We start from the raw sequence: 55,419 nt of genomic DNA, 5'->3' as shown, positions 1-55,419 counted from the left end.
GTCGCGGCGATCGCCATGGTTACTGGCGCGCCGGCGCAGGATAAGGGCGCGCTCGACCCGAAGCCGCTGCCGCCGCTCGCCAATCCGTCGAGTCCGGCGACGCCGGCGCGAGAGCTGTTTGGCCGCGCGCATGCGGCCGCGCCGCTACATCCCGATCCGATCGGCTTCTATTCGCGCGGCTGTCTCGCGGGCGGCGAGCCGCTGCCGATCAACGGCCCCTACTGGCAGGTCATGCGCCTGTCGCGCAACCGCAATTGGGGACATCCCAATCTCATCGCCTTCTTGAAGCATTTCTCGTCGAAAGCCGCGCGCGAATCGGGCTGGCCGGGCCTGCTCATCGGCGATCTGTCGCAACCGCGCGGCGGGCCGATGCTCTCTGGCCACGCGTCCCATCAGATCGGGCTCGACGCCGATATTTGGCTAACGCCGATGCCCAATCGCGAGCTGACGCGCGAAGAGCGCGAAGAGCTGATGTCGACGGACGTCGTGCGCGACGACGGGCTCGACGTTCGGCCCGACATTTGGAGCGCGGGCCACATCGCCTTGATCCGCGCGGCGGCGATGGAGCCGGCCGTGCAGCGCATCTTCGTCAACGCCGCGATCAAACGTGCGCTCTGCCGCTCGGCGCAGGGCGAAAGCTGGATGCACAAGGTCCGGCCGATGTGGGGGCACAACTACCACTTCCACATCCGGCTTCACTGCCCGAACGGCTCCAACTGCCGCGATCAGGACCCGACGCCCGCTGGCGACGGCTGCGACTCCTCGCTCGCCTGGTGGTTCCAGGACGGGGTGTTGCATGCGAAGAAATCGGGGAAGAGCTGGCCGCCGATGACGATGGCCGGCCTGCCTGCCGCCTGCCGCGAGGTGTTGCGCGCGCAGTAAGCCTTCAGGCGGAGCAGTCGCCGAGCGGGCAGGCGACGCCGGTTCCGCCGAGTCCGCAGTAGCCGCCGGGATTTTTGGCGAGATACTGTTGGTGATACTCCTCGGCGTAATAAAACGGCGCGTTTTCGCGGATTTCCGTCGTGATCACGCCGAGGCCCGCCTGCGTCAATACGCGTTGATACATGGCGAGCGAGTCCTTCGCGGCGGCGAGCTGTTCCGGCGTCGAGACATAGAGGGCCGAGCGATATTGCGTGCCGGCGTCATTGCCTTGGCGCATGCCCTGCGTCGGATCATGGCCCTCCCAGAAAATGCGCAACAGCTGTTCGAAGGTCATCACCGGCGGCTGGTAGACGACCCGCACCACCTCCGCATGGCCGGTGCGGCCGCTGCAGACGTCCTCATAGGTGGGATTTTTTGTCACGCCGCCGGCGTAGCCGACCGCCGTCACATAGACGCCGTCGCCCGCCTGCCAGAATTTGCGCTCGGCGCCCCAAAAGCAGCCCATGCCGAAGAGGACCTGCTCGGACCCGAGCGGAAACGGCGGGTCGAGCGGCCGACCGTTGACGAAATGGCGCGCCCCATGCGCCACCGGAGTCTCGCGGTCGGGTATCGGCCCGAGCAGCTTGGAAAGACCGAGTTCGTCGAAGATGGTCATGGCGGCGATATAGTGTGGCGGCCCGAGGGAATCTAGCGGCGGGCGTAATAGAGCGGCGCCGACCGCCGGTGGCTGAGTAGGATCAGCAGGGCCCCGACGCCGCCGAAGGCGACGCTGACCGGCGCCAGCATCAGCGTGGTCAGAACCGGGTCCCATAGAAAGGCCGAGACGTTCTCGACGCTCGATTGCATGGACTGATAGAGGCCGGGAAAAAGCTCCGACGCTCCCTTGCCGAGGCTCGTCACCGTCACGCGGCCGGCGGCGATCGAGCGCGTGCCGTCCACGATGAGGGCGATGAAGCCGCCGGCGAGCAAGAGAAGGCCGATCAGTCTGGTGAGGAGTCGCAGCATGGTCTCTTCGTGCGAACGGAAATGTTGCGATGGATCGAAAAAGCGTGGGGAGAATAGGCGCCGCGGCCGCTTCTGTCCATGCTAGCGTTTGCGTTCTAGGCGCGCGTGAATATATTGCGCGCTTCGCGGAGGGGTGGCCGAGTGGTTGAAGGCGCACGCCTGGAAAGTGTGTATGCGGGAAACCGTATCGCGGGTTCGAATCCCGCCCCCTCCGCCAGTACTCATGCGCAGCCTTGACGGCCTAGGAGCCGTGATCCTCTTTCTCAAGGGGAGCCTGTGCGTCGAGCAGATGACGATGGCGACGCAGGAAAGCGGCGCCAATTCGACCTGCAGAATGCCATGAATAATGCTCCGGGCGCATCAAGGCGCGAAACCGCGCCTGCAAGTCGGCGTCTTCTGGATCTTCAACGAATTTTCCTTCGAGCCGATCCATCATTTCCAGGACAAGTTCGGCGATTTCCTGCGGCGTATTGTCAATATGGCGTAAGCCTCGTTCGGCGAACTGCGTGGCAAGGTGGTATTCGGATGAGGTGTCCGCCAGCGCCTCGCCAAAAGACAAAGTGCGTCCGCTCGCGTCCTGAAGCAATTTGGGAATGGTTATATCGCCCGGAAAAAGCGCATAGGCCGCGCCAATCGGCGCCATATTAGCGAGCGCCGACCGCTTGCCAAAAATTCCCGAGATAATGAAAACCCCAGAGGTGTTGCCGAGCAGAAAGCGACACCGCGCGAGGAGAAAAACATCCATCCACGCGCTTTTCGCAGGCGACCGCGCATAATCCACAATCCCTGGGGCCGGCGCCAGCGGCTCCATCGTCGCGTCGCCGACCCGGATGCACCAGCCGCCGCGCGCAACGATTTCCCGCATGGCCTCTTGGTAACCGTCGATCCGTGAATTCCGAAAATTATGCGCCCAGTCGTGGACGGGCTTGAAGCCGCCTTCACGCGAATGCACGCATACGAACCAGGCCCCTTCCGGCATGCCCCAAGCCCGCAGCTGCTCCTCTCCCTTGGCGATTTCCGCTTCGGAAAGCTGCAAGAGCGGCGGCCGGTCACCCCAGAGGCGCAGAATTTCGTGATTATGCGACGCGCCCCCCTTCGCAATGGAATAGGCCGGAATAACGTCGACGACCTCCGGAAACTGCAAGAATGGCCGCAGTAGGAAATTCATCGCGCGTGAGCGCACGACATGAATATAGCGCGTCCAATGCGCCAATAGCGCCTCATTGGCGGGCGTGCGACCGTCAACCAGGAGGATTGGCTTGACCTTTCGTCCCGAGAGTATTTGCCGCTTCAGATAAACGTCTAGATCCATCGCAAGCTGGCCGAAATCTTCGATCAGCCAAATATGCGTGTGCAGAAAGCGATATCCCAACCGGCTGAGGATTCGCGCCCAAAGGGCATAAATGGGATAAAAATAACGACCGTGACGCTCCAACTTTTGTTCGGTGAGGCCTGTTCGATCGCCATTCATCCCAATTGATCCCGTCCTTTAAGTTTGCGAACGAATAATAGCGCTCGCTCCAATTAATTCAGGAAACGCTATCGCGCGAGCGACGAGCCGGCGCATCCATCTCTCGCCACTAACTATTCGCCGCGATCGGCCCGGCGCATAATGCGATGTTGTAATGCGTCATCTTTGCGTAACCTGTATGAAGAACTTCGTCGTTCATGCCGAACATGAAGACGTTTCGAAAGTGGCGAAGCATCGTGTCTTTCAGCTCGGCCTGGGTCTTGCAGTTCACATGACCCAAACGAGACATCCGCGACGCATAGGCCTGCGACTCGAGCGATGGCGCGCCGATGATGCAAACGCCGTCTTGCGTCAGTGACGCTACGATATTTGAAATAAATCCGTCTTCGTTGGCGCGATCGATATGTTCGAGAACATCGAGACTATAGGCGCCCGAAAAGCTGCCGGGAAAAGGGGTCGCAACCATGTCGTGGCGGTGAAACGAGATGGGGTAACGATCGCCGGCGACAGCTCGAGCGTCGTCGATAAACTCCGGGTCGAAATCAACGGCCGTCACTTTCCTGACGGCCTGAGCTACGATCCTCGTCCCAAACCCGTCGCCGCAGCCGACCTCGAGAACATGGTCGGCGCCTTCGAGCATCTTCGCCACGAATTTGTAACGCGCCATCATAAAAGCGAGGCGCTTGGGATCGTCGAGATAGGCCCAGCTCGTCATCAAACCCATACGCTGATGGCCGTGCTTGCGAATCTCGGCGACAAATTCCGCGTATTGCTTTTCGCCTTCGCGCTCCACCTGATCCGTCATGATTCTACATCGCCTGAGGGATAATCTCGCCGCTTCGAGAACAAATATCGGTTCGCGTCCAATCGGCAAACCCCAACCCGATGTCGAGTTCCTCTAAGGCATCGCCGATTCGAACGCCAATAGCGGTTTCTAGGTTACCCGGCGCCATCGAGACTCGCGGCGGCCGCTCCTCGACAGGAATTCCCGCCTTCGCGGCGCTGGCCGAGACGACCAATCGCGCGTCAGCGCCAAGAAGGCAAGCAAGGTGGCGTCCTGCTTGTAGATAGCTGATTTCGTCGGAACCGCCCAGATGCCAGACGCCGCCCAGCCGCCTAAGACCGATAAGCTCGACCCCTGCCACGACCTTTGCCATCGCGATTGGCGCCAAAAGCAGATCGTCGAAGGCCTCGATGGTTTCGCCCCGCGACAATTCGCGGCGCCATCGCTGGAATAAATCGAGATGCGGACCAACGACTTTGCTCAGGCGGACGATCGCGACAGAATCGCCCAAGCGCGACAATGCCGATTCCGCCTCGGCCTTCAGCTTTCCATAGACGGAACGAGGCGAGCGGGGCTCATCGGGCCCGACGCCGCTCTTGGTTCCGTCGAACACTTGGTTCGTCGAAAGAAAAACGACGAAAGCGCCCTTCTTCACCGCCTGCTCCGCAATGAGAACCTGCGCGTCGACGTTCACTCTTCGAGCGAGCTCCGGCTCCAATCGACATTCCGCCAGTCGCGTCATCGACGCCGTAAGGACGACCACGTCGCGCGCCGAGAATGAAAGCTCGGGCAGATCGGCGCCGAGGTCGAGATAAAATTCGTTTTGGCGATCGACCGGCTGACGCCTGGTCGACGCGATCGCTTCTATTCGTTGCGCGCTCAAGCTTTTCATCAACGCGGAGCCAATGGCTCCGCTTCCCCCGATGACGCAATATCGTGCGCTGGTATTGGCGCTCATCTGACGATGTCCGCGGGAGCGTGGTAACGCACGCCCTGTCTCGTCAAGCGGGATTTTACTGCGGCGGCGACCTTCGGAATCAGCGGAACGAAGACATCGGAATTTTCGGCGACGTTGTCAGGCGCGATGATGGGCCTGCCCATGTGCTCTCGTCCGATGCGCTGGGGGTCTTCGTCCACGAAAAAGTCGACCTCGTCACCGACCGCGCCCGCGAGCCATGTTCCGGAGATGGAGGTGCCAAAAATACCGAAATTCGCGCTTGAACGCGCGAGCTCTCGCGAGTTGCGCACTTGCGCGTTCAGCCAGTCGACCTGAGCGCGGATTTCATCCAAGCCCTTTTGAGGCGTCTCCGCCGGTCGGTCGCGGGATGCGACGGCTTTACCGATCCAGCTCAATTCCTTGGGGAGCAAGGCGTCGTGGGCGGCGACAGTCTCGTAGCCCGCGCGTTCGCCCAGGCGGCGGAGCGACTGGACAGTGAAGTGCGTGAGATGATCGACGATGACGAAATCGAATGGCGTGATTGCGCAATCCGGAACCTGCACGAAGACGCGCCCATCGTCGCCGATGAGACGCCGCAGCTCGATCAATGTGTCGACCGGCGAGATGAGATGCTCAAGCGAGTGGATGAGGGTGACGAGGTCGAAGCGCGCGTCGATCGCGTCAAGATCGCAGGTATAGAGCTCGACGAAATTCGGCAGTTGCGCAAGACGCTCGCGCGCGTCGTCGCGGATTTCCGCGCCGTAAAGGCGCCAGCGAGGATGGCGACCTGAAAAGGTCTTCAACGCCGAGCCGGTTCCGCATCCGAAATCCAGGACGCGCGCGTCCTCGCGAAGCGTGAGCGCGCCATCGAGATAGTCTATTATCAAGGCGGAGCGAGGTTGCGGCCCGGTCGATTGACCCGAAAAGATCGGTTGCTCGTCGCCCTGAGACTGGTGGTATAATTCGTAATTCCGGTAGATCTGCGCGATCTCCGCGCGCCAGGCGTCGTCCACGATTTTTTGAGCGGCGCCACACTCTTCACAACACGCAAGCCTTCCGCCTGCGGGCCACGGTCGAGCGTCAGAGGTGACACGCGGCAACTCGCGAAACGACACGAGTTCGCGCAATCTCTCCGATCCGCAAACCTGACAAGAATTGCCCGACGACAGCATTAAGGTCATCGAGGAAATTCCTGGAGCCGCCGCGCTTCTTCATTCAATTCCACGGAGCGCCGCGCGCGTTCATGGCTCGCGCGCGTCAGATGCATCCAGAGCGCAAATGCGTCGTATGGCGTCACGCGTTCCCTCGCAAGCAGATCGGGACCCTCGAATGCGCGCATCGCGCGCCCCTCTCCGAGGACAAGCCTCTCCATCTGTGCGGCAGCGAGCGGCGTCTCGAAGAAATGGCGCTCGACGGGGCCGCCGCCCAATGCGGTAAAATCGAGCGTCATCGTCGTAAACCAGACCATGGTCGGGGCGTCGTATCCCAGTTCTTCCCGCAGTTCGCGCCGCAACGCCGCCTCGGCCCCTTCGCCGGGTTCGAGGCCGCCGCCGAAGAGGCCCCAATGGCCCGGAAAAAAAATGCCAGGCTTCTCATCCCTAAGCTGCATGAGATAGCGACCGTCGTCTAGGACAAGCAGCGCAACCGCCGCATCGCCCGGCGTCAGCGGTCCCTCGTTGAGGAAATAGTCTGGAGCGCGGTCACTCACTGAGAATTCGCCGCGTCATATCCTCGATCGAAAGCCCGTGCGCGTCGAGGATGTCGTCATGGCTTCCATAGCAGTGAATGAACTCATCCTTAAGCGTGAATGAAAAGAGCCTTGTTCGCGCGCCGATATCGAAGGCGATTGCTTTGACTTGCATTGCAAGACCGCCGGTCGGCGCACATTCCTCGATAACGACGACAGAGGGAAATTGCGTCAGCGCGTCGGCGAGTCCGCTGACGTCGAGCGGCTTCAATGTGTGAACCGAATTGATCGCCACGCTGCGGCCGGCCGCCTCGAGCCGCTCGGCCACGGCCCACGCGCGTTTCATGATCGGACCGTATGTAAGAATGCAAACGTCCGCGCCCGGGCGAATTTGCCGCAGCTTGCCGAAGGTCCAGGGTTGTGGCGCGTTGCTGGTGAAGTCCGGCTCTCCCGCCTTGCCGAGGCGCAGATAGACCGGCCCATGCTCCTGCGTGGCGCACCAGCGCGTCGCCGCTTCGGTTTCCGCCGGGTCGCAAGGCGCGATAACTGTGAGGTTAGGAATCGCGCAGGCGATCGCTACGTCTTCTTGCGCGTGATGTGTCGCGCCGAGCGTCGAATAGGTGAGGCCGCCGCCGATGCCGACCACGGTGACGCATAGATTTTGGTAGCACAGATCGTCTCGCACCATTTCAAACGGGCGGTAGAGCGAGAAGGTCGCAATCGTGTAGGCGAAGGGCCGCAGACCACGCTGCGCCATTCCGGCGGTCATGCCGATCATGATCTGCTCGGCGACTCCGGTATTCACGAAGCGCTGCGGAAATTTCGTGCGAAACTTCTCGATGCTGCCGGCAGGAGATATGTCCGCTACGACAAGGCACAGGCGCTCGTCCTCCCTGCCCAATTCATAGAATGTATCCGCAAATCTATTCCTCATGGGGCGTTCTCGATTTCGTTCAACGCCTGCGCATATTCCTCCGAATTGGGCGAACGGTAATGCCAGATCGGAACGCTCTCCATGAACGAAACGCCTTTGCCCTTCGTGGTGCGACAAACGATCAACTTCGGGCGAGGGGTTGCGTCATTCGAACAGTCGTCGTCGAGCGCCGCGAAAATCTCCGCGCTGTCATGTCCAGCGACTTCAGCCGTGCTAAATCCAAAAGCGCGCGCTTTATCGAGTAGGGGGTAAAAGGCCTTGTGACCCTCGCTTATGCGTTCGAGACCAGAAAAATCATTGTTGTCCATCAGCGCGACAAGATTGGAAAGACCGAGATTTGCGGCGGCCATCATCGCCTCCCAGGTCGAGCCCTCCTGAAATTCGCCATCCGATAGGACGCAATAGACCCGCGCGTCGCTTCCCTTCAGCTTCTCAGCGAACGCCTGTCCGACCGCGATTCCCAGCCCATGTCCCAACGATCCGGTCGAAGCCGCAATTCCCGGCGTGCCGTAATCGGGATGCGCGCCGAGCCGCCCGCCGGGCTTGCAATAGGCGTCGAGGTCTGCGCGCGACAATATGCCTTGCTCCTCGAGCACGACATATTGGATCATGCAGCCGTGACCTTTGGACATCAGAAAGATGTCGCAATACTCACCGTTCGAGTCCCGACGCATCGCGCCATTATACAGCGAGTCGACGATCTCGACGCAGGAAAAAGCCGGCGCTACATGCAGCGCGGAAACTTGTCGCGAGATGTCCAGGATGCGCCGGCGGTAGCGGCGGCAACGTTCCTTTGCCGCAGCGGCGTCGAAACTGTTGCGCCGTCGCTCGTCGTGCTGACATAGCATGAGTCCGTTGGTCATTTCACATTCCGCCCAACTCGTTGCGGTCGATCATGCCCGCAAAGTGTAATCGCGAGGCGCGCGTTTCAAAGCGCCAAGATTCGCGCGCGCCCAGTCGACCATTTCCGACAAGCCCTCCGCCCAGTCAATGCGGGGCTCCCAACCCACGTCGCGCTTGATCGCCGACGAGTCGAGCCAGTAGCGAGAGTCCTGCCCGAGTCGATCGCCGCTGACCTCGCACAATTGTTCGAACGGAACGCCGACAGCCTCCGCGCAAAGCTCGACGACGCGCCGAATCGACGTTGGCTCGCTCGGTCCGACGTTATAGACGGCGCCGAGCGGCGCGCCTTCCGCCACGAGATGGATCGCCCGGCCGAGATCCCGCGCATGAATATAGGACTTTTCCGCCTTGCCGCCGCCATGCAAGGGCAGTTTCTCGCCGAGCAGGCCCGAGACGATCGCCTTGGGCACGACGCGATGCAAAAGCTGCCCGGGGCAATAGGCGTTCGACGGCCGCAAAATATTCATCGGGAACTTGAGGAATCGCGATATCGACAGAAGATGCATGTCGAAAGCGACCTTGGAGGCGGCGTAAGGACTCGACGGCTTGATCGGCTCGTCCTCCGTCACGGGGCGATCGACGGACCCGTACATTTCCGACGTCCCGATCTGAATGAAACGCTCCAACCAATCCCGTTTCATCAATTCTTCGCAAAGACGCGCGAGCGCCATCGAGTTCGTTTCAAAAAAGCGCCAGGAGTGCTTCCAGGAGACGGCGCCCTCTCCCTGCGCTGCGAAATTGACGATGATCTCCGGCTTTTCGCGATCGAGCAGTTCGAGCAGCAGATCGATCTCGTAGGTCACGTGACGAGCATGATATTCGTAACCGTCGCGCTGATCGATATCCAGCGAGAACGCGCGCTCCCGCAGCGGATTGCGACCAATGCCGATCACTTTTCGCGGGTTAGCGTGATCGAGCAGCCAGAATGCGGCGTGAATGCCGAAGCTGCCTCCGCCGCCAAGGATTGCATAGGTCTTATTCGACATGTGTTCGCCTTCGCTTCTTCAGGAGCGTCACGTCACTCGACGATCGTCCAATAATAGTCGCCCGTATAGCCGGCTTCGGCAAAGACTTCGATCCAGCCTTGCGGATAATCGTGGAATTTCGCCGTCAGCACCCAACTTTCGAAAAGACTCTTTTGTTCGGGCGTACGATACGAATCGACCTGGACGAATGCGCTTTGGCGAGACACGCGCTCGATCTCACGCAAGGCCCTCAATGCGCCGGCGCGGTCGAAATTGTGAATCGTGTTGATGCTCACGACGCAATCGAAGCTCTTGTCGGGGAATGGCAGCGCGTCGGCGGAGCCGAGGTGCAAACGGCCCACGACCTCCGGTTCGCAGTGCATGAGGGCGTAACGCGATATGTCGAGGCCGAAGGCCTCCAGCCCCGGCTCCGCGAGCATCAAGTCTTTGACGAGAAAGCCCTTGGCGCATCCGACATCGAGAATTCGCGCGCCCGCCGCGAGACCGAAGTGAACGATGATATCCTTCGCGACCGGTCGCCAGCGCCCGTCGTAGCGATAGCCGCCATAGCCATATTCTCGCGGCCCGTCGAAATAGAGCTCCCCATATTCTCGCGAAAGCGCAATGATCTCAGGCGACTTCGCTTCGCCTCGCTGCGTGATGTTGCGCCGGGATTTCGGCAGCGCGCGCAACAGATCGACTTCCGCCATGCTTTATCGCTCCGCGAGAATTTGTAGCTTCGCGACGGTCGCTATGGTCGGCGCGTAGGCGAAATCAGGGAATGAGGCGCGCGTCGCTTCGATGTCAAACGGACGATAGCCGTTATGCGGCATAGGTCCAACGCGCGGCGTCTCTTCGACGGCTACTTGATGCCGCGAGGCGCCGGCTGCCGCTTCCGCTAGCGCGCGGAACGAATGCGCCTCTCCGGTCGCTACATTGAGCACGCCGATCGAGCGCCGCATCAATATCCGGAAAAGGATCTCGGCGAGATCGTCAATCCAAACATGGTCGCGTCGCTCCTCGCCCGCGCCGAAAACCGGGATATTCTCACCGGCCGCCGCTAGGCGACGAAAGCGATTGGGGCCATAGCCGTTGTGCGGATCTTCAAGACCATAGAGAAGGCTCGGACGCACGATCGTCAACGGCGCCGAGATATCCGAGCGGAATGCGATTTCCCGAGCTAGGTGCATGGCGCCGTGCAGCGTTCCAGGCGCCGTGGGCGTCCCTTCGTCAATCGGCACCGGCTCGTCGGCGTAGACGGCGTCCGAACTGATGTTGATCACATGCGATGGAGCCGCATCCTTTAACGCCGCGACCATCGCGCGCGTCATTTTGACATTCTCGATAAGCATGTCGAGAGAGCGGCAAGGCGCGCGCGCCGCGGCCGCCACGACCGCATCGCCCGGCTGCAAAATCGCGCGCAATTGCTTCTCGGCGCCGTCGGCAAGAAGATCGATCTGCTGGCGGGTGATCGCCAATACGGGAATTTGCGCGCGCGCGATGCGGCGACAGAGCGCGCCGCCGACAAATCCACTCCCTCCGATGACAACAACGCGAGCGGGAGCCATCGGAGCGGGAGCGAGATGACGTAGCATTAGACGATTCCCGCGCTCGAGTTATGGCGAGACCCGAGCGTGTAGTAATCGAGGCCGGCCGCGGCGGCGGCGCGTGGATCGAGTAGGCGATAGGGATCAATGACAATGCGACCCCGCATCGTCCGCGCTATTTCCTCAACTCCAACTCGACGATAAGCAGGCCAGGGCGTCAAGATCATCAAGGCGTCGGCGCCTTCTAGCGCCGCGAGCGGCGAATCGACGCCCGTCAATCGCGCGTGAGAAATTGCGCTTGCTTGCACCACAGGATCATGCGCGACGAATCGCGTTTCTGGCAGACCCGTGATCGTCGCGACGGACGGCGAATTCTTAATTGAATGCGTATTCTCCTTGTAGGCGAGGCCCCAAACGGCGATCGTCGCCTCGGGCTTTTCACGAAGCAGAGCGGTCGAGATCGTGCGACGCGCCCAATCGCGGCGGCGCCGGCTGTTATCGATCCATGCGCGGACGACGCCCGCGTCCGTTTCGAAACGCTCGGACAATGCAACGACCGTCGCAAGATCACGTTCGAGATTCCCGCCTGCGATCCCCAATCCCGGCGAGAGATAGGCGCTTGGGCCGATCCGGGCGTCGAGCTTCAACGCGGGAACGATCTCGGACCACTCGGCCCCTATATTTTCACAAAGTTCCGCCAGCGTGTTGGCGACGCTGATCGAAGACACCAGGCAGCAGTTGATCGCGATCTTGCAGAGTTCGGCGCTCTCGTAGCTCATCGGGATCAACGGACATCCGAATGCGGAGAGCAACGCCTCGTAGCGCGGCTCCAGCGGCGCATTTGGATCCGCGCATCCGATAATCGTTCGCTCCGGATGCAGCGCGCGCGCCATGGCGCGGCCAAACACGAGCGTTTCGACCTGATAGTAAAGCCGCTCCGGCGGAACCGCGCGCAGGCCCCGCGTAAAACCCGGCGGCACCTGACAAAGAATGACGAGAATCCCATCGGGCCGTAGCGCCTTCGCCACGGCTTCGATAATGCCGACGATCGGGCTAAGATCGCTATGACCCCTATCGTCGGTCGGCACGTCGTATGAAATATAGACGATGTCGCATTCCGCGAGCCGCGAAAGATCGTTGGTGAAGGCCTGTCGAGCGCCATTGGCGCGCAGCAGCTCATCCAGATCCGGCTCGTCGATCGGAGGCTGGCCAGCCGAAAGCCGCTCGATTAGTTGCGAATCGGAATCATAGCCGATCGTCTTAAAACCTTTCGCCGCGACGGAGGTCGCGGAGACGATCCCAAGGTGGGTCATGCCGGCGAAGCCGACGACGATATCCGAAGCGTGCTTGATTGCAGAAGTCATGCGTCTTGCCTGCGGCGTCGCCGCGATTGTTCGAGAACCACTTCCTCGAGTTGCGCCAACACGTCTCGCAGCCATATGTCGTTTGAGAGGTCGGTCTTTGCTCGAGACTGGCACATGCCCTTGAAATGCTCGTATTCGACCTTCCAAGTCGGATCGTCCTGCACGAGCGTGACCGCCTGCTCCGGCGGGCGCCCCGACGGAAGAATTCGCCGTCGCGTCGTAAAAGTTGACGGACCCCATTTGCACAGCGATTCAATGTGAGCGCTGCCGTTTTCTGCAAAGATATCGCAAGCGAAGTGATTGCGCCAAGACAGCAGCGTCATTTCGAGCTCGATGCGACATGCGCCGTCTTCATTGCCGATAATGACGTGATCGGGCGACTTGTTCTCAAAGCAGTTGACGGCGAGCAGTTTGAATCTCGCATCGATGTCGCCGAACCAGAATCGGCATGTGTCCAGAAGGTGCGAGCCAAGATCCGGCAGCACGCCGGCCCCGCTATCGCGCCATTCCGAATTTCGCACGAGGCGCGCCGTTCCATTGCCGTAGAACATGCGACAGGAATAGATCCGCCCCAGTTCGCCCGACGCAATGAGGTCGCGCATGCGCACGAAATGCGGTTCGAAGCGATGATTGTAGGCCGTGTAGCAAACGACGTTCGCGGCGCGCGCGAGGCGCCCGAGTTCGTCAAGTTCCGAGCCCGTACGCGTCCATAGCGGCTTTTCGACCAACGCGTGCTTTCCATTCGCGAGCAGATATTCAAGAATTTCGAATTTCGGCTCGTCGGGTATGCAGCACAGCGCCGCATCGAAGCTATCGAGCGGGATGTCTTTTATGTCTCGATAATCCGCGGAGGCATTGTAGGGGTCGACAGTCGCGACGAAGTCTTCGCCGGCGAACGCACGCCTTTTATGTCCCTGCACCCCGAGGCCGACAACGATCACTCTCATGGCGCTACACGTAATTCGTTTGTTTTTCCACCGCATCAAGCTTTTTCAAAATTTGCTTGGGCGCGATGGGCGCGTTGCCGTCGCATTCGCATTCGCAGGCGGCCGCGAGCAGGCCGATGATGGTCGCCTGCGTCGGATCCTTCGTGGCGAGCATGGCGAGCGTCGAATATGCGAGGAGCGCATCGCCGGCGCCGACGGGGTCGACGAGATTCTCGACAAAGCTGTCGAGCACGAAAAAGCTATCCAGCGATTCGTGATCTGTGCTTTGGCAGACGAGCACCCCGCGCTGCCCGAGCTTAAGGATCAGCAATTTACATTGCGCCTCATCGAATATCGCGGAGGCCAGAGGTCGAATGCCTGAGTCCTGATCGGCCAGCGCAAATCGCGCCTCGCGCTCATTCGGCGTAATCAGATCGAAACCGCGAAATTCAGTGATGTTTCCCCAGCGGCTCGCGACCTGGCTGTCGGCGACGCGATACGCATTCGCCGGAATCGCCTCGATGAAATCGGGTATCGTGCGGCGATTGAAGATACCGTGACGGAAATCGGCATAGATAACCGCATCAGCGCCGCTGTTGCGCACCGTATCGGTCATCTTGTTGCACATGACGTCCGTAATTGAGTTGTTGTCGAGCGTGTCGACTTTCAAAAGGCGATAGCCGCCGACGACGATTGCGTTCTTGTTTACCGTGGGACGACCGCGCTCCGTCACGACAGAGACACTGACGCCGGCCCGCTGAAGGTCGTTCACAACAAATTCGGCGTAGGCGTCATCGCCCAACACGGTGCAAAAAGAAACGTCCGCTCCGGCGGCGCGGCAGTGTTTCGCGACGATCGCCGCTCCTCCTGCATAGTCCGTTTTCGACTCAAACAGAACGGACAAGGTCGGGGTTTTGGTCTGGCCTCCGATCATGACGCAATTGGTGTAGCTGTCGACGATCGTGTCGCCGACCACATGAACGCGATAGGCGGAAAGCGCATTTATCGCGCGGCGCAGGTCGTCGAAGGAAATTCCTTTTCTCTCCATGATGATTTGGAGTTTTTCGAAGCGAAGCTTGGGAGCTTCGAGTTCAATGAGCTTCGATGAGGAATAAACGATGTCGCCGGGCGTGAAGACGATCTCGCCGCCATAGGCGCGCACGGCTTCCGCTTCCTCCGCGGTCTTCGGACGCATCCCGGTTGTTGTGTATTCATATCCTTTTGCAAAGAGGTCTGGCTGAATGAGTTTCAGATTGTCGAGCGGCGTCGCATTGACGTCCACGACCACATAGTCGACCATCTCGAGAGCGGCAAGATTGAGCGCGCGCAGGTCCTGCGGCACGTGCGGCCGATGAAGACCCTTAGTGATGTGCGCGTCGGCTGTTACGCTTGTAATCAGAATATCGGCTTTGCCCTTGGCGTAAGCGAGATGCCGAATGTGGCCCGGATGAACCACATCGAAAACGCCGTGGCACATTATCGCGCGCTTTTCGCGCGGCACAGGGCCGAGGATTGCACGCAACTCTTCCGGCGTCTTGATTTTGTGGCCATAGAGTCGATTGAGCGAGTTATTGGGCATGAGCTACTCTGCGAGAAAGCATCCTCGGTTGGAGTGAAGGCTTTGGTTGAGTCCCTACTCGTCGCGAGTCTTGTATCAAACTACGCCGCGTGCGGACTCATATCCGAGACGCGTCGCCTCCAAGAAATTCGAACCACGTCTTCGTCGCCTTGGCGATCGACTCGGGATCCCAAAGCGGAGCGTCCTTCCAAAGATGTATCTGCTGCATCATCCTCGGCGCGCCCTCTTCAAACGGAACTTTCGGCCGCCAACCGAGAAGCGTGGAAATCTTCGTTATGTCCGCCCAGGTGCAATCGGGCTCGCCGGGCCGCTTCGGCACATAGACCACGTCGCCGCCGAGCAGGGACACGAGTTGATTGATTGATTTGGGCGCGCCGGCGCCGACATTAAAGCGCTCGCCGACGATGTCCGTTTCGGCGGCGGCAAGAAACGCTTCGGCGACGTCCGTTGCGTAAATGAAGTCGCGTGATTGCGATCCGTCGCCGACGACAGTGTACGGCTTGCCCTCGAGTTTCTGGCGAAAGAAGACGCCAAAGACGGCGCCATATGCGCCCGTGGTGCGCACGCGCAAGCCGTATGCGTTAAATATGCAAATCGAATTGACAGGGAGCTTGTAGACGTTTCCCCAGTGAAACACCGCTTGCTCGCCCTGATATTTTGAGAGAGCGTAAGGATATTGCGGCGCGATTGGGTGATCCTCGCGCGTCGGCGTCGCGGCGAGGCCATAGCAGGATGAAGACGCCGCATAGACGAATTTTTTCACCTTTGCGGCGCGCGCGCATTCGAGCGTACGGACCGTTCCCTGGACATTGATGTCCATGTAATCGATCGGGCGCTCGATCGATGGAACGATGTCGCCAATGCCTGCAAAATGAAAAACATAGCGGCAATCCGAGAAGATCGGATCACCGGGCGCCAGCGTGCGTATATCTTTCCAATGACAGGCGAGGTCCGAGTTCTGCGCATGATGCGCAAGATTCGCTTCGCGCCCGCCCGACAAGTCGTCGATCACGCGAACGCAAAATCCGCGATCCAGCAGCAGGTCGACCATATGGCTCCCGATGAAGCCCGCGCCGCCTGTCACCACAGCAATAGGTTTGCCGGTCATGCTGCTTTCAATCTTTGCAGCCGCTTGACGTTGAAATAGAAGTCGTCGTCGAAACTGTTCGGCAAACGATTTTCTCGGAATGCGACGCAGAGTTCGCGCACCGCGTCCTCGATCGTGCGCCGCGGCTGAAAGCCCAGCGCGCGCGCGATCTTGTCCGAATTGATGTGATACGAGCGCAGATCGTCGCTCGGCGTCGTCACGATTTCGAGATCGCCGCGTTCGGGATATTCCTCGAGCACGACCTTGCGAACCAGTTCGGCGATCTGCATCAAAGAGAGATTTTGATATCCGACGTTGAAGATCTCGCCTTGGATCTTTTCCGCAGGCGCCTCGAGAAACATCTCCAGCGCGTCGACATAGTCCTGAATATGCAGGTTTGGTCGTAATTGTGAGCCGCCGAAAACCGTGATCTTGTTCTTGTTCACGGCGTGATTGGTGAGAATGTTTACGGAGAGATCCAATCGCTGGCGCGGCGCGTAGCCGCACACGGTCGCCGGACGGAAGGTGACGCCCGTGAAACCGTCATCGATGTGTCTGTTGAGCAGCGGCTCGCACATTCCCTTGTATTTATTGTAAAGCGTCAGGGGCACGAGCGGATGGTCCTCCGTCACTTCGGGTTGGTCGGAAACGCCATAAACCGAAGATGAAGACGCATAGATGAAGCGCTTGACGCCCGCGTTCTTGGCCGCGAGCACCATTGGCTCGAAGGCCTCTAAATTCACCGAGGTCGAGAGCCGTTCGTCAAGTTCGAAGCTAGCGTCATTGGAGATGCAGGCGAGGCTCAAGAAAGCATCGTGGCCGGCGACCGCAGCGGCGAGCTTTGCTGTATCGCGTATGTCGCCCTGAACCACGGTTAGGTTGGGGTCGTCTTTCGGCAGGAATTCGCTACCGAAATACATGACGTCATACACGGTCGCCTTGTAACCAGAGCGAAGGAGCTGTGGAACGAGGCGGCTTCCGCAATAGCCGGCGCCGCCCGTAATGAAAACCCGTTCGAACTGTCGCGTCATCGAACATCCTCGCGTATATCGCTTACGCCGCCGACCTCGGCGGACAAGTTTTGTGGCGCAACGTCTATGTCGAATCCCGAAGCCGTCGCGTCGCGATAGAACATTTGTACCGTCTCGAGAGAAAACTGCGTGAGATCCTTTCCAACCAACTCCAGCTTGGAAAGAATGTCGGGCGTTGCGGTGATGATATGGCAGCCCGCCTCCTGCGCGTGAAAAACGTTTAGCAACTCGCGCGGGCTGGCCCAAAGCAGCTCCGCGCGCGGGCGCGACGCCAGCGCCGCGCGGCAGGCCTTCATGTGAGGAACAGGATCAACGCCGGTATCGGCGATTCTCCCGGCAAAGACCGAAATGATCGCCGGCGCTTCGGGCGCGAGCGCCGCGGCGACGTCGCGAACCTGCTGCACGGTCATGATCGCGGTGACGTTGAGCGTCACGCCTTCGTTGGAAAGCGCGCTCAGAATAGGGCCGGTGAACTCGCCCTTTGTATTAACAACTGGAATCTTCACGTTGACGTTTGGGCCCCAACCGGCAATGACGCGCGCCTGTCGCGCCATCTCGGAGGGGTCGTCGGCGAATACTTCGAATGAGACGGGACGATCCGGAATCGCCTCGAGCACCTTGCGGGCGAATTTTTCGTAATCGGCCACGCCGGCTTGGCGCATCAGCGTCGGATTGGTCGTGAAGCCGACGATCCTCGGATCGCGATACATTGAGATCATTTTCCCAAGATCGGCGCCGTCGGCAAAGAGCTTAATGAATATTTTCGGCATGAGCGACTTTCAGCTGTCTGCTTGTGGCAATGATAGGATCCAGTCGGCGGCCTCGCAGAGCGAGCCGACAATTTTATCTGGGCGTTCGGGGGGCTGTTCCGCCGTATAGCCAAGATCTATGAACACGGTGCGGCACCCCGCCGCAGCGCCGGCCTCTATGTCGCTCGCTCGATCGCCTACCATGAAGCTCTCCTTGAGATCGAGCTCGATTTCGCGCGCAGCTTCCAACAGCATTCCAGGCTGCGGCTTGCGGCAGGCGCACTGGCCCGTATGGCAGCAGATCTTTATCGCATCCAAAGGCATTGCGTGGCGAAGTCGGAGGCTCATTTCATCGACGATCTCACGCGCAACTCGGCCCGCCCCCACATCTGGCTGGTTTGAAACGACGACGGTGAAGAAGCCCGCTTCCTTCAACCTCGTAACGCACCTCGGCGCGTCCGGATAAATGGCGAATTCCGCGAGAGTCGTCGGTGCGAAACTGCGGCCTTCGCGAAACTGCGGCACCACGAGAACGCCGTCACGATCCAAAAAAACGGCGCGTCGCGGCCCGAACATCCTTGGCTCCTACCACTTCGTCCCACGCGACTGAAGAGCTGGATGAGACACGAGGCAATGCCAGACGACTGCCTGAAACGCTTCGGAAAGCGGCGTCACGCGGCCGGCGTCGACCTGCGGAATTACGACCACCACGTCGCCATGGGCGCCGGCGTGGCCGTCGGCGCGACCCACGATCGCAAAAACGCGGGCGCCACGCTGCTTTGCAAGATCGATGGCCTTCACAAGTTTGACGCTGACATTGCGGGCCGCGTTCCCGCCACCCACTGAAAAGACGAGGATTGCGTCGCCGCTGGATAGCCGGCTGACCTCAAGCCATCCTGTGAAGATCGTATCCCATCCCTCATCATTGGCCCGAGCCGTCAGCTCCGAAACATTGTCCGTCGGCGCATAGGCTTCGATCCCGCACAATTTGCGAAAATCATTCGCCGCGTGACCACAATTTCCCGCGCTGCCCCCGACGCCCAATAAAAACAATCGTCCCTCGCGCTCACGCAATTGACTCAATTCTTGAGCGAGCCGCTCGATCATGCCGGCGTCAAGAAGTCCTGCAACCTCTCGTACCTGCTCCATAAAATTGATGATATGCGACAGGGCAGCGCTCCTGTTTAACAAGCAAAAGCTGGTTAGAATATCGCCCTGTGAGAGTCAATCCACGCGACGCGTCGAATGGGCAACGCCTCAACTGCATTTTAACCACGCAATCACTTGCTGCAAGAGCAAACGAGGGAAAGCCGACGCTCGAATGCGGCCTATGTCGAGCGAATCAACCAGGTCATTGGCGACTTGGCGTCGCCGAAATGCTAATCTGTCTTTCGCCCCGAAAATCCAACACGCTTTCTATAAACGGTTGGCCTGAGAGTTAATCCACGGATCGCGTTCGACTGGACGACGAAAACCAACAAACCGAGGCGCAGGGCGCACAGAACGCGAGGCGTGAGCAAAGATGAGCGGTGCGAATTTTGACGTTGTCATCGCGGGCGCAGGCGTTGTCGGTCTCGCCGTGGCCCGCGCGCTTGGCGAGACGGGATACAAAGTTCTGGTTACCGAAAGCGCTCCGACGATTGGTTCGGGCGTCAGCTCACGCAATTCCGAAGTCATTCACGCCGGTCTGTACTATCCGCCCGTCAGTCTGAAGGCGCGACTATGTCAGCGAGGCGCCGAGTTGCTCTACCGATATTGCTTCGATCGCGGCGTTGGATTCCGGCGCGTCGGAAAACTGATCGTGGCGACGCAGCCCGACCACAAGGCCAAACTCGATCAGATCGCTTCGAACGCGCTCGCGAGCGGCGTTCGAGACCTCATTCGCCTCGAAGCGGCGGAGGCGCGCAAGCTCGAGCCGAGCCTTGCCTGTTGCGGTGCGATCCTGTCTCCGTCGACCGGCATTGTCGACAGTCATGGGCTGATGTTGGCGCTGCAGGGCGACGCTGAAGAGTCCGGCGCGACATTCGCTTTCAACGCCAAAGTCGTGGGCGGCGCGGTGACGCAAAGCGGGATGACGCTCCATATTCGCGACCGCGCCAGCGACGACGTCTCCTCGCTTGAGACGAGGGCTTTTGTGAACGCCGCCGGGCTCGGCGCGACGACGCTCTCCCGAGCCATCGACGGATTTCCGGCCTCCATGACGCCGCAGCTTTATCTCGCGCGCGGTTGCTATTTCACGCTCCCCGGGCGCGCGCCCTTTTCCAGGCTCATCTATCCCGTTCCTGTGGACGGCGGTCTCGGCGTTCATCTTACGCTCGACCTCGCCGGACAGGCGCGGTTTGGTCCAGATATCGAATGGATCGATGAAATCGATTACAACGTGGACTCGCGGCGCGCCGAGGCCTTCTATGACGAAATTCGTCGCTACTGGCCCGCCCTTCTAGACGGCGCCCTGCTTCCCGGCTACGCCGGCATTCGACCGAAAATCTCGGGGCGGGGGACGCCTGCCGCAGATTTTCGCGTCGACGGGCCAAGCCAACACGGCGTCGCCGGCCTCGTCAATCTGTTCGGAATTGAAAGCCCGGGACTGACGGCCTCACTCGCTCTCGCCGAGCTGGTCCGCGATCGCCTCAGTGAGGCGCCTTGATTTGGAATTCGCAACGCGACTCCCGCAAGTCCAGTCGTCGATATGGCTTGTAGCGCTTGTGGCTGGAGAACGAAAAGAGGCTTTAGGGTCCAGACTCATAACAGTCTCATCGTTGGAGATGCGGCGAAGCGCCTCAAGCAACCTGCTTTCTGCCTCGGTGAGGCGCCGCCTGCTCGTGTCGCCATCGCGTTCGCCGCGATTTGCGCGGCGCAATGTGCAGCCCTCAAGCAATGGGCAGAGTGGGTGGCTGGTGGGATGAGGCCAGAAGTGAGAAAGTGTGAGCGCTAGGCGTCGATCTTTTGCGCCGCCCCAAAAACGCGGCCCAATGACATGAGAATTGTCGCGCGCCTCAGGTGGCGCGCTGCCAGCTGCACTCAAGTCGATCTGACAAATCTCGCACAAAGGGAATGACGTGATTCAGCGGTTCCTCTGGCTAGCGATGGGCTATTGGAAAGGCCAAACGCAACGCCCGGCGTGGGTTCTCTCGGTTGGATTTCTCATCTGCCTGGTTGTGAACACTTACATGGCTCTGGCCGTGAATCGCTGGAGCAAGAGTTTCTTCGACGCGCTTCAAACGCATAAAGTCGATGAAGTGACCGGGGGAATTCTTCAACTCGCCATTCTGGCGGTCGGCGTCGGTCTTGCCTCAATCGCGACAACGCAGTTTCGTATGAGACTTCAGGTCAATTGGCGATTGTGGCTCACCGCCTCGCTCATCGAGAAATGGCTCGTCAATGAATCTCGCCAAGCCTGCGCCATATCCCCCGCAATCGATAATCCTGAAGCCCGCATCGCCGATGACGGTCGGCTGGCGATCGAGCTTTTTGTCGATCTCGCCGGAGGCGTCATCAATATTTTCTTGGTGTCGGCCGCCTTCATCCTCGTTCTTTGGCAAGTGGGAGGATCCTATGAGTTTCTCGGCGTGGTCATCCCCGGCTATCTGGTTCTCGCGGTCTTCATCTATTCGGTGGTGACCTCGTTTTGCATGTGGGTGCTCGGGCGACCGCTGGTGGCAAGCGTCGAAGCAAAGGCCGCGGCGGAGGGGAACTTCCGCTATGCTCTCACCCGCGCCCGGCATGAGTTCGAGTCGAGAGCGGTGGTGGAAGTCGACGAGGACATAGATCGCGATATTGGCGATTACCTGCGTCATCCCGTCGTCAAGGGGGTTCCGATCATTCCAGATCGGCTGCCCGAAATCGACGCTCGGAGCGGGAATCCCTTCGACAGATTTCTCTTTCTGCTCGCAACGACCTGGGGGCGCGTCATCCAGGGGCAGACAAAGATCGTTTTTCTAACGCACGCGAACAATCTTTTGGCTCCCGCCGTTCCCCTGTTGCTTGGCGCGCCGAAATATCTTGCCGGCGATTTAACGCTTGGAGATCTGATGCAGGCGGCCGCAGCCTTTTTGCAGGTGCAACTTTCTCTCAATTGGCTCGCCGATAACGCCCTGAGCATCGCGAACTGGTCGGCGTCGGCGCGGCGGGTCGCGGCCCTTGATTTAGCCATTGACACGACGCGAGAGGCGACATGAGCCGACTTCGCATGCACCGGGAAAGTCATCTCGTTCAGCGCATCGGCTGGCTGCGGGCGGCGGTGCTCGGCGCCAATGACGGCATCGTGTCGACGGCGAGCCTGATCGTCGGCGTCGCCGCTGCGGCCGCGACGCGCAGTGAGGTGCTGATCGCCGGCGTGGCGGGGTTGGTGGCCGGCGCCATGTCGATGGCCGCGGGCGAATATGTTTCGGTCAGCTCCCAATCCGATACCGAAAAGGCCGACCTCGCGCGCGAACGCAAGGAATTGAGCGAGCAAATCGAACTCGAAAGGGAGGAGCTTGCGCATATTTACGTCGAGCGCGGCGTCGACCTTGAGCTGGCGCGGCAGGTCGCTTCGCAATTGATGGAGAAGGACGCGCTGATCGCGCATGCGCGCGACGAATTGGGCATCTCGGAGATCGCCAGCGCGCGGCCGGTGCAGGCGGCGTTGACATCGGCCGTCACCTTTGCCGCTGGAGCCGCGCTGCCGCTCCTCGTCGTCGGGATCGCGCCGCGAGACGCGATCATCCCCGTCGTCTCGGCCGCGTCTTTAGGCTGCCTCGCGCTGCTCGGCGCCATCGGCGCGAAAGCCGGCGGCGCCGGCATCCTGCGCGCCGCGGTGCGCGTGACGTTCTGGGGCGCATTGGCGCTGGCGCTGACGGCGGGCGTCGGCAAGATATTCGGCAAGGCCGTTTGAAAGAACCGGCGATCGCGGAAACGCTTCTATAGGGCGAATGCAAGGAATGGATTGCGAATGGAACAGCAGATGATTCGCATGGGGTTTATCGCGATCCTGAGCGTCGCTTTCAGCACAGTCGGCGCGGCCGCTGCGAAGGAGCCTGCGCCAGCAGAAGTGGTGACGGAAATCGCCAGGGCGACAAAAACCGCCACGGGGCAGCCGATCACGCTTCCGCAGGGGCCCTTAGAGGTCGTGGCTTCGATTTACACTCTGGCGCCCGGCGTCAGATTGCCGGAACATAAGCATCCGTATCAGCGCTACGCCTATATTCTTGAGGGGCAGCTGATGGTCCAGCAGGCCGATTCCGCGTCGCGCGTCTATCATGCTGGAGAATTCGTCATCGAGAGCGTCGACCGCTGGCATTTCGGCGCGACGGTCGGGGCCGTTCCGGTCAAATTGCTGGTCATCGATCAGTTGCCGCCAGGCAGCGACGTCACGGTCAATCGACCGCCAACGCCGTAACAGCGAGTTAGAACACGAACGCCCGTGCATTAGCGCAATTTGATCGTCAGATCCGTGCCGTCGTTTCCGGTCTCGCCGCTGACCGGCTGGTCCGAGATAATGAGCGACGCCCCAGTCCACAGCCGCTCCGCGATCCGGTCGCGAACGTCTTTCGGAATGTCGACGCGCTCCAGCGCCTCGGACGGGCTTGCGCCGGCGGGGCGCCAATCCCAGGATATGTCGGCTTTAGCATCGGCTGACGCCAAATCTTTCCTGCGCTCCGTCCGCGCTTCCGGCATCGACACGACCGACCATTTGAGCGAGTTCCCGTCCTCCTTGGCCGCCGTCGCAATATAAAGATGCGAGCCGAGCGGCGTATCCGGATCGCGAATCTCGATTGGCGCATCGAAAAGCGGCGAGAGGGCTTGGCGAACATAGATCCGCCGATCCTTCTTGCTGATCAGCACCGAGATGGGCGTCACGCGCCGCTCGGCTTCTCTTTGAGCGGTTGCGGCGGCGGCGGCGGTCGTTCGCGCCTCATCCAAACGCCGTTCGGCGTCGGCGCGATCAGCGGCCTTAGCGGCCGAGGCCGTTCTCGCCTGATCGAGTTTTGCCGTGGCTTCCGCAAGCGCGGAGTCGGCGTTGATCTTCGCCTGCAGCGCCGCATCCTGAGTGAAGAGCGCTTTTCCATAGGCTCTCGTCAGCCGGTCGGCATTGGCTTTCGCCAGCGCATCGCCCGTCGACGCGCTGCGTTCCGCCGCTACGGCCGGCTCCTGCTGGCTGTCGGCCGCCGCCGTCGCAGCGGCGGAGAATGCAGCGGCCGCTTCCGCTCTGACGCGGGCCGTGGCCTGCGCGGCTTCTGCTGCGCGGAGCGCCGTCGCTGCGCGCGCCGCCTCATTTTGCGTCATTCCCACTTCGGCGGACAAAGCCTTGACGGCCCTGTTGGCGGCGACGGCTTCAGCCACGGCCTTGGCCTTGAGCTGCTGGGCGTATTGATGCGGATTCACTGTCGGCCGTTCGGCGACGGCGGCTGGGCTCGAGGGAGCCGAGGGCGCCGGTTTGTCCGTCACGGTTTCGAATTTAGGCTTATCCGCATCCTGCTCCGTCTTCGACGGCGCGTCGGAGGAGTCGAGCGGCGGCTGCTGGGAGTCTGCAGCGGGCGCGGGTGCGGCGGCCGAAGCGACCTCAGCGCCGGCTTCCATCTTGGGCTGCTCCGCTTGTTGCTGCGAACCGGCGGTGGGCGCTTCAGCCTCGACGGGGGAGGGCTGCAACGGCGGGTCGGCCGCGGCGCTCGCGGTTTTCGCGGCCGTAGCCGTATTGCCGCCAGCGTCGGCTTTCGGTTGCTCCGCCTGCGGCTGCGGAGCGATCGTGGGGCGATCTTCTGCGACGTGGAGAGGCCGTTGAGAGTCAGCCGCGGGCGCGCCTTTTTCTGCCTCTGCGGACGCGCGCATCTTAGGCGCGGGCAGCAACGGGTGTTCGAACTCGGCGGGAAACACATCATCCGGCGAGATCACGACCCGCTCGCCAATTCTGGTCATGCCCCAGAGCTTCGCCGCGAAGGCGGCGGGAAGCCGGATGCAGCCGTGCGAGGCCGGATGTCCCGGCACGACCCCAAGATGCATGGCGATGCCGGACCAGGTGATCCGCTGCATGAACGGCATCGGCGCGCTGGAATAGATGTTGGATCGGTGGAACCGTTCGCGGCCGATGATGGTGAAAATGCCTTTCGGCGTCGGATGTCCGGCGATGCCTGTCGAGATCGCCGAACGCGCGACGAGGCCGCTATGGTTGTAGATCGACACCTGCTGGTCGGCGATGGAGGCGATGACGAAGAGCGGCCGGTCGAGCTTTGCAGCCTCGGGCTTGGCGTCGGGCAAAGACGCCGCGCCGCTTTTGTCGGTCGCCGGACGGGAGATTTTTTTTCGTGCGGCCGGGCGTTGCGGCCGCACGGCGCGATCAGGACCTACAACCGCGTCGATGAGAGGCTCGCGGTCGCCCCAGAAATAAAAGCCCTGCGCCATGACGGGCGTCCGCGCAAAGCCGAGCGCCGCTGCGGCAGTCACCGCCACCTTCGAAAAAAGCCGGGCGCGAGAGCGCGTTCGCAAGCGCATGTGCCGCTCCAAACTGCGGTTGAGCACCTTCGGTACTAAGGCGAATTTGTTATTTAAACGATAATGAATGGCTAATACGTGGCCAAACAGCGACCAAGATCAAGATCCAATGCTTGAGCTTTGCTTCGTGCGCCGCGAAGAGAGGATTGTTTTGACTTAACTTTGCAGCGCAACGGCGACGAATCTCATGATCGCCGCGAAGGCAGCGTCGGTCTCCTTCAAGACCCCGGGGAAGAAATAGAAGCCGTGCGGCATGGCCTCGCCAATGAAATGCGTGACGTCCACGCCCGCCGCCGTCAATTTCTCGGCAAAGGCGCGATTGTCGTCGACGAGCGGATCGGCGGTTCCGCTGAGGAGCAGCGTTCGCGGATAGCCATTCAAATCGCCGAGCGCCGGGCTCGCCCAAGGGTCTCGCCACTGCTGCGATTTCGTAAGATAGGCGCCGCGCGCAAATCCCATGAAGGACGCGTCGATCACGACGCCCGTCGGGGCAATCCGTTCGTAGGATGCAAATTCTTCGAAGTGAAAATCCGTGACCGGACATAAAAGCACGGTCGCGAGAATGGATATGCGCTCTTCGCGCCCTCTTATCGGCAATGCCGCCGCGAGATTGCCTCCAGCGGAATCGCCGCAGACCAATATGCGCGATGCGTCGCCGCCGATATCGGCGCCTCTGTCGCGCATCCAGCGCAAAACCGCCATGCAATCGTCGAGGCCGGCTGGAAAGGGCCATTCGGGCGCCCAGCGATAATTGACGCTGATAACGATGACGTTGTTTTCGGCGGCGATGCGGCTGGTGACATAGGCCGTGTCCTCGGATCGTCCGACGACAAAGCCGCCGCCATGCATGTACAGCATCATCGGCATTGGTCTGTCGCCAGGCGGCGTGAAACATTCGCAGCGGATCGGACCTGCGTCCGAAGGAACGGCGAGGGTCGTGACTAAGACCTGCGGATAGAGCTGCGCGGCGCTCGGCGGCAGTTCCGCCGGGTCGATCGCGAGCCCTTCGCCTCTGTAGCAGGCGCGCACGGGCGCCATCATCATGTCTCGCATCGCGACGGGCGCGCGCAGTTTCGACAGCAATCGATAGAAGGGCGCGGCCGGATCATCATCGCAGATGCGGACGACTCCCGGCCCATCCGCGCGCGCGTCGACAAAGTCGAACGGCGCGGCGCGGCGATTCTCAATGTCGCCCATTAGCTCTTCTCCAAAACCTTGCGCTTTCAGATCGGCGGGTCGGCGATGTCGGTCTCCGCCACGAAAACGCCCACTGAAATATTGTCGTGTCCGCCGCCGCGGCGCGCGGCGTCGATCAATAGCCGGCAGGCCTCCGGCGGCGGGTTTTTTGAGACCGCTTCGGCGATCCTTGCGTCCGAGACGAGATTGGTCAAACCGTCGGTGCACAAGACCACGATGTCGCCCTGTCGCAGTGGCAGGCCTTCCGTCCAGATTGTCGGATAGACGTCGAGCCGCGTGCCGAGCGCCTGCAGAATGACATTGCTGCCGGCGCCTTTGCCGGCGTCCTCCGGGGACATGACGCCGTCGCGCACCAATTGCGCGTGCAGCGTCTGATCGTCGGAAAGTTGGGTAAGCCGGCCATCGCGCATCAGATAGGCGCGGCTGTCGCCCACATGCGCAAGCCACAGGAGACTGTCCCTGACGCCGAGCGCCGTGCAGGTCGTCCCCATGCCGGCGCAATCAGGATGTTTGGCGGCGTAGTCGAATATCGCCCGATTGGCGGCGTCAAAAGCGGCCCGCAGCGCCTCAGACGGGATCTTGTCGAGCGAATAATAGACGCGCCGCACGACTTCCAGCGCGAGCGCGCTCGCAACTTCGCCGGCGGCGTGGCCGCCCATGCCGTCCGCGACAAGCGCAAGCGCGCCATAGTCGCGATCGTCTCGGCCGGCGCTCGCGATGAAGGCGACGGAGTCTTCGTTGAGCTGCCTGACGCATCCGACATCCGTGCGGATGGCGCCTGCGATGCGCAACGGAGCGGCTGATGGCCGGTTCGCCGTCAAGGGAAGACGGACCCTTTACTATTCGCGCCGCGCCTGTGTGAGTTCGGCGCTGCGTATCGATTCCGAAACGGCCGATTGGCGCCGCGAGCGGGATCGTCAGATTCGCTCGCGGCCATCCTATGGTTCACGCGTTGCGGCGCCGCCTACATCGCCTGCATGGCTTCGGGCTTGCCGCGCGCGCGCTTCGCCATCAGCCGGTTGAGCGCCGAGACATAGGCGCGCGCCGAAGCGACGAGCGTGTCGGGATCGGCGCCGCGGCCGGTCACCGACTTGCCGTTTTCGGAGAGGCGCACGGAGACTTCCGCCTGCGCGTCGGTGCCTTCGGTGACGGCGTGGACCTGGAAGAGCTCCAGTGTCGCCTCATGCGGCGCGAGCGCCTTGATGGCGTTGAAGATCGCGTCGACAGGGCCGTTGCCGGTCGCCTGATGCGTCAGCTTCTGTCCGTCAATGTCGAGCGTGAGCGCCGCCGACTGCGGGCCATGCGTGCCGGCCATCACCATCAAGGCTTCGACCTTGATATGATCATGGGCGTTGACGATCTCGTCGTCGACCAGCGCGACCAGATCTTCGTCATAGACGAACTTCTTGCGGTCGGCCAAATCCTTGAAGCGGTTGAACGCGTCGAGCAACGCGTTCTCGCCGAGGTCGTAACCGAGCTCCTTCAGCTTTTCGCGAAACGCGTGGCGGCCCGAATGCTTGCCCATGACGAGCGAGGTCTTGGAGACCCCGACGCTTTCCGGCGTCATGATCTCATAGGTGTGCGCATTCTTGAGCATGCCGTCCTGATGAATGCCGCTTTCATGCGCGAAAGCGTTCCGCCCGACGATCGCCTTGTTGTATTGCACCGGAAACGACGTCACCGCCGAGACGAGCTTCGAGGCGCGGGTTAAGAGCTTGGCGTCGATATTGGTGAAGAACGGCAGCGCGTCGGCGCGCGTCTTCATCGCCATCACGATTTCTTCGAGCGCGGCGTTGCCGGCCCGCTCGCCGATGCCGTTGATCGTGCATTCCACCTGCCGCGCGCCGCCGCGCACGCCGGCGAGCGAATTGGCGACGGCCAGTCCCAGATCGTCGTGACAGTGCACCGAGAAGATCGCCTTGTCGGAATTAGGCACCCGCTCGCGTACGGCGCGGAACAGCTGCTCATATTCCGCCGGCGTGCTGTAGCCGACGGTGTCGGGAATGTTGATCGTGGTCGCGCCGGCCTTGATCGCGGCCTCCACGCAGCGGCAGAGAAAATCGAACTCCGTGCGCGTGCCGTCCTCCGCCGACCATTCGACGTCGGCGACGTGATTGCGCGCGCGCGTCACCGACGCGGTGACCATCTCCAAGACGCGCTCCGGCTCCAGCTGGAGCTTGTATTTCATATGCACCGGCGAGGTGGAGATGAAGGTATGGATGCGCGGACGCTTCGCCTCCCGCAGCGCTTCGGCGCAGCGGTCGATGTCCTTCTCGGACGCGCGGGCCAATCCGGCGACGGAGGCGTTCTTCACCCGCCGCGCCACTTCGCTGACGCTCTCGAAATCGCCTGGACTGGCGATCGGGAAGCCGGCCTCGATAATATCGACGCCCAATTGGTCGAGGAGATCGGCGACCTCGAGCTTCTCTTCCAGGGTCATCGAGGCGCCGGGCGATTGCTCGCCGTCGCGCAGGGTGGTGTCGAAAATCAGGACGCGCGCGTCATTATCTGCGACGGCGCCGGGGTGTGACGGGTTGTTCATCGGTTTTGAAATCCTGCTTGCCGTGCCCGCTGAGGGGCTCTTGTCGTCTGACTGCATGACATGTCCCCTGAAAGCCTGGGCGCGAGCCCGTCGGGCGCTCAGGGGCGACTAAGAAGCAGCAGGCCGAAAAGCGGCAGGGAACGCGGCCGAGCGAATCCGCGCGCGCGCGCCGGCGTCGCGTGGTCAATCGCAAAGGCGGTTGCGTGGGGCAACGATTTCGTCCCGTTCCGGCGGCGTTGGCCGCAATCGGGATAAGAATAGCGCAAGAACCTGCTGCGCCGCAAGCGCCGTATCGCCGCCTGCCATCGCGCGCGGCTCGCGGGCCGCAATAAAGTGAAACAGACAATTACGCCAAACGTATGAGCCGTCTCGGCGACGGATAATTTTTGCGCCTGAACGCTTATGGCTCTTGCCGAAACGAACCGATGAGACCTAACATCAAAGGCATGGTCAAAACCGCCTTCTCCATCCGCCATGCGCGTCCCGGAGACGCAGAGCAGATCACGCGCGTTCATGACGCCTCATGGCGCTACGCCTATCGCGGCGTCATACCCGGCGCCGAGCTTGAGCGGATGATCGCCCGCCGCGGCCCCAACTGGTGGCATTCGGCGATCGTGCGCGGCACCGGTCTTCTCGTGCTGGACTTCGACGACGACATCGTCGGCTACTCGACCTATGGACGAAACCGCGTTCCATCGATGCCTTATTCGGGCGAGATCTTCGAAATCTATCTGGCGCCGGAGCAGCAGGGGCTTGGCTTGGGACGCCGGCTGTTCAACGCCACCCGTCGCGAACTCGCCGAGCATGGCTATCTCTCCACCATCGTCTGGGCGCTCGCCGATAATGAGAAAGCGCTCGCCTTTTATCGCAGCCTCGGCGGACAGACGGTCCGCCGCGCGGAGGAGCGGTTCGGCGCGGACATGCTGACGCGCGTCGCTTTCGGCTTCGTTTCCGCGCCGGTGCGGTAAATCATTTTTGGCGCCATAAACGCGAAGCAATGCGAGAATACAGACGCGCAGCGCCGCGATCCTCGCCAGGTTTGTGCGCTAACTTCCTCAACAAAACCCGACGCTGCGCCGGCGCATCAGCCGCCGCGCCGTCTGTCTCAATCGGAGAACTTGAATGCGTCTCGACGCCATCCCTATCGGCGCGAACCCGCCGCACGAAGTCAATGTCGTCGTCGAGGTGCCGCTTGGCGGCGAGCCGATCAAATATGAACTCGACAAGGCCTCCGGCACGCTGTTCGTCGATCGGTTCCTCTATACGGCGATGCGCTATCCCGGCAATTACGGCTTCATTCCGCATACGCTTTCGGACGACGGCGATCCCTGCGACGTGCTCGTCGCCAACACCCGTCCCGTGGCGCCGGGCGCCGTTATCGCGGTCAGGCCGATCGGCGTGCTGCGCATGACGGATGAGGCCGGCGGCGACGAGAAGATCGTCGCCGTGCCGTCGGCGCGGCTCACGCAACGCTATATCGACGTGAAGAATTACACCGACCTGCAGGAGATGACCTGGCGACGGATCGAGCACTTCTTCGTGCATTATAAGGATCTCGAGCCCGGCAAATGGGCCAAGATCGCGGGCTGGGGCGACGCCGCCGACGCGCGCGCGCTGATCAGCGAGGCGATCGAGCGGGCGAAAGCGGCGAAATAGCGTTAGAGCAGGTTCCTGCTCCAGCATTTGCTTTTGAGCGATTCCTTATCGATCACATGATTCCATGTGATCGATAAGCGCCCTAGCGAAGCGGCGGCGTGCGCGACACCACGCCCTTCTTGAAGCAGGCCTGCCTGTCCTTCCAGGCGACGATGCCATTGTCGGTCGCGGCGAAGCTTTGCGCCGAATCGATCAGCTCGTCGACATGCACGCCGCCGTCGAGATCGCCAATCACATAAGTCCATTTGCCGCCGCCGGCGAAGGCGACCGTCGCCGGGCGCTTGCACACCGCGAGGCATTCCACCGCTTCGACGGCGATATCGAGATTGCGCTCGTCAAGCCGCGCGCGCAGCGCCTCCAGCAAAAGCGCGCCGGGACGCATGTCGGCGTCGCCGCCGTCGCGGCAGGAGACGCAAACAAAGACCGTGACGCCCGGCGCAGCCATTTCAGCACTCCTGTCTATGGACGCGCCTTCTCGACCAAAGCCGCGCCAAAGACAAGCGTCGGCGCAGCCTTTAGGGATTATACGCGCAGCGCGCGCCGCCGCCGGCCTTTTCGGCAACTTCATCGGCGTCGACGATGCAGTCGAGCGCCGTGATCGACGCATGCGAAGAGCCTGCGGCGCCTTCCGCCACGACGCCATTCTCGATCAAGGTCGCGTAGAGTTCATTCGCCTTGCGGCCGCTCAATTCGATCTTCTTCGCGCCGAAGGTCAGTTCGCAGGCGCGCGATGTGATGTCGACATTGCCGGCGCGGCAGTCGATCGCATCAGCTTTCACTGCGATGCGGAGCCCTTTGGGATGTGGCGCATCCGCCTTACCGCTGAAGAACGCCGCGAGAAGCTTCTTGTTGGGAACGCTCGTTTGAGGCGACAATTCGCCGACGATCGCCGAAAGCGCCAGCGCGTTCGAGCCGTTGCTGGCTCCCGCCTGAGCGGCGGCGGGCGCGAGGGCGGATAAAAGGACCAATCCAATCGTCTTGTATGCGATCATGGCGATTCCCCGACAAATGCATCTGCGCAATTGACCAAGAGCCGACGCCAAATTTGCGACGCTGGCGCGTTCAGTCGACGGCCACGAACATATCCGCCATTTCCGCGGCCGTGAATGCGCGTTTGAAAATTAGAGGCGCAGGCGGACCGTCCAGACCGCTCGATTTCCTGTCGTGGCCCTTGTTGAACTGCGAAATTTTCGCCCGCGCATGGAACTCAGCACCCCTTACGGCGCTCCCACATTTGAAGCTGATTGACGCGGCTTTTCTCCCAACCGCTCAGCCGCCCGTAAGGTGGAAAACAGCCAGCTCCGAACACGGCCCGCGCCCGGTCGGTATTGAAGCAATGGCCGTTACGCGCGTAGATCCGGTTGCGCGCGTACCAAAGAGCCTCGCAAGACATGTAAGCCGGATCCTGCGCCGCCGCCGGGGTCGGCGCGGCGACCCCCATCGATCCGGCGCCGAATGCGCCGATAAGGCTCAGCGCCGTGAAAATCTTTTGTGTTCTCATCGGAAATCCCCTCCTGTAATTGGGGTTACTTACGATCTACGCGCTTCTTTTCAATCACTATGTTGTTTTTTCCCTTCGCCGCCTGGCGGCGCGTCAAAAAATTCGGGCCGGTATTCGAAATGCATCGTGTCAAAATGCCCCCATTTGCCGCCCCAAATGAACCCGTGGCGTTCGAAAATCTCCACGATCTCGTAAGGAATCCGATTGCGGTAACCGCCTTTGCGCCAGAGCCAATAATCAGAGAAGGCGGTGTTGAGATCAATCGCCGCGCCATAGGCGTGCATGCTGCGTTTGCCAGTGTCCTTCACAACGCGGCAATTGAAGGCGCCGGCGCTCGGATAAGCGTAACGCTTAATGTCCTGCGGCAGACGATCGATTTCTGTGGCGACCGCGCGCAACTTTTCGGCGACGCCATTGATCGTGGTCACTCGCACCTTGCCAGTGAACCAGGGAATATCGGTCAAATGCTTCTGCGTTTCGCGCTTGTCGCAATCCCCATACATCTTGTCGAAGAAGGCGGCGTTGCGGAAGCGCCCCGGATCGTCCTGCGGTCCGGGAGGCTTCGTCAGCGCGCCCTTGGGATAGGGAAGGCTCAGCTGATCTAGGAGAGAGGCGTTTTTCAGTTTCTCGTCGAAGCTCTTGTCGGTCCTGCCGTCAGAGAGATTTTGTCTTGTTCCATCGCGAAATATGATCCCGGCGTCGTCGCGACCGGCTATTTGGTCCGGATAGGCGTGCGGCAACGCGTCGGGCGAAATCGCCTGTCCGCGAGCGGCGACGGAAAAGAACAGCATCTCGATGACCGCGAGAAGCACGCCGAACTTTAGAGCGCGCAGGATTTCTTCGCGTCCGATGGCGAGGGGCCAAAGCATTTCCGCTCTGCGCACGCTTCTTCCCCTTCGGCAGAACCGGGAATTCCCTTACGGCTTATAGCGCGCCGCGCGAAAAACCGGATTTCACTTTTTCGCGAGCCGCGCTCTAAGCGGCGTCGTACTGCGTCTCGATCTTGCGTCGTGCCAAAGAAAGGCGCGGCGGCCGGCCGAGCCGGTCGCACTGGTCCGCGAGACGCAAGACGCTTTCGACATGCACGTTGCGCGTCTCGGTGCGGACGCCATGGGCGCGGAGTTTGGCGAAAGCGCGCGACAGCGTCTCCTGCTTGACGCCCAGCCGCGCGGCGATCAGGCGCTTGTCATAGGGCAAGCGGAAGCGGCACCGATCTTCGCCCGGGGGGCAGAGGCCAAGTAGGAAATGCGCGAGGCGCTGATCGGCGTTCTGGCTCTTGAGCGACTCGACCTCGCCAATGAGACGCGCGATGCTTTCCTTGGAGTCCTGCATCACCGCGGCGCAGAGCGACGGCGACTCCTTGAGGAGCCGAGCGAAGCGCGCCGCCGGCAGCTTGAGCGCGCGCGTCGGGCCCACCGCCTCTGCGGAGAGCGTGTGAATCTCATCGGCGTCGGTCGGCGCCTCGCCGATCATTTCGCCGTCCGAGCGAATGCCGATGAGCGTTTGGCGTCCCGAAGACGAAAGGCGCAGCAGCTTCACATAGCCGCTCAAAACGAATGCGAGGTCTGTGACCACAGCGCCTTGATGGAAAAGCGAGTCGCCGTCCTGGAGGGACTCGATCCTGGCGTCCGCCGACAGTCGCGACAATGTCGCTTCGTCGACCCCCGCGAAGAGCGGCGCTTTGCGCAGGTCCTTCGGGCCCGCCGGCTGCGGCGCGCACGGACCGGCGCGTCTCTTTTGCGAGGCGCTGTCATGGCTTCGCACAGCGGGGCCGGTGTCGACTGTCAAGCTCGCGCCTCCTCCCGAAGCGCGCGGAATCACGCGCGTCATCCAAGGATGACACGACGCATGAAGCGGAGGCGCCGCCGCTCCCTCCCGCGCATGTTTCTCTAATGCCGCCAATGGGAAGGCTAACGCGAACCGTCAGCCCGCGAAAGGCGACGCACCGGGACAAACCGTCGCATGGGTTACGGTCGTCGGCCGCCACGCTCCAGCAGAAACACAGCCTGTTCGCCGAAGAGATTCCACACCCACCAAGGCGCGCTGAAGCGGATCGGCGCGCCGGCGCGATCAAAGGCGACTCCGCGCTCGATGTGCGCGCCGAGTTCGTCGACGATCTCGACGAAGTCACGGATGGTGCAAAGATGAATGTTCGGCGTGTCATGCCAGTGATAGTCAAGCCGCCCGGTGACCGGCATGCGGCCGCTAAAGGCGAGCTGCGCGCGCACGCGCCAATAGCCGAAATTAGGAAATGAGATGATGGCGCGCCGACCGATGCGCAGCATATTGGCGAGCGCCGCGCGCGGGCGCCTTGTCGCCTGCAGCGTCTGGGAAAGAATCACATAGTCGAATCCGTCGTCCGGATAATCGGAGAGGTCCGTATCGGCGTCGCCCTGAATGACGGAAAGTCCTTTCGCCACGCATTCATTAACGCCGCGCTGCGAGAGTTCGACGCCGCGGCCGTCGACGCCCTTCTTCTGCGCCAGGAGCTGCAGCAACGCGCCGTCGCCGCAGCCGACGTCGAGAACGCGCGCGCCGTGCGCGACCATCTCGGCGATGACCGCGAGATCGAGACGCGGTTGCTCGAGCGGCTGCGCGGGCCGCTCAGGCGCGTCGGCTGCAGGCGTGACGGTCATTTCGAGGTTCCGTCAGGCGCGAGGCCGCGCGCGTTTGCGGCTGAATCGAGAAAGCCGCGCGTCGTCGCAATGAACATCGGCTCGTGCAGCAAGAACGCGTCGTGCCCCTTGTCGGATTCGATTTCGACGAAAGACACCGACGCGCCGCCGGCGTTGAGCGCGTGAACGATGGCGCGCGAGTCCGAGGTGGGATAGAGCCAGTCCGACGTGAAGGAGACGACGCAAAAGCGCGTCTTGGTGTCCTTGAAGGCCATGGCCAGCGAACCGCCATAGTCGGCGGCAAGATCAAAGTAGTCGCAGGCGCGGGTGACGAAGAGATAGGAATTGGCGTCGAACCGCTCGACGAAGGCGAGGCCCTGGTAACGCAGATAGTTCTCGACCTGAAAATCCGCGTCGAAGGAGAAGGTCGGCGCGCTGCGGTCCTGCAGCTTGCGGCCGAACTTACGCTGCAGCGCCGCTTCCGAGAGATAAGTAATGTGCGCCGACATGCGCGCCACCGCGAGTCCCTTCTCGGGCCGCACGCCCTGCTCCTGATAGCGCCCCGAGCGCCAGTCCGGATCGGCCATCACCGCCTGTCGGCCGACTTCGTGAAAGGCGATATTCTGCGCCGAATGTTTGGCGGCGGTGGCGATCGGCATGGCCGAAAAGACCCGCTCCGGATAGCTCGCCGCCCATTGCAGCACCTGCATGCCGCCCATCGAGCCGCCGGCGACGCAAAACAGCGTCTCGACGCCAAGATGATCGATGAGCATCGCCTGCGCCCGCACCATGTCGCGGATGGTGACGACGGGGAAGTCGACGCCATAGGGCTTGCCGGTCGTCGGGTTGATCGACGCCGGGCCGGTCGTGCCCATGCAGCCGCCGACGACATTCGAGCAGATCAGGAAATAGCGATCGGTGTCGAAAGGCTTGCCGGGTCCGACCATCGCCTCCCACCAGCCGGGCTTGCCGGTGACGGGATTTACGCCGGCGGCATATTGGTCGCCGGTGAGCGCATGGCACAGCAGAATGGCGTTGCTACAGGCGGCGTTGAGCGTTCCACGGGTCTCGTAAGCGATGGCGAGCGGCGCGATGCGGCCGCCGCCGTCCGTCAAAAGCGGTCGGTCCGGGGGAAAAACGACGGTTTTCGGCGCGAAGCCCTCGCTGCAGGCCGGCCGCGCTTCTGACAATACGGACAAGCGATCTTCCTAGCGTTCGATATGCCGAACAATTCGTTCGGCAACATCGATGGGGCCGGCGGAGGTGTCAAGCGCCGCGCGGCGGCGCCGGATGCTTTTCGCCGTCAAGACCGATGGCCTCACGTTTTCTCCTGGAGCGAATGATCAGATACAGGAGCGCAAGCGCCGCAACCGCCGCCAGCGCCCAGGATTCCTCATTGATAATAGCATCATAGAGGACACTTAATATCACTGTAGCCATTGCTGACCACGTCCAGGCCGCTGCCCGCGCAGCGTAGCATGGAGATCGCGCGAACGCGCATCGATGCGCGCTGCGTCCGTCAATCAAACAGCGTCGGCGGCGGCTCGCCGGGCGGGGGTGCGCTCATCGTCTCCACCGCGGCGGCAAGCTGCGCGAGGTCTTCGGGGCGGGACAGCCGATGATCGCCGTCGGCGATAAAGGTCAGGGTTACGGGATCGGCGTTCAGATGCTCCACGATCGTCAGCGCATGCCGCCAGGGCACGGCGTCATCGCGCATGCCCTGCAGAATATGCACGCGCGCATGGGCGCGCATGAGGCCGCCGAGCAGCAGATGATGGCGTCCCTCTTCGATCAACCGCCGCGTGACCGGCCCGTGATCCGGCTCCTTGGCGGGCAGGACGCCTTTCTCCATGAGTTCGCGGCGCGTCGCTTCGTCGAAGCCCTCCCACATCAGCGCCTCGGTGAAGTCCACCGCCGGCGCGAGCAGGATCAGACCGGCGAGCCGGGCGGTCTCGCCTCTCGCAGCGAGCCGCCGCGCCAGAAGCAACGCGATCCAGCCCCCCATCGAGCTGCCGATGAGGATCTGCGGCCCTTGCGTCGAGCGCTCGAAAACGGCGAGGCTCTGCTCGAGCCAATCGCCGATGCAGCCCTCCTCGAATTTGCCGGACGAGCGGCCATGGCCCGAATAGTCGAAGCGCAGAAAGGCGCGCCCCCTCGCCTGCGCCCATGCGTCGAGTGCGCCCGCCTTGGTTCCGTCCATATCGGAGGCGAAGCCTCCGAGCCAGACGAGGCCCGGCGCGTTTCCGGCCTCGGCCGTCGCGGCGCGCCATCGTCGCGCGAGGCGCCAGACGCCGCCCGCCGGATTGGGAATGTCGAGGAAATCGAGCGTGTCCGACAAGCAGGTTCACTATAGGATCGAAGAGGCGACGCGATTGAAAATAGGCGGTTTGCTCATAGTTGGTAAAGGATCTCGCAACAGAATGCTGCAGCCGGACGATTCTGTCCGGGGCTCGCGTTAGCCCAGCGATGTCGCAACAACCCGCCACGATCGCCGCGCCCGACCAGCGACTGGCTGGACGAACGATCCTGCAGATCGTGCCCGATCTCCAATCGGGCGGGGCGGAGCGCGCGACGGTGGACGTGGCCGAGGCGTTAAGCCGGGTCGGCGCCCGCTGTCTCGTGGCGTCGCGCGGCGGGCGCATGGTCAGCGAATTGCAATCGAAAGGCGGCGTCTGGGCGCCGTTTCCGGCGGCGACGAAAAATCCCTTCGCGATGGCGCTGAATTCGGTGCGGCTGGCGCGAATCATCCGCGACGAAGGCGTCGACATCGTCCATGCGCGCTCGCGCGCGCCCGCCTGGGTCGCCTATTACGCGGCGCGTCAGACCGGCGCAAAACTGGTCACGACCTATCACAGCGCCTATAGCGGCGCGTCGGCGATCAAGCAGCGCTACAACGCCATCATGTCGGCGGGCGACGCGGTGATCGCCATTTCGGAATTCGCCGCCCAGCGCATTCGGCAATTGCATCCGGAAAGCGCGGAGCGGATTGTGGTCATCCCGCGCGGCGCGGATCTGCGCGCCTTCTCGCCCGCCGCCGTCGACCGGCGCCGCGTCGAGCGCCTGCGCGCGGCGTGGGGCGTCGCGGCGCATGATCGCGTCGTGCTGCTGCCGTCGCGGCTTTCCGCGCGCAAGGGCCATTCGGTTCTGGTCGAGGCGACCAAGCGGCTGACCAAGCAAGGCGTCTGCGATCTGCGCGTCATTTTCGTCGGCGACCCGCGCAGCGACTCCTTTCGCCGCGCCCTCGAAACGCAGATCGAGCACGCCGGCCTGCGCGACGTCATTCGCTACGCCGGCTACTGCGAAGACATGCCCGCCGCCTATATGGCCGCCGCCGTCATTGTCGCGCCGGCGACGGTTCCGGAGGCGTTCGGGCGGATCGCCGTCGAAGCGCAGGCGATGGGGGCGCCGGTGATCATCTCCGATATTGGCGCGGCGCCCGAGATCGTCCTGGCGCCGCCGCAGATCCCGCGCCATCTTTCGACAGGCTGGCGGACCCCGCCCGGCGACCCGGCGGCGTTGGCCGACGCCATCGCCGAGGCGCTGAGCCTGCAGGCCTCGGCGCATGACGACCTGTCGCTGCGCGCGCGCCGAAACGCGCAGGAGCGCTTCTCCGTCGAGGAGATGCAGCGCGCCACGCTGCAGGTCTATGAGCGTCTCCTCGGGCTCTGAAGGGCTGTCTGGACCCCCGGCGCAGATCAGTAGCCAAAGTCTGGCTCGAGCGCGGCGGCTGAAGAAAAATCGCCGGGTCCAAAGGCGAATCGGATAGAATTTTGCCGTCAATCGGATTGATTTCGCGCGCAGCGCGTCGCATCCGTCGGGCTCGCGCTTCTGCGCAGTCCGGCGGCGCGACTCTTGCTGTCTTCATCGCCAATCGCCGCGTGACCCATTTATCCTTCGCGAAGGACCAGCGCGCGAGCAACGAGGCGGCATGACGAGCTCCATCCATCTTGAATCTTATCGCGAGGCGCTGGTCTTTCTCGCCACGGCGGGGGTCGTCGTCCCGCTGTTTCATCGCATCAAGATTTCGCCGGTGCTGGGCTTTCTCTTCGCCGGCGTCGTGCTTGGGCCGTTCGGGCTCGGCCGCTTGGCGGTCGATCATGAATGGGCGCGCAATTTCACCATCACCAATGTCGAGGGCGTCTCCAATCTCGCTGAATTCGGGCTGGTCTTCCTGCTGTTCATGATCGGCCTCGAACTGTCCTGGGAGCGTCTCGCCCGCCTGCGACGGCTCGTCTTCGGACTGGGGCTCGCGCAGGTCGTGGTGTGCGCAAGCGTGCTCGCGGCTTTTGGCTACTATTATTTTCGCGTCGAGTTTGGGCCCGCGATATTGATGGGTTTGGCGCTCGCTATGTCCTCGACGGCGGTGGTGCTGCCGGTGCTCGCCGAAGCGCGGCGCTTAAACAAAACCTCGGGGCGCGTCGCCTTCTCGGTGTTGTTGTTTCAGGACCTTGCCGTTGCGCCGGCGCTTTTTCTCGTTTCCGCGCTCGCCGAAGCCAAGAACGGCGGTTTCACGGGCGAACAGGCGGCGTGGGCGTTCGGGCGCGCCTTCCTCGCCATGGGCGCGCTGATCTTCATCGGCCGGCTGCTGCTGCGTCCGCTGTTTCGCATGGTCGCGGCCGTGCAGCTGACCGAACTGTTCATGGCCGCCTGCCTTCTCGTGGTCATCGGCGAGGCGGCGCTTTCGGCGGCCGCCGGATTCTCCATGGGCCTTGGCGCCTTCATCGCCGGGCTGCTGCTGGCGGAGACGGAGTTTCGGCGCGAGGTCGAGGTGACGATCGAGCCGTTCAAGGGCCTGTTGCTCGGGCTCTTCTTCGTTTCGGTCGGCGCCGGTCTCGACATGGGCGCCGTCGCCGCGGATCCCTTTCCGATCTTCATGTACGCCGCCGGGCTGATCGCGGTTAAGGGGGCGATCATCTTCGTACTCGCGCGGCTCTTTGGCGTCGACTGGCGGCCCTCAGCCGAGGCGTCGCTGCTGCTGGCGCCGGGCGGCGAATTCGCCTTCGCGCTGCTGACCTCAGCGATGGCCGTCGGCGTGCTGCCGGGTCACTACGGCGCCGATGCGATGATCGTCGTCACGATCAGCATTTTCGCCATTCCCCTTCTTGGCCGGATCGGCGCCGCTCTCGTCCCGCCAGCGACGGAAGCCGAGAACGAACTGCTTTATGCGGATCTCGCGCCGGCGGCTGCAATCGCCGGGGACCGCGTCGTGATCGTCGGCTATGGCAGAATCGGCAGCCTCGTCGGCGAAATGTTGAAGCGCCACGACATCCCGTTCGTCGCCGTCGAAAACGTCGTGTCGCTGGTGACCGCGGGGCGCGAGGACGGCGTCGAAATCTACTGGGGCAATGCGACGCGGCGCGAATTCCTGATGCGTTGCGGCGTGGCGCAGGCCCGCGCGCTCGTCGTCACAATCGAAAATGTTCACGCGGCCGGCGAGATCGTCCGTCTGGCGCATGAAATCCGCGGCGATCTCACCATCGTGGCGCGCGCCCGCGACGCGCATCACGCGACCGAACTCTATGAGTTTGGCGCAACCGACGCGATTCCCGAAACGGTCGAAGCAAGCCTGCAGCTCGCCGAAACCGTGCTCGTCGATATCGGCGTGCCAATGGGCTACGTCATCGCCTCGATTCATGGGAAACGCGACGAGTTTCGCAAGCTGCTGCAGCCGTCCGACGACAAGACGCGCGCCCGCCACGCGGAGCGCAACCGAAAGATCAGGCGCGAGCATGCGCGCCGGCGCATATCGGGACGCGCTGCGGAAGAAAGCGAGGAGGAGGCGTAGCCTCCCTACAACCTCCACAGTCCGAGCGCGATCGTCGCGAGGGTCAGCGGCGCGCCGACCTTGAAATAGGTCCAGAAGCCGATCGTCAGCCCGAGCGCGCGCGCCCGCTCGACGACGATGAGATTGGCGATCGAGCCGACAAGCGTGAAATTGCCGGCGAGCGTCGAGGCCATGGCGACGATGAGCCAGGCGCGCCTCGGATCGCTCAGTCCGATGATGAACGGCTTCAGCGCGAGAACCGCCGGCACATTGCTGACGATATTGGACAGCACGGCGGAGACGAGCGCGAGCGTCGAGGCGTCATCGAGTCTGAGCCTCCCGACGTCCGCGATCTCTCCTGGCGTCAGCACCACCTTGTCGAAGGCGCCGACGACGATGAAGAGTCCGGCGAACATCAAAAGCAGCGGCCAGTCGATTTCGCGATAGATCTTTTTCGATCCGACGCGCCGCGTGAGCAGCAGCAGCCCGCCGGCGATGATCGCCGCTTTGGCGGGCGGAACGCCGGCGAAAAAGAATGCGATCATCGCCGCGGTGATCAACAGGGCTTTAGAGGCGAGCGCGCGATGATAGGGGCGCGGCGCCGCGACGATCGGCGGCAATTTCTCGCGCGAGAAAAATTCGCGCGGAAAGGCGAGCGCCACAAAGAGGATCGTGAGCGCGACGCCGGCGAGCGCGATGGGCCAGAGCGCCTGCGCGAAGTCGCCGTAGGAAATGCCCGAGGCGGCAGCGATGATCATATTTTGCGGATTGCCGGTGATCGTCGCGACGCTGCCGACATTGGAGGCGAGCGGGATCGACAAAACATAGGGCGTCGGATCGCGCTTAAGGCGTTGCGCCAGATCGACGACCAGCGGCGGCATCACGAGACAGATCGCGTCATTGACGAGAAAAGCGGAAAACAGCCCCGTCGCCGCCGCGACCGCCGCAAGCAGAAAGATCGGGCGGCGCGCGACATCCGCCAGCCAATCGGCGGCGCGGCGGAAGAAGCCCGAAAGGCGCAGATTGGCGACGACGATCATCATGCCAAGCAGCAAAGTGATCGCGTCGAAATCGATGGCCCGATAGGCCTCGTCGAGGCTCAAGGCGCCAGCGCCGATCATCAGGCTCGCGCCGAGCAGCGCGCCGCCGGCGCGGTCGAGCCGATAATAGGGCAGCTTGCCGATCGCGAGCACGAGATAGGTCGCCGCGAAGATCGCTGCGACGGCGCCCTTCTGCGGCGTCGGCGTCGGCAGGCGGCTCAATAGCGACAGAAATTCGCCGAGCCCCAGGACCACGACGGCGGCCAAGGCCGCGCCCCCCGCGACACCGATAGCGACGAAAATCCCAAGCCAGAGCGTGAGGAAGGGGCGGCGCGGGCGATGTGGCGCGGGCTCGGGCGAGGAGGGCATGCAACCCGGCAAGTTAGAGCGCGCGGCGTGGAAGACTACGCAGGAAGAGGAGGTTATGGCGCCTGGCCTCGCGCGCGCCAAGCCGCAGCGCCAATTTCCTATTGTGCGGCATGGTTAATAGATATATTCCTATCCAATAGGAAACTCTTCCGAGCCGCGGCCAGACATGTCCGACATTCTCACCCATGCTCAGATCTGGGCGGCGATCGACGCGCTCGGCGAGCGATATGGCATGACGCCATCGGGCCTAGCGCGCAAGGCGGGCCTCGATCCCACGACCTTCAACCGCTCGAAGCGCGAAACGGCGAGCGGGCGCCAGCGCTGGCCCTCGACCGAATCGATCGCCAAAGTGTTGCAGGCGACCGGCGCCGGGCTCGACGAATTCATGTCCTTGGTGATGGCGAATAGCGCCGCCGGCCGGTTGCGCCATACGCGGCCGCTGATCGGCCTGGCGCAGGCGGGGGTCGGCGGCTTTTTCGACGATGCGGGCTTCGCCACCGGCGCCGGCTGGGACGAAATCGACGTATTGGCCGAGGCCGACGAACATTCCTACGCGCTCGAGATCTCAGGCGACTCCATGGCGCCGCTGTATCGCGACGGCGATGTGGTGATCGTCTCGCCGGCCGCGCCGGTGCGGCGCGGCGACCGGGTGGTCGTCAAGACCACCTCGGGCGAGATCATGGCCAAGGAGCTGAAGCGCGAAACGGCGCGAACGATCGAGCTGCGTTCGGTCAATCCGGCCTACCCGGACCGCACGATTCCGCGCGACGAGGTCAGCTGGATGGCGCGCATTCTCTGGGCGAGCCAGTGACGTGTGACGCTTAGCCGCCGACCGACGCATCTAGCCTCGCGCCGATGCAGCTGTGGTATAAGCTTCAACCTCTTGCGCCGCTTCCATCCGGGTGAAATCCGCCATGCGTCTTTCTTCGATCGTCTTTCTTGTCGCGCTTCTTGTCGGCGGCCCGGCGTTTGCCGACGCAGGCCTGAGGGACCGGGCGAAGGAGCTTTTCCAGCCAATTCCGTCAGCGCCGCCGGCGATTCCTGGAGAGACGGCGACGCCCGAAAAACTCGCGCTCGGCAAGATGCTGTATTTCGAGCCGCGACTTTCCGAGACCCACGACATCAGCTGCGCAGATTGTCACAATTTGAGCATGGGCGGCGTCGACGGCGGCGCGCTTTCGGGGGGCCACAATGCGCAGCTCGCGGGCCGCGAAGTGCTCACGGTGATGAACGCCATTTTCAACAAGGCCCAATATTGGGACGGCCGCGCCGCTGATCTTTCCGATCAGGTGGTCAATTCGGTGATGGCCAATCCCAAGGCGATGCTGAAAACCCGCGGCGGACCGATGCCGATCAATCCGACGGAACATGCGGCCGCAAAGCAGCGCGCCGTCGAACTCTTCAAGGGAATCCCCGGCTATGTGGCGGCCTTCAAACAGGCCTTTCCCGAGCAGAGCGATCCCGTCGCCTATGCCAACATCGGCCGCGCCATCGCGCTTTTCGAGGCGACGCTGATCACGCCCGACGCGCCCTTCGACCGCTGGCTGAAGGGCGAGGATCAGGCATTGTCCGACGCGCAGAAGGACGGGTTGAAGCTCTTCATCGAGAAGGGCTGCGCGAGTTGCCATAACGGCGTCAACGTCGGCGGCGGCATGTATGCGCGTTTCGGCGTCGTCAAACAGCCGACCGCGGAATTTCTGCCGCCGGACGACTTGGGCCGCTTCGCGGTCACCAAGGCGATCGCCGACAAATACGCCTTCAAGGTTCCCTCACTGCGCAATGTCGAACTGACGGCGCCCTATTTCCACACCGGCTCGACCTTCGATTTGAAGAAGGCCGTGGCGGTGATGGGCGAAAGCCAGCTCGGCGTCGCGCTTAGCGCCGACGAGACCGATAAGATCGTCGCCTTCCTCGATTCGCTAACCGGGCGCCAGCCTGAGGTCGTGCTGCCGATTCTGCCGCCGCGCACCGGGCCGCCGTTCAGCCAGGCTCAGTGACGATCAGGCTGCGGCGTTCTGATATACAGTTCGGATGTCATTGCGCGCTTTGCGCGCGATCGGGAATCCAGAAAGAACCAATCTTTCGTGACGTTGCTCTGGATTCCCGGTCAGGCCTTCGGCCCGCCGGGAATGACACGCCAAGCGAACGGATCAAACGGAGTTCATAGGAGACGGACTCGCAATGCGGCTTCGTCACGACGACCCGCTCCTAACTCGCCGCCGCTTTCTCCTCCCACCGCAGCACCGGCTTTCTCGCCGCGAGCGCTTCATCGACGCGCCTACGCGGCGCCAATCGCGGCGCGGGGGTAAAGCGCGCGACCTCGCCGGCTTTGGCGCTCCGCGCAAGATCGTGCAGCGTCGCGATGAAGAGATCGAGCGAGGCTTTCGATTCCGACTCCGTCGGCTCGATGAGCATCGCGCCATGGACGACGAGCGGGAAATAAATCGTCATCGGATGATAGCCCTCGTCGATCATCGCCTTGGCGAAATCGAGCGTCGTCACGCCGGCGCCGCGCAGCCAGGCGTCGTCGAACAGAACTTCATGCATGCAGATGCGATCGCCGAACGGCTGAGTCATCACATCGCGCAGCGACGCGCGGACATAGTTCGCCGCCAGCACGGCGTCTTTCGAGGCCTGCGCAAGCCCGTCGGTCCCATGCGCAAGCATATATGCGAGCGCCCGCACGAACATGCCCATCTGGCCGTGGAAGGCGGTGAGCCGTCCGAAGCTCTGCGTGCCTTCGGCGTCTTCGACCAGCTCCAACGCGTCGCCGTTGCGGCGGATGAACGGGACCGGCGCGAAAGGCGCAAGACGTTCTGAGAGAACGACCGGGCCTGCGCCGGGGCCGCCGCCGCCATGCGGCGTCGAGAAGGTCTTGTGCAGATTGATGTGCATGGCGTCGATGCCGAAGTCGCCCGGACGCGCGACGCCGGCGATGGCGTTGAAATTCGCGCCATCGCAATAGAAGTAGCCGCCGGCCTCATGCATCGCGTCGGCGATCTCGACGATCTCGCGCTCGAACAGCCCGCAGGTGTTCGGGTTCGTCAGCATGATCGCCGCGACGTCCGGAGCGAGCGCGTCCTTAACGGCTTGCGCCCGCACCGTTCCGTCGGGCGCCGCCGGAACGACGCGCACGGAAAAGCCAAGCAGCGCGGCCGTTGCCGGATTGGTGCCATGCGCCGATTGCGGAATGAGGACGACATTGCGCGTCGCGCTTTCGCCCCTCGCGGCGATCGCAGACTTGATCGCCATCATGCCGCAGAGTTCGCCATGCGCGCCGGCCTTCGGCGACATCGCTACCGCCGGCATATTGGTAAGCGTCATCAGCCAGTCGGCGAGAATCTGCATCAACTCCAGCGCGCCCTGCGCGGTCGATTGCGGCTGCAGCGGATGGATATCCGCGAAGCCTTCATAGCGCGCGATCTTCTCATTGCTGCGCGGATTATGCTTCATCGTGCAGGAGCCGAGCGGATAGAGTCCGGCGTCGATCGAATAATTCTTGCGCGAGAGGCGCACGTAATGGCGCATCGTCTCCGGTTCGGTGAGTCCCGGAAGACCGATGGGCGCGTTGCGCTCAAGCGCGCCGAGCCGCGTCGCGATGGGCGCAGGGTCGTCGATATCGACGCCGGTCGCGTCAAGCCGGCCGATCTCGAAGATCAGCGGCTCTTCCTGATCGAGCCCGCGATTGCCGGTGAAGGTCGCAGGCGTTTTGTCATCATCGAGCGGTTCGACGACTGCGGGTCTGTCGAGCATCAGAGCGACTCCTTAAGCGCCGCGACGAAGGCGTCGCGATCTTCACTTGTATTGACTTCGGTGGCGGCGACGATGAGCAGATCGTCAAGCCCGGCGTGCGGCAGAAGTCGCGAGACGGGAACGCCGGCGAGGACGCCGCGCGCCGCCATTCTCTCAACAAGCGCGGCGGCGTCGCCTTCGACGCGAAGCGTAAACTCGTTGAAGAAGGCTTCGTTGAGAACATCGACGTTTTGAACGTCGGCAAGCATCTGCGCCAGCAAGACCGCATTGGCGTGATTGACGCGCGCGAGCCGCGTCAGTCCGGCGTCGCCAAGCAAGGTCAGATGGATGGTGAAGGCGAGCGCGCAGAGGCCGGAGTTGGTGCAGATGTTGGAGGTCGCTTTATCGCGGCGGATATGCTGCTCGCGCGTCGAAAGCGTCAGCACATAGGAGCGCCTGCCGTCGGCGTCGACGCTTTCGCCGGCGAGGCGGCCAGGCATCTGCCGCAGGAATTCATGCCGCGTGGCGAAGAGCCCGACATAAGGCCCGCCGAAATTCAGCGAATTGCCGATCGACTGGCCCTCGCCCACGACAATGTCGGCGTCCATCGCGCCAGGAGATTTAAGCAGACCGAGAGAGACCGCTTCGGTGAAGACGGCGACAAGGAGCGCGCCGTTCCGATGGCAGGCTTCCGCGATCTTCGTCAGGTCGCGCAGATTGCCGAAGACGTCGGGCGTCTGCACGACAACACAGGAAAGCGTGTCGTCAATGCGCGCGATGAGATCTTCGGCGGCGCGAACGTCGGGCGCCATCGTCTCGACTTCGTCTTCCGCGAGGCGCGAGATGGTGCGCACGACTTCGGCGTAATGCGGATGTAGCCCGCCAGAGAGCAGCGCCTTGCGCCGCTTCGTCACCCGATGCGCCATGAGCACGGCTTCGGCGGTCGCCGTTGAGCCGTCGTACATCGAGGCGTTGGCGACCTCCATGCCGGTGAGCAGAGCGACCTGAGTCTGGAACTCGAAGAGATATTGCAGCGTGCCCTGCGAGATCTCCGGCTGATAGGGCGTGTAGCTCGTCAAGAACTCCGAGCGTTGAATGAGATGATCGACGCTCGCGGGGATGTGATGCTTATAGGCGCTGGCGCCGACAAAGAACGGCGCGCGCGACGCAGGCATGTTGCGGGCGGCAAGCCTTGCGAAAAAACGCTCGACGTCGAGCTCGGACTTGCCCTTCGGCAGGTCGAGCGGCGCCTTCAATAGCGTCTCCGGCGGCGCATCGGCGTAGAGCGACTCCATCGATGGAACGCCGATCGTCGCGAGCATTGCGCTTCTGTCGGCCTCTGACAGCGGATGATAGCGCATCGTCTTTTCCTTGCGCTTAGAGCGCTTCCCGATCACATGGAATCATGTGATCGATAAGGAATCGCTCAAAATCAAAATGCTGGAGCAGGTTCTCATCGAACCTGCTCTAGAGCGTTTTCAGGAAACTCGAATAAGCGGCGTCGTCCATCAGCGATGCGCATTCGCCAGGGTCGCTGACTCTCACCTTGATGAGCCACCCGCGTCCAAGCGGATCGTCGTTGACGAGCGCCGGCGCTTCGCCAAGCTCCGGATTGACTTCGACGACTTCGCCGCTCACGGGCGAATAGACTTCGCTTGCGGCTTTTACGCTCTCGATGACCGCGATCTCTTTGCCCTTTGCGACCTTCCTGCCGACTTCGGGCAGTTCGATGAAGACGATGTCGCCGAGCTGCGACTGCGCATAGTCCGATATGCCCAGCGTCGCAAGATCGCCATCGAGCGCGACATATTCATGATCCTTGGAGTAGCGGAGATCGGTCATCTCGCATCCTTTCCAGCCGGCGTTTTGAAGTAGCGATGCGGGACGAAGGGTAAAGCCGCCACTGTGACGTCGACGCGTTTGTCGCGCAGCGGCGCCGAAAGCGTCGCGCCGAGGTTTGCGTGATGGCTGGCGACATAGCCCATCGCGATCGGGCGTTGCAGCGTTGGCGAAAAGCCGCCCGACGTCACATGGCCAACAGCTTCGCCGTCGCGCGCTGAGAGCTCCGCGCCTTCGCGCAGCGGCGCCTTTGATTGCGGCTCGAGCCCGACGCGCCTGCGGGCAGGACCCTGCTCAAGCGCGATGCGAATGCGCTCGAAGCCGGGGAACCCGCCTTCGATGCGTCGGCGTTTGCCGATCGACCAGCCGAGTCCCGCTTCAACCGGATCGGTGGTTTCATCGAGGTCGTGGCCATAGAGCGGCAGGCCGGCCTCAAGACGCAGAGCATCGCGCGCGCCGAGGCCCGCCGGCGCAACGTCCTCATGCGACAGCAACAAGCGCGCAAGGTCTTCGGCATGCTCGGCGCGCAGCGACAGTTCAAATCCGTCTTCGCCCGTATAGCCGCTGCGCGACACGAAGAGCGGCGCGCCGCCGAAGTCGAAGGCGCGCCAGCCCATGAAAGGAAGGTCCTCGGCGCCGGGGAGGAGTGCGCCGAGGACCGAGGCCGCGCGCGGGCCCTGAAGGGCGAGCAACGCGCGGTCTAAAGGATTGAAGTCGAACTGGGGCAACGCGGCGCGGATAAGCGCGAAATCCTCTTGCTTGCGCGAGGCGTTAACCACAAGCAGCAGCCGCTCTTCGACGCCTGGCAGACGGGTGACGAGAAGATCGTCGAGAATGCCGCCGCGCTCGTTGAGTAGCTGCGTGTAACGTGTGCGTTCCGGCGAAAGCGACGCCAAATCCGCCGGCGTCAGGCTTTCAAGCGCCCGTGCGGCGCGCGCGCCGGCGAGGATCGCCTGACCCATATGCGAAACGTCGAACAGACTCGCGCGACGTCGCGTATGTAGCGTTTCCGCGACGATGCCCTGCTCATATTGCAGCGGCATATCGTAGCTGGCGAAAGGCGCCATGCGCGCCCCGAGCCGCCGATGCACGGCGTCGAGCGGAAGTTTCGACAGCGCAGGAGGCGCAGCGGTCGCGACGTCGAGTTCGGTCACCATCAACTCCGCCAGACATGGTTGGCGCAGCAAGGCTCAAACTTTGCTACGCGCCCCCTCTGTCCGGTGACCTGAGAGATTTCCCTGCGCTAAAAGCGACAGGTTACGCCCGTCGGTGGGCGAAACGCTTGCGCGCCTCGCCGCTTTCCAGAGTTTCTACTTCGTCGCGGTCCTTTGGGCCTGAGCGTTTCCGGGGCGGTTTCGCCTTCGGCGCCGGCGCGAGCGCCGGTCTCTCCCGCGATGAAGTTCGACCTGCACCCAAAATGTGGTCGATTCGCGCGATCGTCAATCCCGGCGGCTGCGCGTTTTTTTTGCAATGCGGCAGCGTTCGGAGTGAACGGAAGCGCCGCCGCTCAGTGGCGCTTAGGCGCTCGCATGCGGTAAACGCCATCGCCATCGCGTTCGAAGGTCTCGTCGACCTGCGGATGGCGCACCGGCCTGTTGGTGTTGTCGGGCAGCAGATTTTGCTCCGACACATAGGCGACATATTCGGTTTCGGCGTTCTCGGCGAACAAGTGATAGAAAGGCTGATCCTTATTCGGACGCAGCTCTTCCGGAATCGAAAGCCACCACTCTTCGGTGTTGGCGAACACCGGATCAACGTCATAGATCACGCCGCGGAAGGGATAGCGGCGATGCTTGACCACTTGGCCAATAGCGAATTTAGCGACGTTCTCTCGCGGCATTCGAAAGCGCCTTTACCACGCTGTTTACTCGTTTGTTAGTACAGCAGCAGGGGCGCAGCCGTCAATCGGACGTCGCGCCACAGTCAAATCCTTTCAAAATCCGTAGATCCTAGCGAGGTCGGCGTCTTTGGCGGCGACCTGCTTGGCGAGGTCGACGACGACCTTGCACTGCTTCCAGGTGGCGTCGTCCTGCATTCGGCCGTCAATCATCACCGCGCCGGTCCCGTCCGGCATCGCTTCGAGCACCCGCTTGGCGAAGGCGACTTCTTGCGGATCGGGCGAAAAGACCTTCTTGGCGATGGCGATTTGCGACGGATGCAGCGACCAGGCGCCGGCGCAGCCGAGCAGAAAGGCGTTGCGGAATTGCGATTCGCAGGCCGGCGCGTCGGAGAAATCGCCGAAGGGGCCATAGAAGGCCTTGATGCCGGCGGAAGCGCAGGCGTCGACCATCTTGGCGATGGTGTAATGCCAAAGGTCCTGTTGGAACGAGGCGCGCAGGCCCTGGCCGGGCTCGGCGTCGGCGATCACCTTATAGTCCGGATGACCGCCGCCGACGCGGGTCGTCTTCATTGCCCGGGAAGCGGCGAGATCGGCCGGTCCGAGCGAAATGCCATGCATGCGCGGCGAAGCCGAAGCGATGGCGTCGACATTCTTGACGCCTTCCGCCGTCTCAAGAATGGCGTGAATAAGGATCGGCTTCTTGACGCTATGCCGCGCTTCGAGCTGCGCCAGGAGCTGGTCGAGATAGGCGATGTCCCAGGGGCCCTCGACCTTGGGGAGCATGACGACGTCGAGCTTGCTTCCGACAGCGCCGACGATCTCGATCATGTCGTCGAGCGCCCAGGGGCTATTGAGCGCGTTCATCCGCGTCCACAGTCCAGTCGAGCCGAAGTCGGTCGCCTTGGCCATTTCAATAAAGCCGGCGCGGGCGGCTTCCTTGGCGTCGGCCGGGATCGCGTCTTCGAGATTGCCGAGCACGACGTCGACCTGTTTGACGAGCTCAGGAACCTTAGCGCGGAATTTTTCAAGATGCGGCGGAACGAAATGGATCATCCGCTCGACTTTAACGGGCGGTTCGCGCAGCGGCGCCGGGGCCCCGATGGCGAGCGGACGGTAGAATTGATTGGGAAGTTTCATTCGGTCGCAGCTCCGGCAAAAAGTTGCGACGAGTTAAGCCAGATGCGTCGGCTTGGCAATGCTGGGCGGTCTGTCGCGGCCGCAACGCGTCAACCCACGACGGCGTCCCAGAGCAGTTTAAGGTTCAGCCCGATGATCGCGGCGGCGATGAGCGCCGCAAGCGCCGTGGTGCGTCTGGGCGCCACCAGTTCTCCCATGACGCTGCGCTGCGCCGTGAAGGCCACGAGCGGCACGATGGCGAAAGGCAGCGTCACGCTCAGCGCCACCTGGCTCAGGACGAGCAGCTGCGCCGTCGCCGATTCGCCGGCGTAAAGCGTCACGCCGATCGCCGGCGCGATGGCGATGCAGCGGGTGATGAGCCGGCGCGTCGCCGGCTTCATCCGCAGCCGCACAAATCCCTCCATCACGATCTGGCCGGTGAGGGTGGCCGTCACCGTTGAATTCAGTCCGCAGGCGATCAGCGCCACGGCGAAGAGCGTCGCCGCGATCGGTTGCCCGAGCAATGGCGCGATCAGCCGATAAGCTTCGCCAAGCTCCGCGACTTCGGTATGGCCGGTCGCATGGAAGACCGCGGCCGCGAGAATAAGGATGGCGCCGTTGACGAACAGGGCGAGAAACAGCGCCAGCGTGCTGTCGATCACCGCGAAGCGAATTGCTTCGCGCTTCTTTTCAAGCGGCTCGGCGACGGCGCGGGTTTGCACGACGAAGGAGTGCAGGAAGAGGTTATGCGGCATCACCGTCGCGCCGAGAATGCCGAGGCCGATGTAAAGCATCTCGGGATCGGTAAAAAAACGTCGCGTCGGCACGAGTCCTTGTGCGATCTGCGCCAGATCGGGGCGCGCCATGATGAGTTGCGCGAGGAAGGAAAAGGCGATGAGCGCAAGCATCGCCACGACGAAAAGCTCGATCTTGCGAAAGCCGGCCCGCTCCAAAGCAAGGACCAGAAAGGTGTCGAGCACCGTGATGAGAATGCCGACCGCAAGCGGCAGGCCGAATAGCAATTGCAGGCCGATGGCGGTGCCGATCACTTCCGCGAGATCGGTGGCGAATATGCCGACTTCCGCCAGGAGCCAGAGCCCGACCGCCGCCGGGAAGGGATAATGCCGCCGGCAGGCCTGCGCCAGGTCCAGATCCGCGCCGACGCCGAGCCGCGCCGCAAGGGATTGCAGGACGATGGCCATCAGGCTCGACAGCACGGCGACGAAAAGCAGCGCGGTGCCGAATTTCGAGCCGCCGGCGAGCGCCGTCGCCCAATTGCCGGGGTCCATATAGCCGGTCGCGACGAGATAGCCGGGACCCAGAAACACGAAGAGCCGCCGAAGAAATCTGCCGCCTTCGGGCACATGCACGGAGCGGCGCATGTCGCCGCGTTGCGGAGCGGGCGCGTTGGCGGTCGTCGCTGGCGTCACATTTGTCTCCACAAGGCGCCGGCGACGGCCGGACATCGGATTTTCTCGGTAAGGTCGGTCCTTGGCAAGGTCGCTTCTCGGCAAGCGCCGCATCTAAGAAGTTTTCTTAAGGCTTCCCTTTGTCACCAATGTAAATGGCGACGGGAGAATGTCATCCGCGGGCGCAGCGCAGTCGCCGCAGCCGCGGCTTGTCGCGCGCCGTCCGAGCAGGCATGCTCGCAGCCTGAGCCGTCGCGATTCAGGATCAGGCGATGGGCTTGTCATGCGGCGAGCTCATGGGCGCCGTCGTCTGCTTAAAGCCGAGCGCTCGAAGCGGAACCACTGGGACGGCGTTCGCCGTTTCGATTGCGATACAGTCAGAACAGCGGGGGCTGGTAATGTTCTCAATGACGATCCCGATCAGCTCGGAAGGCGGCCATACGAGCTTCCATAATAATGTGCCCGATCCCGTGACCTCGGGCGCCGAGCTGCCGACGTTCAAGTTCGAGCTTGAAAAATCTCAAGGACGCGTCGATGGCGCGAGCTACGGCAAGGAGGCGACCGTCGCTCAGCTGCCGATCTCCAAGGATATCGCCGGCGTTTCCATGCGCATGGAGCAGGGCGTGATGCGCGAGCTGCACTGGCATGCGACCGCGGCCGAGTGGGGCTTCGTCACCGAGGGACGGGTGCGCACCACTGTCATCGATCCGGCGGGATGCTCGGAGACCAACGACTTCGAGGCGGGCGATCTTTGGTATTTTCCGCGCGGCCATGGCCATGTCATCGAGACGCTGGGTAAAGACCTGTGTCATTTCATCCTTGTCTTCGACAACGGCTATTTCTCGGAGTTCGGCACCTTCAGCATCAGCGACTGGATCGGCCACGCCCCCAAGGAGCTGCTCGCCAAGAATTTCGGCGTCCCGGCGTCGACCTTCGACAGTTTTCCAAAGCAGGAAGTCTATTTCGCCAGGGGCAATATTCCGCCCGAGACGCCGTCGACGCCGCTGCAGGGATGGAAGCCGCCGCCGCTCACCCACAAATACCGGCTTCTATCGCAGAAGCCTTATGAGACGTTTCCGGGTGGAACCGAATGGCGCGTCGACGGCTCGCAATTCCCGATTTCGACGACGATGACCGGCGTCGTTCTGGAAATGGAGCCGGGCGCGCTTCGCGAGCTGCATTGGCACCCCAATGCTTCCGAATGGCAATATGTGCTGAGCGGACAGCTTTGCGTCACGCTGTTTGGATCAAAGGGCCGCTGGCGCCAGGAGACGTTCTCGAAAGGCGACGTCGGCTATATTCCCCAGGGCATGGGTCATTCGCTCGAAAATGTCGGGACCGATACGGTGCGCGTGCTCATCGTCTTCAACAACGCGCATTATCAGACGATCGACCTGTCGCAATGGATCGCCGGCAATCCGACCGACATTCTCGCGACGAATTTCGGGCAGGACCCATCGGTCTTTGAGAAATTCCCGCGCAAGGACGTCTTCATGACGAAATAGCCGCAAGAGGCGCGTGAAAGCGCGCCTCGACCGCGCCCGTTATTTGCTAACCTTTCTCAGCAGCGCTTCGAGCCCTTCGGGGAAAATCAGATCGTGCGAGACCGCGATCTCGTCCGCGCTCCACCAGCGCCAGCCGAGCACATGGATTTTTTCTTCCTCGGTCAGGTCGCGCGGCTGGGGCGCGAAGCGTTCGGTACGGATGAGATAGTAGCGCTCCACCGCCTGATGCCAGTCGTCGCCGATCTCCATCGGAAATTCGCGGGTGGCGACGACGGGACCGGGATCGAGAAGGGTAAGGCCCGTCTCCTCATAGACCTCCCGACGCAGCGCTGACGGGAAGTCTTCGCCTTCCATGACCGCGCCGCCCGGCGTCGCCCAGAAGTGATGATGTCCGAGCGCGAGAAAATGCGGCGTGAGCCCGCCAGCGTAGCGCATCAGCAGGACGTCGTCGTCCTGATCGACGATCAGCGCGCGCGCGGCTTCGCGGCGCGGCAGCGCGCGGCCGTCCCATGGCGCGGCGATTTCGGCGCGCCCCTCCGGAGTCGCCCAGTCGACGAGCGACCATTTCCCGTCCTCATAAGCGATCCAATTCGGCGTGGCGTTGAGCACAGGATGATCGCGCTTTTCGTCGAGCTTCTTGCCGGCAGCGAGTCGCCAGGCGATATCGAGCACGCCGGCGTGGGCGACAACGAGCACGGTCTCGCCGGCGCTTTCCTTGGCGATCTGGGTCAAGGCCTTGCGCACCCGCGCGGCGAAATGTTCCAGGCTCTCGCCTTGCGGCGCGGCGAAATCCGGCTTGCGCGTCAGATAGTTCGGATAGATGTCGGCGTGCGTCGCCTGCACTTCCGCATGCGTGTGGCCCTGCCATACGCCGTCGTCCTTCTCGCGCAGGGCGGGGGTCTTGGCGACCTCGAGGCCGCGCGCGCCGGCGATCGGCGTCGCTGTCGCGAGCGCGCGGCGCAGGTCGCTCGAATAGACTCTGTCGAAATGCGCGCCGGCGAGCTCCTTCGCCAGGGCGGCCGCCTGCGCGCGTCCGCGCGCGTTCAGCGCAATGTCGAACTGGCCCTGAAAGCGCCTTTCGATATTCCAATTGGTCTCGCCGTGGCGTGCGAGACACAGAAGCGTGCGGGGCATGTCGTTTCGGATTTAAGGCGCTGGAGTCGCTGTGCAAAGCCGCCGGGCGTCTACGCCTGCGGCGTCCGGCGTTCTAGGGCCTTGCAGTGCAAAAGTCAGTCCGCATTCGCGGGGTCGCGGCGAATAACCGCAAGCCTTGGCGCGCGCTGTTTCGCGTAGAGCGCGCCATAAACAGTTGAGATTGATTGCTTATTCTGACGATTTTGCCCAAATGCGGCGTGATTTAATGTCTCAGCCCAGTGGTGAATTCCCCCGCCCGCAGCCTCGCGGGCAGTGTTTCGGCGAAGGTGGCCACCGATTCCTCGCCATAGGTCGCCACCAGTTCGCGCAATGCCGCGCAGAGGGCGGCATGCGCGAAGGAATCGCTTTCGATCCCCGCGAGTATCGCCTCGGCGAAAGCCTCGGTGACATAGGCAAGGGCTGCTCGGTGCTGGTCCCCGCCCAAGTCGTAGAGCGAGGCGACGTTCAATTCGTTCATGGCGTCACTCTAAAGAAGCCGCCCGCGCCGCGCGAGGCGACCCTCGCCGAAAGGTTAATTTCGCACTTGGCTCTATGGGTTCCCGTAGCGATAGGTGATGTCGCGGCTCAGCCGGGAGGCCTCCGCAAGATAGCGGGAAATCACCGCCTTGGCGTTGGGCGTGCAGGCGCGATAGGTCAGCTCATAGCCGCGAAACCCGTGGTTGAAAGACGCCATGAGCCTTTGGCGGCGCGCGCCGCTGGGGGCGTCGGCGTCGAGCAGCGCCGACATCTTCCCCCGCCATTCCTCGCCATCGCCCGACCCGCAAAGGTCGCGCAAGAAGGCCAGCGCGCCGAGGACCTCCGAGAGCCGCGTGATCTGG

At 62.5% G+C, this 55,419-nt stretch carries 55 protein-coding genes, 1 tRNA gene and 1 riboswitch (1 of these 57 only partly in view); of the genes, 13 read left to right on the top strand and 43 right to left on the bottom strand.

The genetic code is table 11. The annotated features are described in order from the left end of the window. Positions 1-882: the 3' portion of a penicillin-insensitive murein endopeptidase gene (gene mepA, locus NEI07_RS05100; RefSeq protein ID WP_256033154.1), read on the top strand. The gene continues 48 nt to the left of window position 1, outside the view; the window shows 882 of its 930 coding nt (coding positions 49-930); its start codon lies beyond the left edge, outside the window; the stop codon is at positions 880-882. A gap of 4 nt (positions 883-886) precedes the next feature. Here the strand turns inward: mepA and msrA are convergent, their stop codons facing one another. Then, positions 887-1,537 carry a peptide-methionine (S)-S-oxide reductase MsrA gene (gene msrA / locus NEI07_RS05095; protein ID WP_256033153.1) on the bottom strand — a complete coding sequence of 217 codons (651 nt, stop codon included), beginning with the start codon at positions 1,535-1,537 and terminating at the stop codon, positions 887-889. A gap of 32 nt (positions 1,538-1,569) precedes the next feature. Continuing rightward, a complete protein-coding gene (locus NEI07_RS05090; RefSeq protein ID WP_256033152.1) occupies positions 1,570-1,887 on the bottom strand; it encodes a hypothetical protein in 318 nt (105 codons plus the stop codon). Positions 1,888-2,014: 127 nt separating this feature from the next. On the opposite strand from NEI07_RS05090, the gene NEI07_RS05085 reads away from it, so the two are divergent. Continuing rightward, a tRNA-Ser gene (locus NEI07_RS05085) sits at positions 2,015-2,104 on the top strand. 24 nt (positions 2,105-2,128) lie between these two features. On the opposite strand, the gene NEI07_RS05080 is transcribed toward NEI07_RS05085, so the two are convergent. From NEI07_RS05080 to NEI07_RS04995, 18 genes are all read right to left on the bottom strand, one after another. Beyond that, positions 2,129-3,358 (bottom strand): TIGR04372 family glycosyltransferase, encoded by a 1,230-nt coding sequence (locus tag NEI07_RS05080; protein ID WP_256033151.1) that lies wholly within the window; start codon positions 3,356-3,358, stop codon positions 2,129-2,131. Between the two features lie 109 nt (positions 3,359-3,467). Beyond that, positions 3,468-4,163: a class I SAM-dependent methyltransferase gene (locus NEI07_RS05075; protein ID WP_256033150.1), complete on the bottom strand. Its 696-nt coding sequence runs from the start codon at positions 4,161-4,163 to the stop codon at positions 3,468-3,470. 4 nt (positions 4,164-4,167) lie between these two features. Beyond that, complete coding sequence (locus NEI07_RS05070; RefSeq protein WP_256033149.1) at positions 4,168-5,100, bottom strand: SDR family oxidoreductase; 933 nt, start codon at positions 5,098-5,100, stop codon at positions 4,168-4,170. Then, positions 5,097-6,092 carry a class I SAM-dependent methyltransferase gene (locus tag NEI07_RS05065; protein WP_256033147.1) on the bottom strand — a complete coding sequence of 332 codons (996 nt, stop codon included), beginning with the start codon at positions 6,090-6,092 and terminating at the stop codon, positions 5,097-5,099. Before NEI07_RS05065 ends, NEI07_RS05070 begins: the two co-directional genes overlap by 4 nt. Before the next feature lie 164 nt (positions 6,093-6,256). Next, positions 6,257-6,787, bottom strand: coding sequence for an NUDIX hydrolase (locus NEI07_RS05060; RefSeq protein ID WP_256033145.1), 531 nt, complete (start codon positions 6,785-6,787; stop codon positions 6,257-6,259). After that, complete coding sequence (locus NEI07_RS05055; RefSeq protein ID WP_256033143.1) at positions 6,780-7,700, bottom strand: transketolase family protein; 921 nt, start codon at positions 7,698-7,700, stop codon at positions 6,780-6,782. The genes NEI07_RS05060 and NEI07_RS05055 overlap by 8 nt, the downstream gene beginning before the upstream one ends. Continuing rightward, on the bottom strand, positions 7,697-8,563 hold the full coding sequence (locus tag NEI07_RS05050) for a transketolase (protein WP_256033141.1): 867 nt from the start codon (positions 8,561-8,563) through the stop codon (positions 7,697-7,699). The genes NEI07_RS05055 and NEI07_RS05050 overlap by 4 nt, the downstream gene beginning before the upstream one ends. A 30-nt stretch (positions 8,564-8,593) precedes the next feature. Then, on the bottom strand, positions 8,594-9,589 hold the full coding sequence (locus NEI07_RS05045) for a GDP-mannose 4,6-dehydratase (RefSeq protein WP_256033139.1): 996 nt from the start codon (positions 9,587-9,589) through the stop codon (positions 8,594-8,596). Positions 9,590-9,621: 32 nt separating this feature from the next. Then, complete coding sequence (locus tag NEI07_RS05040; protein WP_256033138.1) at positions 9,622-10,278, bottom strand: class I SAM-dependent methyltransferase; 657 nt, start codon at positions 10,276-10,278, stop codon at positions 9,622-9,624. A gap of 3 nt (positions 10,279-10,281) precedes the next feature. Continuing rightward, entirely contained in the window at positions 10,282-11,136 is an 855-nt protein-coding gene (locus NEI07_RS05035; protein WP_256033137.1) for an NAD-dependent epimerase/dehydratase family protein, read from the bottom strand. A 26-nt stretch (positions 11,137-11,162) separates the two neighbouring features. After that, positions 11,163-12,479, bottom strand: a complete 1,317-nt coding sequence (locus NEI07_RS05030; RefSeq protein WP_256033135.1) for a nucleotide sugar dehydrogenase — start codon at positions 12,477-12,479, stop codon at positions 11,163-11,165. Continuing rightward, positions 12,476-13,426, bottom strand: coding sequence for a Gfo/Idh/MocA family protein (locus tag NEI07_RS05025; RefSeq protein ID WP_256033133.1), 951 nt, complete (start codon positions 13,424-13,426; stop codon positions 12,476-12,478). The genes NEI07_RS05030 and NEI07_RS05025 overlap by 4 nt, the downstream gene beginning before the upstream one ends. A gap of 4 nt (positions 13,427-13,430) precedes the next feature. After that, positions 13,431-14,984, bottom strand: a complete 1,554-nt coding sequence (locus NEI07_RS05020; protein WP_256033132.1) for a PfkB family carbohydrate kinase — start codon at positions 14,982-14,984, stop codon at positions 13,431-13,433. 97 nt (positions 14,985-15,081) lie between these two features. Beyond that, positions 15,082-16,092: an NAD-dependent epimerase/dehydratase family protein gene (locus NEI07_RS05015; RefSeq protein ID WP_256033131.1), complete on the bottom strand. Its 1,011-nt coding sequence runs from the start codon at positions 16,090-16,092 to the stop codon at positions 15,082-15,084. After that, complete coding sequence (locus NEI07_RS05010) at positions 16,089-17,102, bottom strand: NAD-dependent epimerase/dehydratase family protein (RefSeq protein ID WP_256033130.1); 1,014 nt, start codon at positions 17,100-17,102, stop codon at positions 16,089-16,091. Before NEI07_RS05010 ends, NEI07_RS05015 begins: the two co-directional genes overlap by 4 nt. After that, complete coding sequence (locus tag NEI07_RS05005; protein WP_256033129.1) at positions 17,099-17,872, bottom strand: transaldolase; 774 nt, start codon at positions 17,870-17,872, stop codon at positions 17,099-17,101. The genes NEI07_RS05010 and NEI07_RS05005 overlap by 4 nt, the downstream gene beginning before the upstream one ends. A gap of 9 nt (positions 17,873-17,881) precedes the next feature. Beyond that, on the bottom strand, positions 17,882-18,427 hold the full coding sequence (locus tag NEI07_RS05000) for a D-glycero-alpha-D-manno-heptose-1,7-bisphosphate 7-phosphatase (protein WP_256033128.1): 546 nt from the start codon (positions 18,425-18,427) through the stop codon (positions 17,882-17,884). 9 nt (positions 18,428-18,436) lie between these two features. Further along, a complete protein-coding gene (locus tag NEI07_RS04995; RefSeq protein WP_256033127.1) occupies positions 18,437-19,000 on the bottom strand; it encodes an SIS domain-containing protein in 564 nt (187 codons plus the stop codon). A 373-nt stretch (positions 19,001-19,373) separates the two neighbouring features. Between NEI07_RS04995 and NEI07_RS04990 the strand changes: the two genes are divergently transcribed. From NEI07_RS04990 to NEI07_RS04975, 4 genes are all read left to right on the top strand, one after another. Then, the gene (locus NEI07_RS04990) at positions 19,374-20,498 is read left to right on the top strand and encodes an NAD(P)/FAD-dependent oxidoreductase (protein WP_256033126.1); all 1,125 of its coding nucleotides are present in this window, start codon (positions 19,374-19,376) and stop codon (positions 20,496-20,498) included. A 412-nt stretch (positions 20,499-20,910) separates the two neighbouring features. Beyond that, entirely contained in the window at positions 20,911-22,029 is a 1,119-nt protein-coding gene (locus NEI07_RS04985; protein WP_256033124.1) for an SbmA/BacA-like family transporter, read from the top strand. Continuing rightward, on the top strand, positions 22,026-22,727 hold the full coding sequence (locus NEI07_RS04980; protein ID WP_256033122.1) for a VIT1/CCC1 transporter family protein: 702 nt from the start codon (positions 22,026-22,028) through the stop codon (positions 22,725-22,727). Before NEI07_RS04985 ends, NEI07_RS04980 begins: the two co-directional genes overlap by 4 nt. A gap of 57 nt (positions 22,728-22,784) precedes the next feature. Next, positions 22,785-23,231: a cupin domain-containing protein gene (locus NEI07_RS04975; protein ID WP_256033121.1), complete on the top strand. Its 447-nt coding sequence runs from the start codon at positions 22,785-22,787 to the stop codon at positions 23,229-23,231. A 29-nt stretch (positions 23,232-23,260) separates the two neighbouring features. On the opposite strand, the gene NEI07_RS04970 is transcribed toward NEI07_RS04975, so the two are convergent. The 4 genes from NEI07_RS04970 to NEI07_RS04955 all read right to left on the bottom strand — a co-directional run bounded on the left by NEI07_RS04970 (position 23,261) and on the right by NEI07_RS04955 (position 29,060). Then, positions 23,261-25,321 (bottom strand): L,D-transpeptidase family protein, encoded by a 2,061-nt coding sequence (locus NEI07_RS04970; RefSeq protein WP_256033120.1) that lies wholly within the window; start codon positions 25,319-25,321, stop codon positions 23,261-23,263. 156 nt (positions 25,322-25,477) lie between these two features. Further along, on the bottom strand, positions 25,478-26,518 hold the full coding sequence (locus NEI07_RS04965; protein ID WP_256033119.1) for an alpha/beta hydrolase: 1,041 nt from the start codon (positions 26,516-26,518) through the stop codon (positions 25,478-25,480). Positions 26,519-26,544: 26 nt separating this feature from the next. Continuing rightward, positions 26,545-27,309: a PP2C family protein-serine/threonine phosphatase gene (locus tag NEI07_RS04960; protein WP_256033118.1), complete on the bottom strand. Its 765-nt coding sequence runs from the start codon at positions 27,307-27,309 to the stop codon at positions 26,545-26,547. A gap of 173 nt (positions 27,310-27,482) precedes the next feature. Further along, positions 27,483-29,060 carry a 2-isopropylmalate synthase gene (locus NEI07_RS04955; protein ID WP_256033117.1) on the bottom strand — a complete coding sequence of 526 codons (1,578 nt, stop codon included), beginning with the start codon at positions 29,058-29,060 and terminating at the stop codon, positions 27,483-27,485. Positions 29,061-29,506: 446 nt separating this feature from the next. Between NEI07_RS04955 and NEI07_RS04950 the strand changes: the two genes are divergently transcribed. Continuing rightward, entirely contained in the window at positions 29,507-30,028 is a 522-nt protein-coding gene (locus tag NEI07_RS04950) for a GNAT family N-acetyltransferase (RefSeq protein WP_175093883.1), read from the top strand. A gap of 154 nt (positions 30,029-30,182) precedes the next feature. Further along, positions 30,183-30,716 carry an inorganic diphosphatase gene (ppa, locus tag NEI07_RS04945; RefSeq protein ID WP_256033116.1) on the top strand — a complete coding sequence of 178 codons (534 nt, stop codon included), beginning with the start codon at positions 30,183-30,185 and terminating at the stop codon, positions 30,714-30,716. Positions 30,717-30,798: 82 nt separating this feature from the next. On the opposite strand, the gene NEI07_RS04940 is transcribed toward ppa, so the two are convergent. The 8 genes from NEI07_RS04940 to NEI07_RS04905 all read right to left on the bottom strand — a co-directional run bounded on the left by NEI07_RS04940 (position 30,799) and on the right by NEI07_RS04905 (position 37,170). Continuing rightward, complete coding sequence (locus tag NEI07_RS04940; RefSeq protein ID WP_256033115.1) at positions 30,799-31,161, bottom strand: DUF1636 family protein; 363 nt, start codon at positions 31,159-31,161, stop codon at positions 30,799-30,801. 70 nt (positions 31,162-31,231) lie between these two features. Beyond that, positions 31,232-31,708, bottom strand: a complete 477-nt coding sequence (locus NEI07_RS04935) for a hypothetical protein (protein WP_256033114.1) — start codon at positions 31,706-31,708, stop codon at positions 31,232-31,234. Between the two features lie 215 nt (positions 31,709-31,923). Then, positions 31,924-32,217 (bottom strand): YARHG domain-containing protein, encoded by a 294-nt coding sequence (locus NEI07_RS04930; protein ID WP_256033113.1) that lies wholly within the window; start codon positions 32,215-32,217, stop codon positions 31,924-31,926. 50 nt (positions 32,218-32,267) lie between these two features. Then, positions 32,268-33,086 carry a M15 family metallopeptidase gene (locus tag NEI07_RS04925; protein WP_256033112.1) on the bottom strand — a complete coding sequence of 273 codons (819 nt, stop codon included), beginning with the start codon at positions 33,084-33,086 and terminating at the stop codon, positions 32,268-32,270. A 106-nt stretch (positions 33,087-33,192) separates the two neighbouring features. After that, a complete protein-coding gene (locus NEI07_RS04920) occupies positions 33,193-34,005 on the bottom strand; it encodes a Crp/Fnr family transcriptional regulator (RefSeq protein ID WP_256033111.1) in 813 nt (270 codons plus the stop codon). Positions 34,006-34,184: 179 nt separating this feature from the next. After that, on the bottom strand, positions 34,185-34,853 hold the full coding sequence (gene metW, locus NEI07_RS04915) for a methionine biosynthesis protein MetW (protein ID WP_256033110.1): 669 nt from the start codon (positions 34,851-34,853) through the stop codon (positions 34,185-34,187). Then, on the bottom strand, positions 34,850-36,022 hold the full coding sequence (gene metX, locus NEI07_RS04910) for a homoserine O-acetyltransferase MetX (RefSeq protein WP_256033160.1): 1,173 nt from the start codon (positions 36,020-36,022) through the stop codon (positions 34,850-34,852). The genes metW and metX overlap by 4 nt, the downstream gene beginning before the upstream one ends. A gap of 329 nt (positions 36,023-36,351) precedes the next feature. Beyond that, on the bottom strand, positions 36,352-37,170 hold the full coding sequence (locus NEI07_RS04905) for an alpha/beta hydrolase (protein WP_256033109.1): 819 nt from the start codon (positions 37,168-37,170) through the stop codon (positions 36,352-36,354). 128 nt (positions 37,171-37,298) lie between these two features. Here NEI07_RS04905 and NEI07_RS04900 point away from each other — a divergent pair, with 128 nt between their 5' ends. Beyond that, entirely contained in the window at positions 37,299-38,501 is a 1,203-nt protein-coding gene (locus NEI07_RS04900) for a glycosyltransferase family 4 protein (protein ID WP_256033108.1), read from the top strand. Between the two features lie 259 nt (positions 38,502-38,760). Continuing rightward, positions 38,761-40,617, top strand: a complete 1,857-nt coding sequence (locus NEI07_RS04895) for a cation:proton antiporter domain-containing protein (protein WP_256033107.1) — start codon at positions 38,761-38,763, stop codon at positions 40,615-40,617. Between the two features lie 5 nt (positions 40,618-40,622). On the opposite strand, the gene NEI07_RS04890 is transcribed toward NEI07_RS04895, so the two are convergent. Beyond that, entirely contained in the window at positions 40,623-42,005 is a 1,383-nt protein-coding gene (locus NEI07_RS04890) for an anion transporter (protein ID WP_256033106.1), read from the bottom strand. 166 nt (positions 42,006-42,171) lie between these two features. Between NEI07_RS04890 and NEI07_RS04885 the strand changes: the two genes are divergently transcribed. Then, positions 42,172-42,816, top strand: a complete 645-nt coding sequence (locus tag NEI07_RS04885; protein ID WP_175093898.1) for a S24 family peptidase — start codon at positions 42,172-42,174, stop codon at positions 42,814-42,816. A gap of 103 nt (positions 42,817-42,919) precedes the next feature. Next, positions 42,920-44,002, top strand: coding sequence for a cytochrome-c peroxidase (locus NEI07_RS04880; protein ID WP_256033104.1), 1,083 nt, complete (start codon positions 42,920-42,922; stop codon positions 44,000-44,002). Between the two features lie 211 nt (positions 44,003-44,213). Here NEI07_RS04880 and gcvPB read toward each other — a convergent pair whose 3' ends face one another. The 7 genes from gcvPB to NEI07_RS04845 all read right to left on the bottom strand — a co-directional run bounded on the left by gcvPB (position 44,214) and on the right by NEI07_RS04845 (position 51,998). After that, positions 44,214-45,758, bottom strand: a complete 1,545-nt coding sequence (gene gcvPB / locus NEI07_RS04875; protein ID WP_256033103.1) for an aminomethyl-transferring glycine dehydrogenase subunit GcvPB — start codon at positions 45,756-45,758, stop codon at positions 44,214-44,216. Continuing rightward, complete coding sequence (gene gcvPA / locus NEI07_RS04870; RefSeq protein WP_256033102.1) at positions 45,758-47,098, bottom strand: aminomethyl-transferring glycine dehydrogenase subunit GcvPA; 1,341 nt, start codon at positions 47,096-47,098, stop codon at positions 45,758-45,760. The genes gcvPB and gcvPA overlap by 1 nt, the downstream gene beginning before the upstream one ends. Positions 47,099-47,204: 106 nt before the next feature. After that, complete coding sequence (gene gcvH / locus NEI07_RS04865; protein ID WP_256033101.1) at positions 47,205-47,579, bottom strand: glycine cleavage system protein GcvH; 375 nt, start codon at positions 47,577-47,579, stop codon at positions 47,205-47,207. Beyond that, entirely contained in the window at positions 47,576-48,733 is a 1,158-nt protein-coding gene (gene gcvT / locus NEI07_RS04860; RefSeq protein WP_256033099.1) for a glycine cleavage system aminomethyltransferase GcvT, read from the bottom strand. Before gcvT ends, gcvH begins: the two co-directional genes overlap by 4 nt. A 154-nt stretch (positions 48,734-48,887) precedes the next feature. Then, positions 48,888-48,978: riboswitch (glycine riboswitch) on the bottom strand. A 105-nt stretch (positions 48,979-49,083) separates the two neighbouring features. Further along, positions 49,084-49,416 (bottom strand): heat shock protein HspQ, encoded by a 333-nt coding sequence (gene hspQ / locus NEI07_RS04855; protein ID WP_256033097.1) that lies wholly within the window; start codon positions 49,414-49,416, stop codon positions 49,084-49,086. Positions 49,417-49,509: 93 nt separating this feature from the next. Next, positions 49,510-50,553: an HpcH/HpaI aldolase/citrate lyase family protein gene (locus NEI07_RS04850; protein WP_256033095.1), complete on the bottom strand. Its 1,044-nt coding sequence runs from the start codon at positions 50,551-50,553 to the stop codon at positions 49,510-49,512. An 89-nt stretch (positions 50,554-50,642) separates the two neighbouring features. Next, positions 50,643-51,998, bottom strand: a complete 1,356-nt coding sequence (locus NEI07_RS04845) for an Nramp family divalent metal transporter (RefSeq protein WP_256033094.1) — start codon at positions 51,996-51,998, stop codon at positions 50,643-50,645. Positions 51,999-52,339: 341 nt separating this feature from the next. On the opposite strand from NEI07_RS04845, the gene NEI07_RS04840 reads away from it, so the two are divergent. Continuing rightward, entirely contained in the window at positions 52,340-53,446 is a 1,107-nt protein-coding gene (locus NEI07_RS04840; protein WP_256033092.1) for a cupin domain-containing protein, read from the top strand. A gap of 39 nt (positions 53,447-53,485) precedes the next feature. Here NEI07_RS04840 and NEI07_RS04835 read toward each other — a convergent pair whose 3' ends face one another. From NEI07_RS04835 to NEI07_RS04825, 3 genes are all read right to left on the bottom strand, one after another. Beyond that, on the bottom strand, positions 53,486-54,580 hold the full coding sequence (locus NEI07_RS04835) for a histidine phosphatase family protein (protein ID WP_256033091.1): 1,095 nt from the start codon (positions 54,578-54,580) through the stop codon (positions 53,486-53,488). Between the two features lie 223 nt (positions 54,581-54,803). Beyond that, the gene (locus tag NEI07_RS04830; RefSeq protein ID WP_256033089.1) at positions 54,804-55,058 is read right to left on the bottom strand and encodes a hypothetical protein; all 255 of its coding nucleotides are present in this window, start codon (positions 55,056-55,058) and stop codon (positions 54,804-54,806) included. A gap of 72 nt (positions 55,059-55,130) precedes the next feature. Next, the coding region (locus NEI07_RS04825; RefSeq protein WP_256033088.1) for a TIGR02301 family protein at positions 55,131-55,419 on the bottom strand (289 nt) is incomplete at its 5' end.

It is taken from the genome of Methylocystis suflitae (assembly GCF_024448135.1).
Taxonomy (GTDB): domain Bacteria; phylum Pseudomonadota; class Alphaproteobacteria; order Rhizobiales; family Beijerinckiaceae; genus Methylocystis; species Methylocystis suflitae.
The sequence above is the reverse complement of the archived record's forward strand: the minus strand, read 5'-3'. Positions and strand labels throughout refer to the sequence as shown.

Excerpts from the sequence above, each read along its gene's own strand:
- NEI07_RS04980 (WP_256033122.1), top strand. The coding sequence starts at position 22,026 with ATGAGCCGACTTCGCATGCACCGGGAAAGTCATCTCGTTCAGCGCATC.
- NEI07_RS05030 (WP_256033135.1), bottom strand. The coding sequence starts at position 12,479 with ATGACTTCTGCAATCAAGCACGCTTCGGATATCGTCGTCGGCTTCGCC.
- gcvPB (WP_256033103.1), bottom strand. The coding sequence starts at position 45,758 with ATGCTCGACAGACCCGCAGTCGTCGAACCGCTCGATGATGACAAAACG.
- NEI07_RS04845 (WP_256033094.1), bottom strand. The coding sequence starts at position 51,998 with ATGTCCGGCCGTCGCCGGCGCCTTGTGGAGACAAATGTGACGCCAGCG.
- NEI07_RS04900 (WP_256033108.1), top strand. The coding sequence starts at position 37,299 with ATGTCGCAACAACCCGCCACGATCGCCGCGCCCGACCAGCGACTGGCT.
- NEI07_RS04880 (WP_256033104.1), top strand. The coding sequence starts at position 42,920 with ATGCGTCTTTCTTCGATCGTCTTTCTTGTCGCGCTTCTTGTCGGCGGC.
- metW (WP_256033110.1), bottom strand. The coding sequence starts at position 34,853 with ATGACCGTCACGCCTGCAGCCGACGCGCCTGAGCGGCCCGCGCAGCCG.
- ppa (WP_256033116.1), top strand. The coding sequence starts at position 30,183 with ATGCGTCTCGACGCCATCCCTATCGGCGCGAACCCGCCGCACGAAGTC.
- NEI07_RS04940 (WP_256033115.1), bottom strand. The coding sequence starts at position 31,161 with ATGGCTGCGCCGGGCGTCACGGTCTTTGTTTGCGTCTCCTGCCGCGAC.
- NEI07_RS04885 (WP_175093898.1), top strand. The coding sequence starts at position 42,172 with ATGTCCGACATTCTCACCCATGCTCAGATCTGGGCGGCGATCGACGCG.
- NEI07_RS04890 (WP_256033106.1), bottom strand. The coding sequence starts at position 42,005 with ATGCCCTCCTCGCCCGAGCCCGCGCCACATCGCCCGCGCCGCCCCTTC.
- NEI07_RS04925 (WP_256033112.1), bottom strand. The coding sequence starts at position 33,086 with ATGCTTTGGCCCCTCGCCATCGGACGCGAAGAAATCCTGCGCGCTCTA.
- NEI07_RS05000 (WP_256033128.1), bottom strand. The coding sequence starts at position 18,427 with ATGTTCGGGCCGCGACGCGCCGTTTTTTTGGATCGTGACGGCGTTCTC.
- NEI07_RS04840 (WP_256033092.1), top strand. The coding sequence starts at position 52,340 with ATGTTCTCAATGACGATCCCGATCAGCTCGGAAGGCGGCCATACGAGC.
- NEI07_RS04950 (WP_175093883.1), top strand. The coding sequence starts at position 29,507 with ATGGTCAAAACCGCCTTCTCCATCCGCCATGCGCGTCCCGGAGACGCA.
- NEI07_RS05005 (WP_256033129.1), bottom strand. The coding sequence starts at position 17,872 with ATGCCGAAAATATTCATTAAGCTCTTTGCCGACGGCGCCGATCTTGGG.
- NEI07_RS04850 (WP_256033095.1), bottom strand. The coding sequence starts at position 50,553 with ATGAAACTTCCCAATCAATTCTACCGTCCGCTCGCCATCGGGGCCCCG.
- NEI07_RS05080 (WP_256033151.1), bottom strand. The coding sequence starts at position 3,358 with ATGAATGGCGATCGAACAGGCCTCACCGAACAAAAGTTGGAGCGTCAC.
- NEI07_RS04975 (WP_256033121.1), top strand. The coding sequence starts at position 22,785 with ATGGAACAGCAGATGATTCGCATGGGGTTTATCGCGATCCTGAGCGTC.
- NEI07_RS05025 (WP_256033133.1), bottom strand. The coding sequence starts at position 13,426 with ATGAGAGTGATCGTTGTCGGCCTCGGGGTGCAGGGACATAAAAGGCGT.
- NEI07_RS05015 (WP_256033131.1), bottom strand. The coding sequence starts at position 16,092 with ATGACCGGCAAACCTATTGCTGTGGTGACAGGCGGCGCGGGCTTCATC.
- NEI07_RS05070 (WP_256033149.1), bottom strand. The coding sequence starts at position 5,100 with ATGAGCGCCAATACCAGCGCACGATATTGCGTCATCGGGGGAAGCGGA.
- msrA (WP_256033153.1), bottom strand. The coding sequence starts at position 1,537 with ATGACCATCTTCGACGAACTCGGTCTTTCCAAGCTGCTCGGGCCGATA.
- NEI07_RS04930 (WP_256033113.1), bottom strand. The coding sequence starts at position 32,217 with ATGAGAACACAAAAGATTTTCACGGCGCTGAGCCTTATCGGCGCATTC.
- gcvT (WP_256033099.1), bottom strand. The coding sequence starts at position 48,733 with ATGGTGACCGAACTCGACGTCGCGACCGCTGCGCCTCCTGCGCTGTCG.
- NEI07_RS05045 (WP_256033139.1), bottom strand. The coding sequence starts at position 9,589 with ATGTCGAATAAGACCTATGCAATCCTTGGCGGCGGAGGCAGCTTCGGC.
- NEI07_RS04895 (WP_256033107.1), top strand. The coding sequence starts at position 38,761 with ATGACGAGCTCCATCCATCTTGAATCTTATCGCGAGGCGCTGGTCTTT.
- hspQ (WP_256033097.1), bottom strand. The coding sequence starts at position 49,416 with ATGCCGCGAGAGAACGTCGCTAAATTCGCTATTGGCCAAGTGGTCAAG.
- NEI07_RS04995 (WP_256033127.1), bottom strand. The coding sequence starts at position 19,000 with ATGGAGCAGGTACGAGAGGTTGCAGGACTTCTTGACGCCGGCATGATC.
- NEI07_RS04990 (WP_256033126.1), top strand. The coding sequence starts at position 19,374 with ATGAGCGGTGCGAATTTTGACGTTGTCATCGCGGGCGCAGGCGTTGTC.
- NEI07_RS04965 (WP_256033119.1), bottom strand. The coding sequence starts at position 26,518 with ATGGGCGACATTGAGAATCGCCGCGCCGCGCCGTTCGACTTTGTCGAC.
- NEI07_RS05050 (WP_256033141.1), bottom strand. The coding sequence starts at position 8,563 with ATGACCAACGGACTCATGCTATGTCAGCACGACGAGCGACGGCGCAAC.
- NEI07_RS05040 (WP_256033138.1), bottom strand. The coding sequence starts at position 10,278 with ATGGCGGAAGTCGATCTGTTGCGCGCGCTGCCGAAATCCCGGCGCAAC.
- NEI07_RS04835 (WP_256033091.1), bottom strand. The coding sequence starts at position 54,580 with ATGCCCCGCACGCTTCTGTGTCTCGCACGCCACGGCGAGACCAATTGG.
- NEI07_RS05010 (WP_256033130.1), bottom strand. The coding sequence starts at position 17,102 with ATGACGCGACAGTTCGAACGGGTTTTCATTACGGGCGGCGCCGGCTAT.
- NEI07_RS05090 (WP_256033152.1), bottom strand. The coding sequence starts at position 1,887 with ATGCTGCGACTCCTCACCAGACTGATCGGCCTTCTCTTGCTCGCCGGC.
- NEI07_RS05075 (WP_256033150.1), bottom strand. The coding sequence starts at position 4,163 with ATGACGGATCAGGTGGAGCGCGAAGGCGAAAAGCAATACGCGGAATTT.
- NEI07_RS04970 (WP_256033120.1), bottom strand. The coding sequence starts at position 25,321 with ATGCGCTTGCGAACGCGCTCTCGCGCCCGGCTTTTTTCGAAGGTGGCG.
- gcvH (WP_256033101.1), bottom strand. The coding sequence starts at position 47,579 with ATGACCGATCTCCGCTACTCCAAGGATCATGAATATGTCGCGCTCGAT.
- NEI07_RS04830 (WP_256033089.1), bottom strand. The coding sequence starts at position 55,058 with ATGAACGAATTGAACGTCGCCTCGCTCTACGACTTGGGCGGGGACCAG.
- NEI07_RS05055 (WP_256033143.1), bottom strand. The coding sequence starts at position 7,700 with ATGAGGAATAGATTTGCGGATACATTCTATGAATTGGGCAGGGAGGAC.
- NEI07_RS05035 (WP_256033137.1), bottom strand. The coding sequence starts at position 11,136 with ATGGCTCCCGCTCGCGTTGTTGTCATCGGAGGGAGTGGATTTGTCGGC.
- gcvPA (WP_256033102.1), bottom strand. The coding sequence starts at position 47,098 with ATGCGCTATCATCCGCTGTCAGAGGCCGACAGAAGCGCAATGCTCGCG.
- NEI07_RS05020 (WP_256033132.1), bottom strand. The coding sequence starts at position 14,984 with ATGCCCAATAACTCGCTCAATCGACTCTATGGCCACAAAATCAAGACG.
- NEI07_RS04955 (WP_256033117.1), bottom strand. The coding sequence starts at position 29,060 with ATGAACAACCCGTCACACCCCGGCGCCGTCGCAGATAATGACGCGCGC.
- NEI07_RS04935 (WP_256033114.1), bottom strand. The coding sequence starts at position 31,708 with ATGATCGCATACAAGACGATTGGATTGGTCCTTTTATCCGCCCTCGCG.